Source organism: Pseudomonas sp. IT-P176 (genome assembly GCF_949767245.1).
Lineage (GTDB): Bacteria > Pseudomonadota > Gammaproteobacteria > Pseudomonadales > Pseudomonadaceae > Aquipseudomonas.
Genome location: NZ_CATKPN010000041.1, coordinates 1 through 54592, shown reverse-complemented (window position 1 = coordinate 54592; position 54592 = coordinate 1). Strand labels below are relative to the sequence as shown.

Here is a 54592-nt window from a genome sequence, read left to right as displayed (position 1 = left end):
CATGCCATCCAGGCCATAACCGATCTTGCAGCTCCAGAAGGTACGGCGCTCTTGCTGGTTGATGTTGCGATACCAGTCAAAGGGACCGGGGCGGCTGCCGACCGGGGTCTGGACGGCGTCGGTCGTGTCGGGCGCACTCATGGCGAATCTCCGCGTAATTTTTATTGGTATTGTTCTGAGCCGCTACGACGCATATCGTGGGCTCTGGCGCATTTTTCGACGACGGCGCCCTGCCCGTCCAACTAATAAAACCCCTGCCAAGACATAAGAAAAAGTTGATCTCATGAACCTCAAGTTCCTCGAAACCTTTGTCTGGGTCGCCCGGCTGAAAAGTTTTCGTCTCACCGCCGATAAGCTGTTCACCACCCAGGCCTCGATTTCCAGCCGCATCGCAGTGCTCGAAGGCGAGCTGGGGGTGAAGCTGTTCCTGCGCGATTCGCGGGGCGTGAAGCTGACGCCCGAAGGCTTGAAGGTGCTCGACTATGCCGAGCAAATGATCGACACCATGCAGGCGCTCAAGCAGTCCCTGGAAACCCGTTCGAGCAAGGCCGGTCGGGTGCGCATCGGGGTGATGGACACGGTGATCCACACTTGGCTCAGCCCGCTGGTGGCGCAAATCACCGATCACTATCCGTTACTGGAAATCGAGCTGGTCGCCGATACCTCGCTCAACCTCTGCGATCAACTGCAAAAAGGCTTTCTCGACCTGATCCTGCAAACCGACCTGCTGCGCCAGGAAAGCGTGCGCAGCCTGGAGCTGGCCAGCCACCCGATCGGCTGGATCGTCGCCAGCAACTCGATCTACAACCGCGAGTACGCGAGCATCGCCGAACTGGCCCGCGAGCGGATCATCACCTACTCGAAAAACTCCCACCCGCACCAGGAAGTGCTCAGTTTGATGCAGGCCAACGGCGTGCTCGCGCCGCGCCTGAACTGTGTGAACTCGGTGTCGGCGATCACCCGTCTGCTGCGTGACGGCTTCGGCATTGGCGCCTTGCCGCCGGTACTGGTGAGCGAAGAACTGGCGCGCGGCGAATTGACCCTGCTGGCCATCGACCAGCGCCCACCCAACCTGCAGGTGGTGGTGTCGTGGCGAGTGGGGGCGGAATGGGTCGAGGAGATTGTCGCGCTGTGCCAGCAGGTGGTGGAAGACTATGGGCGCAAGGTGGGTGAGGACTACATCGTGCTGGCGCCTACCTGATACGCGTCATCGTTGACGCCCGTCTTCTCGCGATGAGGCCAGTACCTGCGACATCGATGGGGCCTGACACACTGCTATCGCGGGCAAGCCCGCTCCCACACGGTCCTTGGTGTATGCAGGATCTGCGAGCAGCCAAATTCACATTGTGGGAGCGGGCTTGCCCGCGATGGGGCCTGCACAGTCGGCATCGACGGTGACTGACGCACCGTCATCGCAGTTACAACCCGCGCAAATCCCGCTCTTCAATCGGCCGGCTCTGGCGCAGGCGCTTGCCGCCCAGCACCACCCAGTCGATCAGGCGGAACAGGCATTCCAGGCCGAACGACAGCAGCATCGCCCCGCCCAGGCCCCAGGCCATGGCTTCCGGGGTCAGCAGGATCTGGTAGCTATAGCCGTTCCAGGTTTCCTGGCAAATGTCCGGATCGGCCGCCAACGCCACTTGCAGGACGCGGATGTACCACGGGCCTTGCATGGCCTGGAACTGCTTGTCCAACGCCACCTGGCGGGTGAGCAAGGTGTTCAGGCTGTCGGCGTCGCTGCGAAAGATCGGGTCTTCGCTGGCGCGGTAGTGGGCCACCAGCGCTTGCAGGTCACCCTTGAAAAACTGCTCGGCGGTGTTCTGGAAACCTTGCAGGCCGGTCTGCGACTCGATCAGGTGGGCTTCGACCCGCTTGGCGTAGTCATTGATGAAACCAGGCACCTGGACGCCCACCAACAGGCCGATGGCAAACAACACCAGACGCACATAACTGAGCAACATAGCGGCGGATCCCTATTCGGTCTGGCCGTGGCTGACGCATTCGCCGCGCCGCCACAGGCTCCATTGGCCCGGTTCGTAGCGAGTCCAGGTTTCGTTTTCGGTCAACGGCTCGGTGGCGATCACGGTCACCACATCGTTGGGAGTGGTCTCGGCCTGGAAGTCGACAATCACGTCTACGTCCTTCAGGCGCGCCGGGCCAAAGGGTGCGCGACGGGTGATCTGCGCCAGCTTGGTCGAGCAATAGCAGAACAGCCAGTCGCCGTCGCTCAGCAGGCAGTTGAACACGCCCTTGCTGCGGTATTCGGCGCAGGCGGCCACCAGGCTCGGCAGCAATTGCTCGACCTCCACCGGCTCGGGGAAGGCGGCACGCACTCGGTTGAGCAAATCGCAGAACGCCGCTTCGCTGTCGGTATCGCCCACCGGCCGGTAAAAGCTGGCCGTCGGCTGGAACCCGGCGAGCTGGCCGTTATGCGCGAAACACCAGTTGCGTCCCCACAACTCACGCACGAAGGGATGGGTGTTGGACAGGCAGACCTTGCCGACGTTGGCCTGGCGGATATGGCCGATCACCACTTCGCTCTTGATCGGATAACGCTGCACCAGTTGCGCGACTTCTGAATCGCAACTCGCCGCCGGGTCCTGGAACAGGCGCAGGCCACGGCCTTCGTAAAAGGCGATGCCCCAGCCATCGCGGTGCGGACCGGTGCGCCCGCCGCGCTGCATCAGCCCGGTAAAGCTGAACACGATATCGGTCGGGACATTGGCGCTCATGCCCAATAACTCACACATGCCGGGACTCTCGCTTCAATGCAGGGCTATCAGAGACGGGGTTCGACTCGCGAACGCTGGGGGTTGCTCGGCACAGGGGGGCGACCATAACGATCATCGCCGGCCCCGCCGAAGGGTTGGTCGTCCTCGGGATCAGCCGCCTGGGCCGCGGCCTGGGCGGCAGCGGACTGCTGCTTGCGCGCCTTGGCGGCACGCTCGATTGGCAGACGGATCAGCACGAACACCAGGTACAGCGCGAGGGCGATGATGCCGTACATGAACAGGTCGGAGATGGCGCGCCAGGCGTTGTTGCCGACCTTGAACAGCAGGTCGAGGGCGGTAATGGCGATGGCCGGGGCGAATTTTTCCTTCACTGGGTCGATGATGGTCGGGCTGAACAACAGCACCGCCATGATCAGGCGCAGCGGCTCACGCAAGTAGCGCCACATCCAGCGGGTCATGCGCATCCACACCAACAGGCAGCCCAAAGCGGCAAAGGCGTATAGGCCCCAAGCGATCAGATAGTCGTTCTCGGTCATGGTGTCCATGGCATGGCAGGCAAAGAGGCGCTTATGATAACGGCTTTTCACTGATCAGGCTGCACCGCTGTCCGTGAAGCCCTTTTTGCACACTTGCCGAGAGCCACCCATGCCCCATTGTGCCCACGCCAGTAGCGCCCCGATTGCCCACAAGGCCGACGGGGATGACCCGTACGCCTGGCTGCAGGAACGGGACACGGCGCCCGTGCTCGACTACCTCAAGGCCGAAAACGCCTATCAGCAAGCCATGCTGGCCGACCAGGCCGAGCTGCGTGAAAGCCTGTTCAACGAAATCAAGGGACGGATTCTCGAAACCGACCTGTCGCTGCCCTCCCCTTGGGGTCCGTACCTGTACTACACCCGCACCACCGCCGGTGACGAGTACGCCCGGCATTACCGCTGCCCACGCCCGGCCGATGACGGTTTGCAGGTTGATGAAAGCGCCGAAGAATTGCTGCTGGACCCCAACGTGCTGGCCAACGGCGGCTTTTTCTCCCTGGGCGCCTTCAGCATCAGTCCCGACCACCGGCGCCTGGCCTACAGCCTCGACACCACCGGCGAGGAGATTTACACCCTGTTCGTCAAGGAACTGGCCAGCGGCAAGGTCAGCGAGCTTGCGTTCGAGGATTGCGACGGCAGCATGACCTGGGCCAACGACAGCCTGACGCTGTTCTTCGCCGAGCTCGACGACACCCATCGCCCGCACAAGCTGTACCGCTACCGCCTGGATGGCACGGTGGCCGAAGAAGTGTTCCATGAGCCCGACGGGCGGTTTTTCCTGCACTGCTATCGCGCCAGCTCCGAACGCCAGTTGCTGGTGTCGCTGGGCAGCAAGACCACCAGCGAAGTCTGGGCACTCGACGCCTCCCAGCCGCAGCAGGCCTTCAGTTGCCTGGCGCCGCGGGTCGAAGACCATGAGTACGACGTCGATCACGGCCTGCTCGACGGGCAATGGAGCTGGCTGATCCGCACCAACCGCGATGGCATCAACTTCGCCCTGTACCAGGCCCCGGACACGGGACGGGTACCGAGCGAGGACCAGTGGCAGAACCTGATCCCCCACAGTGACGAGGTCATGCTCGAAGGCCTGAGCCTGAACGCCAGCGCCATGACCCTGAGCCTGCGGATCGGCGGCTTGCCGATAATCGAAGTTCACCCACAGGGCCTGCCGACGTATCGCGTGCAACTGCCGGACGCGGCCTACAGCCTGTATGTACAGAACAGCCTGGAGTTTGTCAGCGACCGGATCCGCCTGCGTTATGAAGCGCTGAATCGCCCGGCCCAGGTACGCCAGCTGGAACTGGCCAGTGGCGCGCAGCACGTCCTCAAGGAAACTCCGGTGCTCGGCCCGTTCGATGCAGATGCCTATGTCAGCCAGCGCCTGTGGGCGACGGCCCCGGATGGCACCCAGGTGCCGATCAGCCTGGTGGTCAAGCGCGAAATGCTCGGCCAACCGACCCCGCTCTACCTCTATGGCTACGGCGCCTATGGCGAAAGCCTCGACCCGTGGTTCTCCCATGCGCGCCTGAGCCTGCTGGACCGTGGCGTGGCCTTCGCCATCGCCCATGTCCGCGGTGGCGGTGAGCTGGGCGAAGCCTGGTACCGCGCCGGCAAACAGCAACACAAGCAGAACAGCTTCGACGATTTCATCGCCTGCGCCGAACACCTGATCGCCAACGGTTTCACCAGCGCTGCGCAACTGGTGATCAGCGGTGGCAGCGCCGGTGGCCTGTTGATCGGCGCGGTGCTCAACCAGCGCCCGGAGCTGTTCGCCGCGGCCATTGCCGAAGTGCCCTTTGTCGACGTACTCAACACCATGCTCGACCCGGACCTGCCGCTGACCGTCACCGAATACGATGAGTGGGGCAACCCGCAAGAGCCCGAGGTCCATGCACGCATCAAGGCCTACGCCCCTTACGAAAACGTCCGCGCGCAAGCGTACCCGGCGACCCTGGTGATCGCAGGCTACAACGACAGCCGCGTGCAGTACTGGGAAGCCGCCAAGTGGGTGGCGAAACTGCGGGTGACCAAGACCGACGACAACCTATTGCTGCTCAAGACCGAACTGGGTGCCGGGCACGGCGGCATGAGCGGGCGTTACCAGGGCCTGCGCGACGTGGCCCTGGAATACGCCTTTGTGTTCAAGGTATTGGGGATCGCCTGAGGCGCCCTATCGGCGTTTCAACCGCCCGGGGTCTTGCTCTTTGCCGGGGTTGGTTCCAGCCCCGGCAAGGTCTGGTCCTTGGGCGGATTGGGCTTTTCGATAGGCGGCAACAGCAGCTCACGGCTGCTGCCACTGCCGGCCTTGGGCACTGGCGTGGGGGTGATCTGCGGATAAGGCGTGGGGGTTGCGGTGCCGGGTGAGCCGGGGGCTGCCGAAGGTGTGACCGGGATTGCCTGCAACTCTTGCGCGTGACCCGCACTAATCGAGAGCGCGGCCAACACAATGACCGTTAGAATGGTGCGCTTCATCAATGGCTCCGTTGCCCTTGCTTGATGCTTCAAGGCTACTCCCAACCGCGCAAGAATGCCCTGATCAATGCCAGTTTTCCCAATGAGATTCCCATGAAACGTTTCGTTCTGCTCGACACCACCCCAATCCCCGAAAACGGCGGAGCCCTGTGCCTGTTCGAGTACGGCGAGGATTTCGTCATCAAGATCCAGGGCGGCGATGGCGGGCAACTGATGAACACCCGCATGCACGGCTCCGAAGACGCCCTGGCGGAGATTCCCTGCCGCAAGGTGGCTGGCCGGCCGAACTCGCGGGTGCTGATCGGCGGCCTGGGCATGGGCTTCACCCTCGCCTCGGCGCTCAAGCACCTGGGCAAGAGCGCTGAAGTGGTGGTCGCCGAGCTGGTGCCGGGGGTGGTGGAGTGGAACCGTGGCCCTCTGGGCGAGAAAGCCGGCAAGCCGCTACTGGACCCGCGCACGGTGATCCGCATGGAAGACGTGGCCAAGGTCCTGCAAGCCGAACCCCAGGGCTTCGACGCGATCATGCTCGACGTCGACAACGGCCCCGAAGGCCTGACCCAGAAAGCCAACAGCTGGCTGTACTCCGCCGGTGGCCTGGCCGCCTGCGCCAAGGCCCTGCGCCCCAAGGGCGTGCTGGCCGTGTGGTCGGCCAGTGCCGACCGGCAGTTTTCCGACAAACTGAAAAAAGCCGGCTTCAAGGCCGAAGAGGTGCAGGTGTTCGCCCATGGCAACAAGGGCACTCGCCACACCATCTGGATTGCCGAGAAGCTCAAGGGCTGAGCTAAACTCTGTTGATAACCGTCATTCGTCTTCTACAAAGGTGAACCCATGAGTTCGTCCACCCCAACCAACACCTCGAAACTGGACCGAATCCTCGCTGACAACCAGCGCGACAAGGAAATGGGTTACCGCGACAAGGCCCTGAAGATGTATCCGCACGTCTGCGGGCGCTGCACCCGTGAGTTCTCCGGCAAGCGCCTGAGCGAGTTGACCGTGCACCACCGCGACCACAACCACGACAACAACCCGCAGGACGGTTCCAACTGGGAGCTGTTGTGCCTGTATTGCCATGACAACGAACACTCGCGCTATACCGACCAGCAGTACTTCAGCGAAGGCTCCCTGAGCACCCCGAAAATCGCCAAGGCAACCCACAACCCGTTTGCCGCGTTGGCCGGGCTGATGAAAAAAGACGATTGAAAAGGTTGCTTCATCGCGAGCAGCGCTCCGTCTGCTCGCGATGGTGAGGCCGCAAACACCAGCAATCCGCAAATCAGACACCCTCCCCCATTCCCCGTATAATCGCGCTCTTTTTCCCGAAGGCACCCCGCTCGTGGCAGACAAACGGTACAGCTGCATTGGTTTGTATAACCCCAAATCACCGGAGAACGTTGGCTCGGTGATGCGCGCCGCTGGCTGTTATGGCGTGGCCTCGGTGTTCTACACCGGCAAGCGCTATGAACGCGCCGCCGACTTCGTCACCGACACCAAGCGGGTGCACTACGACATTCCGCTGATCGGCATCGACGACCTGAAGAAAATCCTCCCGCTGGGCTGCGTCCCGGTCGCGGTCGAACTGGTGGACGGCGCCCGCTCGCTGCCCGAGTACACCCACCCGGACCGCGCGCTGTACATCTTCGGCCCCGAAGATGGTTCGCTGGACAAAGAGATCCGCGACTGGTGCGAAGACGTGGTCTACATTCCCACCACCGGCTGCATGAACCTGGCCGCCACCGTCAACGTGGTGCTGTACGACCGCATGGCCAAGGGCCTGAATACCCGTTCCGGGCCTAAATTCCGCTGATCGGCCCCACGCCCGATGGAACGACTCGCGCACTGGCGCAGTCAGTTTTATATCCATTGCCCCTTGAGGAGAAAGATGATGAACGAACTCAAACGCGTAGAACGTATCGACTCCACTCCCTTTCAGACCCAGCCAACCCAGAACGTGCAAGGCTGGGAACGCATCGGCTCGCTGGCGGGTGGCGTGGTGATGGTGGGCAAGGGCCTGCGCCGTGGCGGCGTGTTCGGCCTGATCCAGGTGACGCTCGGTGGCGTCGCCCTGGCGCGGGGTATCACCGGTCATAGCTCGGCAAAAAGCTTCCTGGAAAAAAGCCGCCAGGACCTGGACAACGTCCGCGCGAAAATCGAACGGGCCGGCGAGGACCTGAAAATCCTCAAGGCCAATGCCGAGGCCGCGACCCACACCGCGCCAGTGGCCAGAAACGATTCGTTGAACTCACCCAAGTCTGGGGTGTAATTCGCGCGACGCGCGACGCACGCGCTAGTGCAGCAACTCGCTGCCCAGGACCTTCGATGGCTCGCCGATGATGCTTTCGGCCAATGCCACGAACTCCTGGGTGCTGATCCGTTCCAGGTGCATGGCACCGCGGAGCATGTCGTCGAGTGAGCGCTTGTTGCGGGTCTTCAGGCGAATCTCGCGATCCAGCTCCTGCATCAGCAATACCGCCCTGGCCACCTGGGCCGGATTGGCCTGCTCGCCGCGCAAGCTACTGACTCCATGGCCGGTCTTGGCCAGGCTGTTTTCCAGCACCTGATAGCGCTCATCGCTCATGCCGCCGGCCCGGCGCAGCAGTTCAATGGCGTAGTACTCGGCAAACCCTTCGCTGATCCAGTCACTGCGCTCTTCGTCGCTGATCCGCGCGAACATCTGCGCCAGTTCACGCAACAACGGGCTGTTGCCGCTTTCGCTGATCAGCGGCAGACGGCTGTGCAGGTAAATCGATTCATGCCCGGCCGTGCTGCCGCGCCACATCGGGTCGGCGGCGCCGACGATCAGCAGCTTGCCCGGATGCCGTGGATACAGCGCCTGCACCTGCGGCCAGACGAATGTCAGCAGGGTCAGCACGTCCATGCGGCGCATACCCTGCCCGCGCGGCGAGGCAACCGTGACTTCGGTCTCGCCCAGACGAGTGCGGCGCGTGCCCAGGTTGCCGGCGAGCATCCAGCCGGTGGGTCGGTCAAACAGTCGGGAGACGTTATCGATACGAAAGCGGTTCTTGCCAATGCGCGGCCAGGCCGTCTCGATGCTTTTCCAGCCCGCCGGCAATTCGAACACCAGGCGCGCCACCAGCTCGATGCCATCTTGTTGATCCAGGCGCGCTGCCGGCACCAGGTCATCCCCGCGCATCAAGGCCCAGTTCGGCGTCATGCGGGTCTCGAAGGTGGTGTTCTTGCGTGGCTGGCTGATACGCACCCGATAGGTCAGGCTGGCCTTGTCGGGGGCAGGTCGCCAGACGCCGCGCACAGCCTTGCCCGGGGTCAGTTGCCACTGGCCGTCGGCCTTGAAATCGCTGTAGCGGCTGCCGTCCGCCAGGTCAAAATCGAGGCTGCGCACCGCCGAGCCCTGAGCCAGGGTCACGCGCACTTCGGCCTGGTCGCTTTGCGGCAACAGGCGCACGTGGTAATCCAGATCGACCTTCTTGGCCGCCCACACCGATGAACTCAGCACCAGCAGCGACAATGCCAATGACAAGCGCACAGCCATACACACTCCTTCGTGATTCACTTGGACAACGCGCGGCGCTTAACCTGCGCGAAAAATCAGATGATCTTCCCAATCATCCTCGGCCACACTGCCCTCGGCGAGCATGCGCCCCGACTGAGAGATTCGCTCATGGTGCACCGCGTCGCGATCGCCGCACACCAGGTGATGCCAGAGCGGCAAGTCCTTGCCTTCACTGACCAGGCGATAACCGCAGGTCGGCGGCAACCACTTGAACTCATCGGCCTTGCCCGGCGTCAGCTGGATGCAGTCCGGCACCGACTCGCGGCGGTTCGGGTAGTCGCTGCACTGACAGGTCTTGAGGTCCAGCAGTTTGCAGGCGATGCGCGTGTAATAGACGCTGTTGTCGTCTTCATCCTCGAGTTTTTGCAGGCAGCACAGACCACAGCCATCGCACAACGACTCCCACTCCTGCTGGTCGAGTTGGGCGAGGGTCTTGCGTATCCAGAACGGTTCAACTTTGGCGGCCATGGTTCAAGCTTCTGCATCAGCGGTGGAAAAGGCCGCCAGTCTAGTGCCCAAGCCCCCGCGGGCCAAGCGCTGGCGACTGCCGGTACGCCGGCACTTGTCAGTTTTCCCGCGGCGCAGTAGCTTTGCAGGTCACAACGACCCCGGCCCAGGGAGTCATCAACGCCCACCGCGTTGCACCCGGGCGAGCTGCCAGGGGTCGCAAAAACCCCACTGCCCAGCCAACTGTGCGCCCCCGGTTTTTATTGCTGTGTACCCTCATCGACCTTGCCAGGAATCTCTTTCATGAGCGCCAATCCCCGCGTTGCCGAGTATGCCATCCACCCGCAGTTCACCGATCGCTGGTCGCCACGGGCCTTTACTGGTGAAGCCATCCCGGAAGAAACCCTGCTGAGCTTTTTCGAAGCCGCCCGCTGGGCACCTTCGGCCTACAACTCGCAACCTTGGCGGTTTCTCTACGCGCGCCGGGACACGCCGAACTGGGAGCGCTTCCTCGGCCTGCTGAATGAGTTCAACCGTGGCTGGGCCCAGCACGCGTCGGCGCTGGTGATCGTAATCTCGAAAACCACCTTCACCGCGCCTGGTGCCGAGGCCGAAACCCCGGCCTTGTGGCACACCTTCGACACCGGTTCGGCCTGGGGCCACCTGGCCCTGCAAGCCTCCATCAGCGGCTGGCACACCCACGGCATGGCCGGCTTCGATCAGGAGCTGACCCGCAAGGAGCTGAACATTCCAGAAGGCTACGCGCTGCACGCCGCCGTGGCGATCGGCAAGCTGGGCGACAAGGCCACCCTGGCCGAATACCTGCAAGCCCGAGAAGTGCCAAGCCCACGCCGGCCGCTGAGCGAACTGGCGGCCGAGGGTGATTTCACCCTGTAAGCACAGTAATTCCGGGGGGTTGCTAATCCCCCACATACCCACAGTGATTCTGGGTGGTTGCAAATGCTCCATACACCCACAGTGGGGGTTGGGGTTACTGGGGTTGTCTCAATAGCCGCGGTTGAAATCCACTTCGCCGCGCAGCGCTTCCCCGGCCTGATAAGCCCGCAGGTTTTCGACAAACAGCTGCGTCATCAGCGCCGGTGAAGTCGGTGCCGAGCTGTGGCCGGTCAACAGCAAGCCCCAGGCGGTCCAGAATGGGTGGCGCTGGGGCAGCGGTTCCTGGCGGCAGACATCGATGACCGCGCCAGCCAGGTGCCCTTCCTTCAAGGCTTCCACCAGGTCGGCATCGACCACCGCCACACCGCGCCCGGCGTTGATCAGCAGGCCCGTAGGCTTGAACTGCTTGAACAGCGCGGCATCGTACAGGTCATGGGTGCTCGGAGTGTTGGGCAGCAGGTTGACCACATAATCGACCTCACCCACCAGGCGTCCGAGGTCCTGCAACCCGGCTACTTCGATGAACGGTGCCTGTTCACGAGGCGCGCTGGCGATGCCGTACAACTGCACACCAAATGGCTTGAGGAACTCGGCAACGCTCTGGCCAATATCCCCGGTGCCGACGATCAGCACCTTGCGCCCGACCAGGCTCTGGCCCTGGCGGCTGTCCCACTTGCGCTCGACCTGGCTGACTAGGCGCGGCAGCACTTCGCGCTCATGTCCGAGCATGTAGGTGAGCACGTACTCGGCCATCACCTGGCCAAAAATCCCCACGGCGCGGGTCAGGCGGTAATGCCGTGGAAGCCCTTCTACCAGCAGCGGCGTGATGCCGGCCCAGGTCGACTGCAGCCACTGGGGCTGGTGGCCTTGGCGCAACAGCGTTGCCAGCAAGTCGGGCTGCCCCAGCCACACCGGGCAGTCGGCAGCCAGGTTGGCCAGTTCCGCGGAGTCGCCGCTGGTCATGACCTGCAGCTCGGGTGCCAGCTGTCCCAGGAGTTGGGCATACACAGCGTGGTCGTGTTCGGCAATCAGAACGCGCATGGTTCAAACCTTAAAAAACAGTGCACAAGGCCGCCGAGGGAGTGCACTCCCCCGTTTGCGGCCACCGCCAGAAAATCCAGTGCCGGTCGCCGTCAGATCGGATCGTTACGTCGCAGCAACTCTTCGGGCAAGTGCTCGATGTACTCGTCTTCGGCTGGCGGCATTTGCAGGTGGTAGCCCTGCTTGTCGAGGTTTTCCAGGACCTGGGTAATGTCCTCACGCGAGAGCTTGCGCTCCGGAGTCAGCACCAGGTCGAAGGCGTGATGGGGTTTGCCGAAGGCCAGCAGCAGGCTTTCCGGTACGCGCTCCAGAGCATCGCTCTTGAGCACGTAGAGGTACATTTCGTTTTTCTTCAGGCTTCGGTAAATCGAGCAGATACGTTTCAAGGCTGTTCTCCGGCAGTGGCCAGGCTGTCGAGCAAGGCCTGGCCCATCAGTTCGCGGCGCCAGCCACGCAGCGATTCAGGCAATTGGTAGGGACCATCCGGGAAGCCGCTCTTGAGCAAGGCCTCCAGGGTCTTCTTGCGCAACATCAGTTCGGGCGCGATGTTCAAGCGCTCCGCTTCGGCCTGGCCCAGCGCGCGCAGGCGCTTGACCAGGGCGGCGGCTTCGATCGGCAACGGCTCGGGCACAGCGGCTGGCCATTGCTCGGGGGGCACGCTGCCGGCCCGCTTGATCAGGTCCAGCAGGAACTCGCCGTCCTGGCGCACGGTGCGCGGGTGCATGTCTTCGATTTTTGCCAGCGCCGCGAGGTTATCCGGCTGGGTCCGGGCCAACGGCCACAACGAATGCTCACGCACGATGCGGTTGCGCGGCAGGTCACGGGCCCGGGCTTCAAGCTCGCGCCAGGCACACAGCTCGCGCAGCACGACCAGTTGGGCGCGGGACAGTTTCCAGGCCAGCTTGGCCTCGCGGTAGACCTCGTACGGGTCGGTTTCGCGGCGTAGGTTGGCCACCAGTTCGGCGCCATCCTCCAGGACCCAGGCAAACTTGTCGTCCGACAACTTCGGCCGCAGGCGCACGAACACTTCTGCCAGGTGCAGGGCGTCTTCGGCGGCGTAGCTGATCTGGGTCTCCGACAGCGGACGTTGCAGCCAGTCCGAGCGGGTTTCACCCTTGGGCAGGTCGATGTCCAGCACTTGCGAGACCAGGCGCGAGTAGCCCATGGAGAAGCCCAGGTTCAGGTAGGCGGCAGCCAGCTGGGTATCGAACAGCGGCGCCGGCAGGCTGCCGGTCAGGCGCAGCAGGACTTCGAGGTCTTCACTGCAGGCATGCAGCACCTTGAGCACAGCCGGGTTTTCCAGCAATGCCGCCAGGGGCTGCCAATCGTCGATGGTCAAAGGGTCAATCAGGTAAGCGCGCACGCCGTCGCCGATCTGCAGCAAGCCTGCAATCGGATAGAAGGTGTCGACCCGCATGAATTCTGTGTCGAGGGCGACGAACGGCAACTGCTGCCATTGGGCGCAAAACTGACCGAGGCTATCGTTGTCGCGAATCCAGTGAATATCGATGGCCACACGGCTCTCCCTTGAAGAATGGCGCGCAGTATATATCGCCCCCGGCGATTTCCGCGCATCCACTGAGCAAGAGCGTAGGCGAAATGATCTACGGCACGCGGTCAAGCGCTCGCCGGATCAGTCCTGGCTGAGTTTGCGCAGGACGTACACCCGGGTCGCAGCAATGCCCGGCAACACATCCTGGTGCATGAGGATCTTGAAGCCGGCCGCCTTGAACTCGGCCTCCAACTGGTTTTTTCCGACCCCGGGCGCCGCCTGCGTCGCCAGGCCGGCGACCCAATTGCAGCGACCCGCCAGCCGCACCACCACAATCAAAGTGTCCCGGCTCACCCGCTGGAACTCCTGGAGCAGGGCCATGCGGTGTTCGGCGCACGCCAGGTGCTGGAACAGCGTCGAACAGACGATGCAATCCACCGCATTGGCCGACAGGCCGATGGAGAAGGCCGAACTCTGCAAGGTCCGGATGCGTGTCAGCAGGCTCGTCGAGTGGTGCGTACGGGCATGCTTGAGCGTGTCCGGGGAGGGGTCGGCCGCCAGGATCACCCGGTTGCCGTGCTCCCCCAATACCGGCCAGTACCGTCCGACGCCACAGGCCACATCCAGCACCAGACCAGGCTCCCCCGCTTCGTTGAGTGCATTGCGCAGTAACTGCTCGCGGCGCCACTGCGCCAAACGCTGGCGCCAGCTCGGTGGTTGGGGCTCGACGCAGGCACAGGCGTGCTGCTGGCCATGGCGCTCAGCAGATTCGCGCTCGATGGAAGATGGCGGGTGGGCGGACATGAGGGCGACTCTTATAAGGTGTCTGCTGGGGCCAGCCTGGGGGCTGGCGTAGAGATAAGGTGGCTGGCGTTCAATCCTTGGCCAGGACGCCGTCGACCACGGCACCTCGGCAGCCGGCGAACAGGTCCAGGTCGGGGTTGTAGACCTTGCTGTTGACCTCCAGCAGCCCCAGCATCGAATGAAACAGGTTGTCTTGGCTCAGGGGCTTTTCCCGGCTCAGTTGCAAGCAGTGGGTGTCGACCGAGAACGCCTTCTGATAACTGTCGGAGAACCAGGCGAGCATCGCGACATGCTTCTGCTGGTCGGGGGCGAGCATGTAGGGCGTGCCATGCAGGTACAGGTTGTACTCGCCCAGGGATTCGCCGTGGTCCGACAGGTACAACATGGCCGTGTCGACTTTTTCCTGGTTGTTGCGCAACAGGTCGATCAGCGTCGACAGCACATGGTCGGTGTAGACCAGAGTGTTGTCGTAGCCATTGACGATGCTTTCCCGACTGCAATTGTTCAGCGCGTTGCTCTCGCACACGGGGGTGAAACGCTCGTACTCCTTGGGATAGCGCTTGAAGTACTCGGGACCGTGGCTGCCCATCTGGTGCAGGACCAGCACGGTGTCCTTGTCCAGGGTGTCGATGAAGTGCTGCAGGCCCTGCAGCAGGATTTCATCGCGGCATTCACTGTTGGCGCAGAGCACCGGGTCCTTGAAGTTGCTGACATCTTCCAGGGTCACCCGGTCGCAGGTGCCCTTGCAGCCCGACTGGTTGTCCCGCCAGATTACGTCCAGCCCCGCATGTTTGAGCACATCCAGCAGGCCTTCCTCATTCTTCGCCTTGCTGGCGTCATAGTCCTTGCGCCCCATGTTGGAGAACATGCAGGGCACCGAGACCGCGGTTTCCGTGCCGCAGGAGTGCACGTCGGTAAAGGCGATCAGCCCCGCTTCCTGGTCCAGTTGCGGCGTGGTGTCACGCCCGTAGCCAAGAATCCCGAAGTTCTCGGCGCGGGCACTTTCGCCCACCACCAGTACGGTCAGCGATTTACGCCCGTGGGTCTGCCAGGTCGGATTGCGCTGGGCGTCTTCGCCGAGTTTGACGAACGGTTGCTGCGCAGACTTCACTTGCTCGCGCAAATAACCAATGGAAGCGCCGATGTAATTGCTCGGCACTACCATCAAGCGCAACTCGTGGTGATTGCGAAACAACGAAGACAACCCTTGATAGTTAACAAGTGCCACGCCACCGATGACCACGGCCGAGGCGCCGGCGACCAACACTTTACTGAGCAACTCACGGTGCCAGCGACGATAACTAATCGGGGTTTTCCACAGAATAAATGACGGCAGCACACCCAATAACAAGTTGTACGCCAGCAACTTTATCGACAATAAGTCACGAACTTCGCTGGCATTGGTCTCGGCAAAGTTACGCAACATCCCGGCATCGACCAGCACTCCGTACTGACTCATGAAATACGCCACGCCGGCACTGGCCATGAAGATCAGAGTCAGCACTGGCTTGAACACTGGACGGAGGGCCAGCAGGGTCAGGATCAGGTTGAACGCACAGAGCAGCATGACGCCGAACGCCACCCGCATACCGATACCTTGGGCATCGCTGGCGGTAATGTCGAACAGGTGTTGCCAGAGGACAGCGTTGTAGCCAGCCAATAGAAACGCACTGGCAATCAACGTCACCCATTCCGGGCGCACGGCTTTTATTTTAAACATGGGAGGTCTGCTTGTTCCTGAAGTAGGTGCCGCCAACAAAGAACGAACTATTCTTTCCTGACCACGGCACAAACTTTAAGCAGCCTTGCATCAATATTTCGTGAAAAAGACGCCAACAAATAGTGGGTTAACAGCTATTTGTTGGCGTCCTGTTTGTTAACTATTCCTATCTCACGCCTGATGCAAGTACCAGCGCCAGTCCTGCTCGCCGACTTCGCCCATGAACTGGCGGTACTCGGCACGCTTGACTGCCAGGTAGACCCCAAGGAAAGGCGCACCAAAGGCATCCCGGGCCCAGGCCGAACTTTCCAGTGCACGCAGGGTGGTCAGCCAGTCCGTGGGCAGCAATTCCTTGGCCTGGGCGTAACCGTTGCCCTCGACCGGCGCTCCCGGGTCGCGCTGCTCGCGAATGCCGCGATGAATGCCGGCCAGGATCGCCGCAGCGGCGAGATAGGGGTTGGCATCGGCGCCGCAGATGCGGTGCTCGATATGCCGCGAAAACGCCGGCCCGCCGGGCACCCGCAGGCTCACGGTGCGGTTGTCGACGCCCCAGGTGGCGGCCAGCGGCGCGTAGCTGTTGGTCTGGAAACGGCGATAGGAGTTGGCGTTGGGGCAGAACAACAGCAAGGAGTCGAGCAAGGTGCTGAGCATGCCACCGACCGCCTGGCGCAGCAGCGGCGTGCCATCGGGGGCGTCGCTGGCAAACAGGTTGTTGCCGTCCTTGTCGGCGATGCTGACGTGCATGTGCATGCCGGTACCGGCCAGGTCATCGAACGGCTTGGCCATGAAACAGGCACTCATCCCATGCTTGTGGGCCACGCCCTTGACCAGGCGCTTGTAGCGCACCGCCTCGTCCATGGCCTGCAGGGCATCTTCGCGGTGCTCGAGGGTGATTTCGACCTGGCCCGGAGCGTATTCGGAAATCGCCGTGCGCGCCGGAATCCCCTGCAGCTTGCAGGCGGCATAGAGGTCGGCGAGAAACGGCTCGATCTGCTCCAGTTCACGCAAACCGTAGACCTGGGTCGAGCGCGGCCGCCCACCGTCGACGTCCCGCGCCGGTTGCGGGCGACCCTGGCTGTCGCGCTGCTGATCGAGCAGGTAGAACTCCAGCTCCGCGGCCATCACCGGGTAATAACCATCGGCCTTGAGCCCATCGATCACCTTGGCCAGCAAATGCCGAGGATCGGCCACGGTCGCCGGCATGCCTTCTTGCGGGTGCATGCTGACCTGCACCGCCGCCGTCGGAATCTGCCGCCATGGCATGCGCTGCAAACTGCCGCTGACCGGGTAGGCGCGGCAATCGATGTCGCCGACCTCCCAGACCAGCCCGGAGTTTTCCACGTCGTCGCCATTGATGGTCAGGCCCAGGATGGTGCTGGGCAGCGGCCGCCCGCTCTGGTAGACCGCCAACAACTCATCGCGGTGCAACAACTTGCCCCGGGGCACGCCGTTGTTATCGACAATGAACAGCTCGAACATCTCGATATCCGGGTTGGCTTGCAGAAAATCATTGGCTTCTTGCAGGGAGGCAAAGGGGCTCGTGGCAACACTCATGGGAACGCTCGTATATCCGGGTCAGGCAGGCGCACAGGCACCGCCAGTCAGGCCCTGGCGCAACACCGGGGCCGTTGAAATGATTCAACGGGAAATACGCACATCCGGTGGGCGCGCATGGCGGCAATGCCATAGCGCCCAAAAGGCCAGTTCCGAAGGCAGGGCAGACAGGTTCAATGCGCTGGCGGGCAAGAATCGACGCCGAGGCTGACGGCATGACGCACTAGCGCCAGGCACAGCTGCGGGGTGAGTGTCGATCGAGCAACCGTCCATAGGGTAAACCGCAGAACACAGAGGGCGAACAGCGTCACACGCGGTAATAAGTCGTTAAATCCACACTTGAAGAACCTTGGTTGCAGATTTGCTAAACATTCCCCCTGCAAGCCTGCGAGGACTGCGTCCTCGAACGCAGCCTCGCGGGCTCGACAGCTGCTACGGGGGATTGGGGGATTGCTGAGATCTGTGGTGTGGGGGAGATCGCCATCGCGGGCAAGCCCGCTCCCACAGGGAAATGCGTTCCCCCCAGACAAAACAGGCCGGCCTCCACCCCCAACACATTTAATTTCTAAATCTCCCCGCAGACTTTCTGATTTGCCGCCACCCACCCCCTACCCGCCTAATCCAGCCCTATCCCCCCAAGGTCCGATTATGCAAACCGTACGTGCCACCTCCCGCCCCGCGATCTGGCTGATGCTAGCCGTCGTTCTCGTCGCCCTGAACCTACGCCCGTCCATGGCCGCCATCGGCCCACTACTGACCGGCATCCGCAGCGACATCCCCCTGAGCTTCAGCCTCGCCGCCCTGCTCACCATGCTGCCGGTCATGGCCATGGGGCTGGCGATGTTCTTCGGCATGCGCATCAGCCGCCACCTGGGCGAACACCGCACCGTGGTCCTGTCGCTGCTGATCATCGGCCTGGCCACCGCCTCCCGGTTATTCCTCGACTCGGCCGCCGAACTGATCTTCAGCGCCGTCCTGGCCGGCATCGGCATCGCCCTGATCCAGGCACTGCTGCCGGCCCTGATCAAATCCCGCTTCAGCGATAACGTCTCGCTGTTCATGGGCCTGTATGTCACCTCGATCATGGCCGGCGCTGCCATTGCCGCCTCATTCGCGCCCCTGGTGATGATCAACACCGGCAGTTGGCGCATCGGCCTGGCGATCTGGGCGGCACTGGCGGTTGTCGCCTTGCTGTTCTGGTACGCCCAACGTTCGGCCATCGCCCCCCAGGCCAACCCAACCGTCAACAACACGTCCTTTGCCGGTAATCCCCGCGCCTGGTTGCTGGCCATCTTCTTTGGCCTGGGCACGGCGTCCTACACCTGCGTGTTGGCATGGCTGGCGCCCTACTACGTGGAGAAAGGCTGGAGTGAACAGAGTGCCGGCCTGGTGCTGGGGTTTCTCACCGCCATGGAAGTGATCTCCGGCCTGTTGACCCCGGCCCTGGCCAACCGCTGCCGCGACAAACGCCTGGTGCTGATGGTGTTGCTGGGCCTGATCGTCGCCGGTTTCTGCGGGCTGATCCTCAGCCCAGAGTCCCTGAGCCTGCTCTGGCCTTGCCTTTTGGGGTTGGGCATCGGCGGGTTGTTTCCAATGAGCCTGATCGTCTCGCTGGACCACCTCGACCATCCCCAGCGCGCCGGCGGCCTGACGGCCTTCGTGCAAGGCATCGGCTACCTGATTGCCGGGGTTTCGCCGCTGATTGCCGGGATGATCCGCGATCAACTAGGCAGTTTCGAATGGGCCTGGTGGGCCCTGACCGCGGTGGTGCTGGTGATGATGCTGATGGTCCTGCGCTTCGACCCACGCCACTACGCCAGGCACATCGACTGAGCAGCCGAGTCTGCGGCGCATGGTCCTGAGCCGCGCCTTCCGTTAGCATCCCTGGTCCAGGCGTGTGCGCAACCTGCACACGCCGCTGAACGGACGTTATGGATGCTCAACAGTAACTTGCTGCGCAAGCTCGATATGCAGGACCTGATGGTGTTCATCGCGGTGTATGAACAGTGCAATGTCAGCGGCGTATCCGACGCCTTGTGCGTCAGCCAGTCCACCGTGAGTTATTGCCTGAAGAAATTGCGCACCAGTTTCGAGGACGAGTTGTTCATCAACACCCGGACCGGCATGCGCGCGACGGACAGGGCCAGCAGCATGTACCCCCATGTGCTGCAGATCATCGAGAGCATCAACCTGTGCCATGCCGGGGTCCAGGCGTTCGACCCGACTCGGCGGGCCGTGACCTTCAACCTCTGCGCCCCGGAGTACTTCGAACAGTTGGTCCTGCCGCGCCTGCTGCGACGCTTCGCCCAGGTCGACCTGCCGGTGACCATCAATGTGCACAAACTCGAAAGTGAGATTCCCGCCGAAGAACTGCGCGACGGCCGCATCGATCTGGTGATCGGCTTCGGCCCTAATTTTCATCAGCACCACAGTGACTTCAAGTCCCAGGTTTTGCTCAGCGATGACCTGGTGTGCGTGGTCGACCAGCACGCCCCGCACCCGACGCCGCGCTTCAGCCTGCAGGATTTCGTCCAGCGCCGGCATGTCTTTCCCACGCCCTGGACGTCCAGCACCAACATGGTCGATGGCTGGCTTGCGCAGCAGGCCCACAAACGGCAGGTTGTCGCCCGCGCCAACAGCTACAGTGCGGCGCTGAAGTTGATTGTCGGCACCGATTACCTGCTGGCCATGCCGCGGCGTATCCAGCAGTTGCTGGCCAGCGAACCCGGGTTCAGCCATTACGAGGCGCCCCAGGGTCTGCCGAGGTTCAGCTTGGACATGCTGTGGAGCGAGGCCAGCGACCTGGACAGCGCCAACACCTGGCTGCGCGAGCAGGTGATCGAGGCCTGTGTCGCGCAACCGCTGGAGTGAAGGGTGCGGCGGGTCTCAGCGACCGATGGCGGTCTTGGTGTAGGACTCGCGGTCAATGTCCAGGACTTCGACGGACAGTTGCACCTCGACCCCGGCCGGCCATTCGCACAAGTCCTGCAGGACCGCCAGCAGGCTATCGGACAATTGCTTCTTGATCGCCGGTGAACGGCCACTGAGTATCGCCAGGCGCAACGCCACGAAGCCCCGCTCGCCCATGCCGGTACCTACACGGAATGCGCCCACCTGCATGGCCCGACTCTTGATGTCGAACTCATCGGCAAACTGCCCGGAACCGGCCAGCGCGTGGTTGAAACGCAGCAGTGCCACGTCCGCGTTGAGCCCTGGCAGGTTGTCGGTGTATTCCATGTGCAGGTGAGGCATTGCAGTGCTCCTTGGGTTAACCATCAAAGTGCCTACGTATAGCACAGACCGCTCCTACCGCCCTCTGCGACATTGGCCTAGATCTGCGGCGCCCCGCGGTCGCTCATGAAGGCTTCCAGGCGCGAGCGCAGCCAACGCTCGGCCGGGTCGGTGTCGACATGGCTGAGCCAGACCATGGACAGGTCCAGGGTCGGGGTGTGGAACGGGAACGGTTCCTTGAACAATTGCCCCGAGGCAGCCATGGCTGCGGCGGTGTAGTCCGGCAGGCTGGCGATCAAGTCGGTGCCCGCCAACAAGGCCGGCAAGGCACTGTATTGCGGCACCGATAACACCACCTGGCGGGTGCGGCCGATCTCGGCCAGCCACTCATCGGCAAAGCCGCTGACGTTGGCGGTGTGCGAGACCAGCACATGGGGCCGGGCGCAGTATTCGTCGAGGGTCAGCGGCGTGTCCGAGGCATCGGCACGCAGGATGCTGGGCTGGATGTGGCGCAACAACTTGCGCTTGGCATTGGCCGGCAGGCCACGGGTCTGGCTGATGCCGACGGTGATATCGCCTGACGCCAGCAAGTCGGGAATCCGCCAGTAGTCAACATGCTGCACCACGAACACCACCTGCGGCGCTTCCTGGCGCAAGGCGCGCAACAACGGTGGCAGCAGGCCGAACTCGACGTCATCGGACAGGCCGATGCGAAAGGTCATGGTGCTGCTGGCGGGATCGAACTCGCGGGTCAGGCTCAGGGCCGAAGACAAGGCGTCGAGCGCCGGAGACAGATGCTGGATCAGCTCCTCGGCCCGCGCCGTAGGCTCCATGCGGTGACCGACCCGGATAAACAGCGGGTCGTTGAGCATGACTCGCAGGCGATTGAGTGCCGAGCTGATTGTGGGCTGGCCGAGAAACAGCTTTTCCGCCGCGCGTGTCACGTTGCGTTCAAGCATCAGCGTTTCAAACACCACCATCAGGTTGATGTCGGCCTTGCGCAGTTCATTGCGATTCATCTACCGCCCCCAGTCCCCAAGACTGGCGACAGTTTAGGAAGCCGTGGGGAGTGCCGTCCATCGACATCGACGATTGATTGCACACCCGTGGGCAAACATCCGCTAGCCAACACCCGGCGGCCCGCTCACGCAGGTCGCCGGATGCCGGGCGCTACCGTCAGTTGCGCGCCTGAAGCCCTTCGATAAAGCCGGCGATACGCCCACAGGCGTCGCTCAACGCGGCATCGGAGACGGTGAAGGAGATCCGCACGAAACCGGCGGTGCTGGCCCCAAAGGCGCTGGCATCGAGTACCGAGACACCCGTGGCGCGGAACAGCTGCCAGGCGAAGTCGGTGCTCGACAGGCCGGTATCCCGCACATCCACCAGCATGAACATGCCGGCCTCGGGCACCTTGCACTTGAGCAGCGGCACGTTGCGCAACCCGGCGACCACCAGGTCACGCCGACGGCGATACAACTCGCGCGCCTGGCCGACCACCTGCTCATCCAGCTCCAGCGCCTTCAACGCGGCGGCCTGGATGAAGCCCGGCAAGCCATACAGCATGCACAGCAGCAGGTTATCCAGATGGCCGATCAGTTCCTGTGGCCCGACCACCCAGCCGACCCGCCAACCGGTCATGGCATGGGACTTGGACAGGCTGTTGAGCACCACGGTGCGTTCGCCCATGCCTTCCAGGGTCGCCACGCTCTGGTGCGCACGATCGTAGGTGAGCTGGCCGTAGACCTCGTCACTGATCACCCACAGGTTGTGCCGCTGGGCCACCAGGGCCACCGCTTCCAGTTCCTCGCGGGTGTAGACGTTGCCGGTGGGGTTGTTGGGCGTGGCCAGGGCGATGCCGCGAGTCTTGTCGGTCACCACCGCCTCGATGGCGGCCAGGGTCAAGCGGAAATCGTTTTCCGCCGGTTGGGCAATCGGCACCAGGCGGGCACCGCTGGCCTGGATGCTGGCCTCGTAGGTCAGGTACATCGGCGCCGGCACCAGCACCTCATCGCCGGTTTCGAACAGGCACATGGCGGTGGCGTACAAACCATTCTGCGCACCAGCCACCAGGGCCACGTTGGCGGCGGACACCGGCTGGCCGAGCAAGGCCGTCTGCTTGGCGGCAATCGCCTCGCGCAAGGCCGGGCGGCCGATCACGTGGCAGTAGTGAGTGTCGCCTTCGTTCAGGGCCTGGATCGCGGCCGCGCAGATCTCGTCGGCGGTGGCGAAGTCCGGATCGCCGATACTCAGGACGATGGCATCTTCACCCCGAGCCTGCGCATCACACGCGGCGTAGTGAATGTCCCAGGCGCTGACCGTCTCACCGCTGATGCGCTGGACCATGGACGAATATTTCATGAAAAACTCCTTGTGAGCCCTCGGGCCGACGTATCAACACAGCGTGAAGTCAGGCCTGTCGTTGGGGCGTTTTGCCGATACGGGCAAAGCCTTGTTCGATCAAGATCGCCAGAATGATGTAAATCACCGCCACCACCAGCAGCGGCTCATAGACTCGCAACGTTTGCGCACGCACCAGGTTGGCCGCACCGAGCAAGTCGGTGACCGCAACGGTGGAAGCCAGCGCCGTGGCCTTGAGCAGCATCACGCTCTCCCCTGCCAGGGTCGGGCGCAGCATCTGCAAGGCACGCGGCATCCATACTCGCCGCAGCACCAGCCAGGGCCGCATGCCATAGGCCCGCCCCGCTTCCAGCTCGCCACGCGGTACTGCGCGCAAACCACCGCGCAGCACTTCGCCGACATACGCCGAAACGCTCAGGGTCAGGGCAAACGCAACGTACCAGAAACCTTCACGCAAGTACGGCCAGAACATGCTGCCGCGAATCAACGGGAAGGTAGCGAACAGGCTACCCACGCCGTAGTAAAGCACGTAGATCTGCACCAGCAAGGGCGTGCCACGCAGGACGCTGGTGTAGAACCGCAGGCCGTTGGCCAGGAAACGGTTCTTCGATAGGCGCCCCAGGGCCACGCCAACCGCCATCAGGAACCCGAAGAAACCCGAGATCAGCAACAGCTGCAGGGTCAGCCCTGCACCCTTGACCAACTCGTTGTAAAAACTGCTCAACCACTGAAAGTCCATGCCTGCCCTTCCCTATGAGTGCCGTGGCATCCAGCGTTCGAAGCGAACTTCGACCTGCCGGAACACCGAACTGGAAACCAGCGTGATCAGGTAATAGAACGCCGCGACCGCGAGGTAAAACAGCAAGTAGTGTTTGGTCGAGGCCGCAGCCTGGCGCCCGGCAGTCAGCAGTTCGCTATAGCCGACCACGCTGATCAGCGCGCTTTCCTTGACCAGCACCAGCCACAGGTTGGACAGGCCGGCGATGGCGAACGGCAGCATGCTCGGCAGGATTACCCGGCGCACCAGCATCAAGCGATTGATGCCATAGGAGCGCGCGGCTTCGATCTGGCCGTGGGGAATCGATTCGATCGCCCCGCGGATGATCTCCCCCGAGTACGCGCCCTGCACAATGCCCAGCACCACCACGGCGGCCATGAACCCGTTGATCTCGACACTCGGTTGACCGAGCGCCGCCATCGTCAGGTTGATCAGGTCGGCACCGGCGTAATACAGCAGCAGGATCAGCAACAGCTCCGGCACTGCGCGGTACAGCGTGGTGTAGCAATTGGCACAGACCACCATCCAGCGTGGTCCCTTGAGTTTGACCATGGCCACGATCAGGCCGATAGACAGACCCAGGACAAAGGCGCCCAGGGAAATACCCAGGGTTTTCACCATGCCCTGCGCCAGGGCCTGGAGCCAACCGTCGGCAAAAAACAGCCGGGAAATTTCAGAAACAGTCATGAGCACACCTTCGCTGGGTTTGCTTGAGGTACCGGCTTACTCGAGGGCCGAGATATCGGTCTTGAAATAGCGCTCACGGATTTTTTCGTAGCTGCCGTCGGTTCGCAGCGATTGCAGGGCCACGTTCAGACGCTCACGCAGGGCTTCGTTGCCCTTGCGCACGCCCGCACCCACGCCGTCACCGAACAAGGGGTCGAGCGGAGCCACGCCCTTGCTCGCGAGCATGGCGTTGTCTGGCAGTTCGAGCAGCGGCTCGACCACCAACTGGTCGGCCAGCATGATGTCGACACGTCCGCTGCGCAGGTCGGCGAGGAGGTCGTCCTGGTCGTTGTAGTAACGGATGGTCGAGTCCTCGGCGTAGTACTTCTTGACGAAGGCGGCGTGGGTGGTGGAACCCTGCACGCCGATGATCTTGCCCTTGAGGCCGGCCGGGGTCGGGTCCAGTTCCAGGTTGCGCTCGCCGATCCACAGGGCGCGGGTGAAGAAGTACGGCTGGGTGAAGTCGATCACCTGTTGACGCTCGGGGGTGATCGACAGGGAGTTGAGCACCACGTCGACCTGCTGCGATTTGAGCGCAGGGATCAGACCGTCCCAGGACATTTCATTGAGACTGCATTCGGCCTGCATGCGGGCGCAGACGGCGGTGATCATCTCCGGCTCGAAGCCGCTCCAATCGCCCTTGCCGCTCTTGAACGAGAACGGCGGATAGGGTTCCAGGGCGATGCCGAACACCAGTTTGTCCGCGGCCATCGCGCTGCTCGCGATGCCGGCCAGCAAGCAGGCTTGCAGGGTAACCAACAGAGTTTTTTTCATGCAGGGTGCCTCTTTCAGGTTGTTGTTATCGAGGTTGAAAAAACCGACGCGATTACCCGCGGTTGTCCTGGGCCATGACAAATTGCCGGCAGCGTTCGCTGCGCGGATCCAGCAGTACCTGTTGGGGCGGACCTTCTTCCTCGACCCGGCCCTGGTGCAGGTAAATCACCTTGCTCGACACATCCCGGGCAAAGGCCATTTCGTGGGTCACCAGAATCATCGTGCGGCCTTCCTCGGCGATGCCCTGGATCACCCGCAACACTTCGCCCACCAGCTCCGGGTCGAGGGCCGAGGTCGGCTCATCGAACAGCATCACTTGCGGGCGCATGGCCAGGGCCCGGGCGATGGCCACGCGCTGTTGCTGGCCGCCCGACAGAAACGCCGGGTAGGCATTGCGCTTGTCGATCAGGCCGACTTTTTCCAGCAGTTGCTCGGCGTGGGCGGTGGCTTCCTTGCGGTCCTCTCCGAGCACATAGACCGGGGCTTCGATGACGTTCTCCAGCACTGTGCGGTGCGGCCACAGGTTGAAGCTCTGGAACACCATGCTCAGGCGGGTGCGCAGGCGCTCGACCTGACGCGGATCGGCGACCTGCGCGACCCCATGGCGTCCGGTCTTCAGGCGTACTTCTTCGCCATTGATGCGCAGGCTGCCGCTGCAGGGAATCTCCAGCAGGTTGATGCAGCGCAGCAGCGTGCTCTTGCCCGAGCCGCTGGAGCCGATCAGCGAGACCACCTCGCCCTCCTTGGCGCGCATCGAAATGCCCTTGAGGACGTGGTGGTCGGCGTAGCTTTTGTGCAGGTCGTCGATGGCGACGACCGAGGTGTCCGCTGCCGGCTGCGGGATGTTCACGTTGGTGAGTGCTTGCACGTCTGGCTCCTCGAATACGGGGGGTTGCGGTACGCAGGGCTGCGGGGCATTACTCGTCCTCGCGCGCCGGGATCCACCACTCCTCACCGCGTACGGTGGTGATGTACTCCGGCCAGCGGAAACGGTGCGGCGCCTGGAAGTCGGCGGGCAACAGGGGCGCCTGCCAATGCTCGCCACCGATGCCACCGCCGGTGCGCTGGTTGAACTCGGCCTTGGCCGCCGCCAGCAGGTCGTCGTTGCAGAACAGGTCGAGCAAGGTGCTGGCGATGGTTTTGGCCGCCACGTCGATCATCGGGTCGATGGTCTGCGGGATGCCGCCCAGGGCGTTGGAGACCCAGTCTGGATAGACATGGCCGGCGGGCGCAGAGAGCATCGGCCGCGCGACGAGCAGGCGCACGGTCGGGCAATGCCAGGTGTATTCGGGGTAGTCGTCGGAGGTCAGGTACTTCTGCCAGGCCGGCATTTGCAGGCGCATCTGGCGTTCGCACTCCTGCGGCTCGATCAATTGTTCGATGGCTGGCAGGAAGGGTTCGGCCATCGGTTCCAGGCCCAGGTTGCGCTGGATGTCGCGGGCGATCTCGCAGGCTTCCAGGCCCCATTGCGGCGCACCGATGGCGGCCAGGTTGTCGTAGGTGGCCTGGGCCAGCACATGGTTGGCCAGGCCGCCACGGGACTTGCACACCCAGGTCTTTTTCCATTGGCAACCGGTGGCCATTGCCGCGGCGGCAGCGTTGTTGTCCATCACCGAGGAAATGGTTTCGGCCTGCTCGATCGAGTCGCAACGCAGCAGGTACTGGATCTGCGACAGGTGCGGCGGCAGGTTGTCGGCGGTGGCCTGGCCGGCAGTGAGGATGGCTTCGTTGTAGCTCCATAGGCCAGTGAACGGCAGGGTCGAACGGCGCAGGCTTTCATTGAGGTTGTAGAAGTGCATCAGCGCATCGTTGGCCCCCGGCGCGCGGGCTGCCAGGTGGTTCTGCGGGATGGGGCTGTAGCGGTCGGCGGCGATCCAGTTCTGCGGGTCTTCGCAGGTGAAACTGTAGATGTAGGCGTAGGCGATTCCGCAATGGGTATCCCAGGTGGTGGTGTTGTTCAGCGGCAGCATGTAGGTGGGGTGAAAACTGATGGCCGCATCCAGGTTGTCGTAGTAACCCTTGGCGGCATGCACCGGCTTGGAGGCGCGCAGCTTTTCTGCCGGCTCACCGAAGAAGCGGATGGTGCCCTGGATGCCAAACTCGAGCATCGCCGCCTTGGCCGCCAGCACCCCACCCAGGGCACTGATGCCGAGTGCCGAATGCGGGTCGGTGTGCCCGGGGGCAAACCGCGACAGGCCGTCACGCGGCATCTTTCGGGTGGTCGCGGCCTGGCAATTGCCAGGGACCGCGTCGTACTCGGCATAGGTCGCCAACACTGGGCCATTGCCGTTGCTGAAGGTGGCGCAGAAGGCGGTCGGCATGCCGCCACTGCCCTCTTCCACGGTGAAACCTTCCTTGCGCAGCAGCTCTACATACCAGGCGCAGGACTTGTACTCGCGAAACGCCGGTTCCGCGTAGTGCCAGATGATCTGGTGCCAATCGGACAACTGCTGGCGGTGCTGGTCGATCCATTTACGGGCAAATCTTTTCTGCAATTCCATGCGGCTCTCTCCCACAGATTCGGCGAATTGATGCTCAGGCAGACAGGAAGGCGGCGGCGTCCAGTTCCAGCAGGACCGGCTGGCGGGTGTCGGCCAGGCGGATCAGCGCTTCGCGCAACTGCTCGCGGCTACTAACGGACTGGTGCTGGACGTGGCAGGACTTGGCCAGCGCGGCGAAGTCCGGTGGCAGGATGTCGACGCCCAGTGGCGGGATCTCGCGGGCGGTCATGTAGTCGCGGATCTCGGCGTAGCAGTGGTTGTTCCACAGCACCACGATCACCCCTGCCTCGGCCTCACGCGCGGCGATCAACTCGGCGCTGGAGAACTGCACCCCGCCATCCCCCACCACTGCCAGTACCGGGCGCTCGGGCATCGCCAGCTTGGCGCCGATCGCCGCCGGCAAGCCGTAGCCCAAGGTGCCGAAACCGGTGCCGGCGTTGAACCAGCTGTTGGCTTGCGGCGCCCGGTAGCCCAACGCGCCCTGATACACCGGTTGGGTCGAGTCGCCGACCACAATCGGCGCCGGCAGGCTGTCGCGCAGGGTGTCGAGCATCTGCTGCATGACGTTTTGCTTGGGGCTCCAGCTCGCCCGCTCGGCGGCATTGACCCGCGCCACGCCAAGGCCGGCCCAGTCACTGGCGGGGCGCTCGGGCACGGCGCTCAAGAGTGCCTGCAGACCTTGCCCGGCGTCCCCCAGCAAACCGACATCGGCACGGGCTGCGCCGAGAATCTGCAGTGGGTCGATGTCGAGGCGAATCAGCGGTGCATTCAAGACCAGCGGCCCGAGGCCAAAGAAGTCGTAGTCGGTTTCGCCCAACTCAGTGCCGACCGCCAGGACCACATCCGCCTCGGCAAACAGCGCCCGGCCATGGGCCGACGACTGCACGCCATCGAGCAGCAACGGATGCTCCGGCGCCAGCAGGCCACGGGCATTGGTGGTCAGGGCCACGGGGGCCTGCAGCCGCTCGGCCAGCGCTTGCAGCAACGGGCCAGCACGCCGGGCACCGCCACCGGCAAGGATCAGCGGCTTACGCGCGGCAGCCAGCAGTTGCACCGCCGCGTCGATGTTCAGTGCGGCCGGGGCTGGGGCTTGCGGCAAGGTGCGCGGACGCAAGTCGAGGCCATCGGCCGGCATCTCCAGCACGTCGAGAGGGATTTCGATATGCACCGGCCGTGGCCGCGCGCAACTGAACAGCGCAAAGGCACGGGCCAGCACTTCGGGCAATTCCTGCGGGCGTTGCAGGGTATGGCTGAAGGCGCAAACCCCGGAGACGACGGCACGCTGGTCGGGCATTTCATGCAGATAGCCATGGCCCAGGCGCTGGTGTTCGCGACGGCTGGTGGTGGAGATCACCAGCATCGGCACTGAGTCGGCGTAGGCCTGGCCCATGGCGGTGAGGATGTTGGTCATGCCGGGGCCGGTAATGATGAAGCACACCCCGGGCTTGCCGCTGGCGCGGGCATAACCGTCGGCCATGAACCCGGCGCCCTGTTCGTGCCGTGGGCTGATGTGGCGCAGCGAACTGCCGTGCAATCCGCGATACAGCTCGACCGTGTGCACGCCGGGAATGCCGAACACCGACTCCACGCCGTAGCCTTCGAGTAACTGGACGAGCGCCTGGGCACAACTGGTCATGCGAGCACCTCTGTATTGTTATGGTTATGTCAGGCATGCGCGGCCTGATTCGAGGGCTCTAGTATTGGTGACAAAACAATTACATCAATCGAAATAAATTTGCGTCTTTGTCCAATTTAATTGAACAGATCGACCGTCGATGAGGGGGGCGAAAGGATCATATTGCTCACCAGTGATGGGCAAATTATTCGATTGTGGGGGTTGGGCATTTTCATAAAGATGCTGCGACGGCCCCCATAAGGAAGACCCCATGCTTGTCCGGCACCAGCCCCTCTTGACCCGCAATCCCTGCACCCAGCGCCAGCTGATCAGCCTGCATTACGGTCAGCCCGGGGGCGCCGGCAAGGTGTACCTGCAAGCCAGCCTGCACGCCGACGAGTTGCCCGGCATGCTCGCGCTGCATCATTTGCGTTTGCTGCTGGACGAGGCCGAGGCCCGTGGCGAGATCCTCGGGGAAATCGTGCTGGTGCCGATCGCCAACCCGATCGGCCTGGAACAGACGCTGATGCACGATGCCATGGGCCGTTTTGACTTCAACAGTGGCGAGAACTTCAACCGGCGTTACCCGGATTTGGCGCAGATGATCCAGGCGCAGCTTGGTGATGAGCTCAACGACGATCCGCAACACAACCTGCAACTGATTCGCCGCGCCATGGCCGCGGCCTTGCACGGGATGCTGCCGGGCAGCGAGCTCGACTCCCTGCGCCAGGCGCAATTGCTGCTGGCCCACGACGCCGACTTCGTCCTCGACCTGCATTGCGACGCCCAGGCGGTGGTCCACCTGTACGGCGAAACCCCCTATCAGGCCCAACTCGAACCGCTGGCCCGCTACATCGGCGCCCAGGCCACCCTGCTGGCCAGCGGCACCGGTGCCGGCTCGTTCGATGAAGCCTGCGGTCAACCCTGGTGGCGCCTGGCGCAACAGTTCGCCGGCCGCTTCCCGATTCCCCCCGGCTGCGTCGCCGCCACCGTCGAGCTGCGGGGTGAAGCGCAAGTCGAGCACCCACTGGCCAGCCAGGACGCTGCCGCGCTCTACGCCTTCCTGCAACACCGCGGCCTGCTCGCCGGCACCGCGCCGCCGCTACCCGCCCTGCTCCAGCCCATCACCCCCTTCGACGGCTCCCTGACCCTACGCGCCCCGTGCGCCGGGCTGGTGGTGTTCCTGCACAGCCCGGGAGCCTGGATCGAGTGCGAGCAACCGGTGGTCCACATCATTGACCCCATCAGCGGCACGACCCAGGTGGTGTGCAGCACCACAAGCGGAGTGATGTACATGCGCAGCGCCATCCGCTTTGCCGCGGCGGGGGTGGAGCTGTGCAAGGTGGCGGGAGCGGTGCCGTTGGCGGGTGGGGTGGTGGTTTCGGCGTGATGAGTTGTGTTGCGCACCATTGCGTAGAGCACTGCTTAATTCGCCGTTACAACCGAATAGATGAAAGTCGCTCAAAGGCGGAATAGGATTGCCTGGAAGTAAGCCATTGGCGTACACGCCCTGGCTACCGACAGGCGCAAAGCGCTGAAGACTGCCATCGAATATTGGAGATAACCATGAGCAAGTTTTTTGATGAGCTAATGGAAAGTGTGCAGCAGATGGACGAAATCGTCCGAGGGGAACGCCGCCCCTCCTGTGAATTTCATGTAGACGCCCTGCAGGTCAAACAAATCCGCAAAGCGACCGGCCTGACACAGGCCAAGTTCGCGGCGCTGATTGATGTGCAACTTGGCACCTTGCGCAATTGGGAGCAAGGTCGCCGTGAGCCGACAGGTCCGGCCAAGGCTTTGCTCAAAGCCATACACAATGATCCGGTGCATGTCTTGAATGCGTTGGCCGGTTGAATGGATGATCTCCCTCCTCCCCCAAAAAACCTGAGCTCAACCGAAATGGGCTTGGCGATGGCAGTTCGGGCAGAGCACCGCAACATTGGCAAGATTGTCCAATCCACCATCCGCAAGGCGGACCAGATGATGGACTTCTAGATAGGGCGTGCCGTTTGACTTGCGGTTGAAAGGTGCCAGTTTTTTACAAACTTCGCATGATCCGCCAGCCCGATATAGAGCCTCAGCCACTACGTCGGGATCTCTTACAAAGTACGTCGCAGTGAGCGTGAACTGAACAGGGACTACGTCCTTTTTCTTTGCCAGTCTGGCCAATCTTGCTGCAGAAGTATCATTCGAGGATACCCGCACCTCAGCCTCGGACACAGCAAGATACTGGGCGACTGTACCTCCAGGGTGATCGATGAGTAGCTCAGCGTTTGCCACCACCTCACGGAGCTTACGCAAGGTCAGCTTGCGAAGCTGCTCATAGTAATGAATGTGAAGTCTTGTGGCCTTCAACGCCTGCGTCAGTGCCTGTATACCAGCGTCTTGGTATGTACGGTGCAGATAAAGCTGAGTCGTCTCGACGTTGATCGCGCGGTGGTAACATTTCCCTTGCCGCATTATCCGGTAGACGTTGATCAGGTCATTGGCGTAAGTGGCGCCAACCTTTTCACCCACTAACCGGTCAACACCTTGCTTGATCGTCAATGACTGCTCAAACACTTGAACAGCCACATCGTATGCACTTTGAATTTGATGAGTAGTGAGCAGGTTCGCCATAGTTTTCCCTTTTAAAAAATGAACTGAATTGCCATTACTCAAGAGATCGGACTGCGGTAAACGCTCGCCGTAGCGAATAGCCATAGGCAGCCCACCCCCTTCTGTGAGAGCGAGCCGGACGGCGATCCGTCTGATCGCGATGGGCGCGAGCATAAGTACCTGCTCACTGGAGAAACGTGGCGCGTTTGAGACCTTCGCGAGCGAGCTCGCGCCTACAGTGAGCGTGGTGTTTTTGAGATCGTTGCTCGGTCCTACAATGCGTTGGCAGGCTGTGCCAGGGGGCTTCGCGGTCGGGTCAGGCGGGCCAGGGGTTTTTCCAGCACGTAGTAACAGACCACGCCCCCCAATATGCCCACGGTGACCGAGCCTGCGAAGTAATAGAGGGCCAGTTGCTCGTTGAGTATCTGGCCGAACAGCCAGACAAAGAGCACGTACCAGATCCGCTGGGAAATCGGATGGGAAAGGTACAGCGAGTAGGACACCTCCCCGAAGAACAGCGGCAACGAGCGCACCTGGGTTTTTATCGTTTTCTCGAGCGCGACAACGCCTGCCACCAGTAGCAGCGCAGGCAGTCCATAGATCCAGAACCGCGTAGCCTGGTTCGCGTCCACCAGCAGTAACATCGCCATAGAAGACACCACCAGAAGCCCGCCCATGCTCAAGTTGAGCTTGGGCAAACGCCCCCGAAAATACCCCAGTGCCACCCCGGCCACGAACTCCAGCATGATCGGCTGGGTGTAGGTGAAAAGCAGTGGATCGGCAAAGTTGAAAAGCGCCCCGCAGCATGCCAGACCGGCAAAGACCGCCAGCACCAGGAAAAATCGCTGGCGCGGGTCTTTCACCAGTAAGCAGAAGCCAAACACCAGGTAGAAGAACATCTCATACACCAGCGTCCAGCCAATGGTGTAGACCGGCGTGATATCGCCCACATCCGGGTTGCGCGCAGGAATGAACAGCAGCGACTTGAGCACAAAGCCCACGTCCAGGCCTCGCGAGTTGAAGAACAGCGCAGGCAGGAGCAGTGCAGCGGCCACCAGCATCAGGGTAAACACCCAGTACAACGGAACCACCCGCAGCACGCGCGAGCGCCAGAAGCCCAGGGGACTTTTGCCTTTGCCCTCGGTGGTGACCCACATGACAAAACCCGAGATCACAAAAAAGATATCGACCCCGAACTCCCCCACCGGATGACTGAAGTAGGGCGCGACCACCGACATGACCATGGAGTGGTAGACGATCACCAGCACCGCCGCCAGGCCACGCAGATATTGCACGCCGTAATATCGCTCCATCCACACCATCCCTGTGTTCTTCGTGACTAGTCGGCTGATGCTAGCCAATCCTGGCGATGAACGGTTTTATATTCCTCGTGCTGACTAGAAAATTAAAAACCGCAAAACGAAAAAGCCCCCGTGCTTTTCAGCGACGGGGGCTTTTTCTGTGTAATGGCGGAGAGATAGGGATTCGAACCCTAGGTACCGGTGAAGGTACAACGGATTTCGAATCCGTCCCATTCGGCCACTCTGGCATCTCTCCAACGGCGCGCATCATAACAGCAGGTTCACCGAATGCAAACCCTAAAGTGAATTTTTTTCCGTGCTATCAGATGCTTGCGTCGATTACAGCGGTACGCCAAGGCGGTTGGCGACTTCTTCGTAGGCTTCGATTACGTCGCCCAGACCCTGGCGGAAGCGGTCCTTGTCCATTTTCTTGCCGGTGGCCTTGTCCCACAGGCGGCAGCCGTCCGGGCTGAATTCGTCGCCCAGGACGATGCTGCCGTCATGGAACACGCCGAATTCGAGCTTGAAGTCGACCAGCAGCAGACCTGCGTCGTCGAACAGCTTGCTCAGTACTTCGTTGACCTTGAGCGACAGTTCTTTCATGCGCACCAGTTGCTCGGCGGTGCCCCAACCGAATGCCACGACGTGGGATTCGTTGATGAACGGGTCGCCCTTGGCGTCGTCCTTGAGGAACAGTTCGAAGGTGTAAGGGTTGAGCTTCATGCCCTCCTCCACACCCAGGCGCTTGACCAGGCTGCCGGCGGCGTAGTTACGCACGACACATTCAACCGGGATCATGTCCAGCTTCTTCACCAGGCACTCGTTGTCGCCCAGCAGCTTGTCGAATTGAGTCGGCACGCCGGCTGCTTCGAGTTTCTGCATGATGAAGGCGTTGAACTTGTTGTTCACCATGCCTTTGCGGTCGAGCTGTTCGATGCGCTTGCCGTCGAACGCCGAGGTGTCGTTGCGAAACAGCAGGATCAAGCGGTTAGCGTCGTCGGTCTGGTAAACCGACTTGGCTTTGCCGCGGTAGAGTTCTTCACGTTTTTCCATGATGGGCTCCGCTTGCTAAGTAGATGGGCTAGGCGATATGTCGCCAGTCGAGCCCTGAATCTTGATCGGCCAGTTGCAGCCAGTCCGGGTCGCACCCAAGGGTGTCGACAAAACATTGCCGGGCCAGCTGCGGCAGGTTGTTCTTGCTGCTCAGATGGGCCAGTACCAGGTGTTGCAGGTCTTTCCAGCCCAACTCGGACACCAGGAATGCCGCCTGGTGGTTGTTCAAATGTCCCAGCTCGCTACCCACCCGCTGCTTGAGAAAGGTCGGGTAGTGACCCCGAGCCAAGCGGTCGCGGCAGTGGTTGGACTCGATCATCAACGCATCGAGGTCCTTGTAGCCGTCCAGCACGGTGGCGCAGTACGAACCCAGGTCGGTCAGCAGGCCAAAGCGCCGGGTGCCGTCACTGAAGACGTACTGCGTCGGTTCCTGCGCGTCGTGGGCCACGGCGATCACGCCAATCTCCAGCCCACCGATCTGCAGCTGGTCGCCCCCGGCCACGAACCCTGCCGGATCAACCGGCTTGCGCATCCCGCGCAAGGTGCCACGACTGAGGTAAACCGGAATATTGTAGCGCCGAGACAGCAAACCCACGCCATGCACGTGGTCGGCATGTTCGTGGGTCACCAGAATCGCGCTCAGTTGCGCCGGGTTTATCCCCAGGCGCAGCAGGCGTTTTTCGGTTTCTCGCAGGGAGAAACCACAATCGACCAGCACGACGGTGTCGTCACTGGCTATCAGCGTGCCGTTCCCTTGGCTACCGCTGCCGAGAACGGCAAAACGCATCAGATCAGCCCAGGTTGTCCTGAATCACACCCAACACTTTGCGCGCCACTTCAGCCGGCGCAACGGTGTTGATGTCTTTTTCGACGGTCACCTGGACGTTCTCGCCAACCTTGCTCAGGCGCACCTGGTAACGCTCGGCGCGCGCCTCGACTTCTTCCTTGACCGGAGAGCTGCCGAACAGACTGGCGAAGAAGCCTGGCTTCTCGTCCTTGCGCTCGGCTTTTTCGGCCAGGTTGATGTAGTACAGGCCCAGGCTGCGGTTGATGTCTTCCACGCGCCATTCGCCCTGCTCCAGCGCGCGACCCACGCTCGACCAGGCACGGTCGAGGTCGTTGCCGACGTTGAGCACCGGGTTGCCGCTGCCGTCTTCGATCAGGCTGACACGGCTTGGGGCATCGAAATCACGGGAAGCGAGCATCGACACCGAACCGCCCTTCTCGGAGATGCGGCTCATGCTGACCAGCATGTCGTCGACCAGCGCAGCGTCCAGGCCAGTGTTGACCGAACGGTTGGTGAAGGCCACGTCGTCGCTGCTGCCAGCAGGACGCTCGGCGCTGACCACGTAGACTTCACTGGTGTTGCGCTGCACGCCTGGCTCGATGCGCACCCGTACCCGGGTTTCGGCATCTGCGGCCACGCCGGCGCTGGCCAGGCGTTTGGTCATGGTTGCCGACAGTTCGTCGGAACGCTGCCAGGTGGTGGTGAATTCGCCGGTTTGCGGACGCTGCTGGTCCAGGCGGAAACCGTTGTCCTGGAAGAACTGCACCGCCACTGGCCAGACTTCGGCCGGAGGACGCTGCGCCATTACCCAGCGCGAGTCGCCGCTTTTCTGCAGGCTGTAGTCGCTGGCCTCGGCAATCGCCGTCAACGGCTGCGGACGTGGCACCACGTACTCGCCCTTGACGGTGTCGTCGGCCACGTTGCGCGGGATTGGCAGCAGTGGGTCCAGACGCTTGGCGGTCTGGACGTCCGGCGGCAGTTGCATCGGGGCAGTCTGTTGCGCTTCGAGGTAATCGCTACCACGGTCACGGAAATAACCTTCCGGGCCCCAGACCCATCCACAGCCACTGGTGCTGGAGATAATCAAGGCAAGTGCGGAAAGTCCGGCCAGTCGCTTCATGCGTATTACTTCCTCAATTAAACCAATACGCCGGACTGGCGCAGGGCCTGTCGCAGCGGTTCGTGACAGGCTTCGCTGAGCCAGGTGAGCGGCAGACGGATACCGTCCGGCATCAAGCCCATCTCATGCAGCGCCCATTTCACGGGGATAGGGTTGGACTCGATAAACAGGGTTTTATTGAGTGGCATCAGTTTTTCGTGGATCGCCCGTGCGGTCACGGCGTCACCCTTGAGGGCGGCGTTGCACAGGTCGGCCATGTCGCGCGGGGCAACGTTGGCGGTCACCGAGATGTTGCCTTTGCCGCCCAGCAGGATCAGCTCCACGGCAGTCGCGTCGTCACCGGAGAACACCAGGAAGTCTTCGCTCACGCCATCGAGGATGGCCTGGGCGCGGGACAGGTCGCCGGTGGCTTCCTTGATCCCGATGATGTTGTTCACGGTCGACAGGCGGATCACGGTCTCGGCCTGCATGTCGCACGCCGTGCGGCCCGGCACGTTGTAGAGGATCTGCGGGATGTCGACGGCTTCGGCGATAGCCTTGAAGTGCTGGTACAGGCCTTCTTGCGTCGGCTTGTTGTAGTACGGAGTCACCAGCAGGCAGGCGTCGGCGCCGGCGGTCTTGGCATTGGAGGTCAGCTCGATCGCTTCACGCGTCGAGTTGGCGCCGGTACCGGCGATCACCGGGATACGCCCGGCTACCTGCTTGACCACATAACGAATCACTTCGATGTGTTCGTTTACGTCGAGGGTTGCCGACTCACCAGTAGTACCGACGGCCACGATGGCGTGGGTGCCGTTTTGCAGGTGAAAGTCTACCAGTTTGCTGAGGCTGTCCCAGTCCAGACGACCCTGTGCATCCATGGGTGTGACCAGTGCCACCATACTGCCCGCAATCATGCAACCGCTCCTGCCGGAAAAAGAGAGCGGTAATGGTACTGGCGCCAAGATGCTTGCACAAGCGAAGTACTGCGCTCATGCCATTCCCCTTGGCGCCGCTTTTCGCTACCCTTCAGACTTTGATCAGTACCGACAGGCTCATGTGCCGGGTTCAAGCCTCCATTTTCGGCTCCACAAGCCCCGCCCCTGCGTTGCCATCTACCCGAACTCACCTTGTTTGAGCTCGCAGCAACCCTCTGGCTCGGGCTTTGTTGATAACGCATCCGGACCCACACCCGACGAATCAGCCTATAAACGTACCGACCGCTCATCGCTTTAGGAATGCTGCATGTCCACCCCCACAGTTCGCGAACAATTCCTTGTCATCAGTGCCCTCGGCGCCAACCCCATGGAGCTGACTAACGTCCTGTGCCGCGCCAGCCATGAAAATCGCTGCGCCGTGGTCACCTCCCGCCTGACTCGCCATGGCGAGTGCAGTGCACTCATCCTGGAGATTTCCGGTTCCTGGGACGCCCTGGCGCGCCTGGAAGCCGGTCTGCCGAGCCTGGCCAAGAAACACGCCTTCACCGTCAACGTGGTACGCAGCGCGGCGCTGGAAAATCGCCCGCAAGCCCTGCCGTATGTGGCGTACGTCAGTTCTGCCTACCGCTCGGACATCGTCAATGAGCTGTGCCAGTTCTTCATCGACCATAACGTCGAGCTGGAAAACCTGACCTGCGACACTTATCAGGCCCCCCAGACTGGCGGCACCATGCTCAACGCCACCTTTACCGTGACCCTGCCGGCCGGTGTGCAGATCAGTTGGCTGCGCGATCAGTTCCTCGATTTCGCCGACGCGCTGAACCTCGACGCGCTGATCGAACCGTGGCGCCCACAGAACCCAATGTAAGGAAGCTTTCCATGGCCGTCGCTATCGACCAACCGGTCGCCGACTTCGAAGTCCCCGCCACCAGCGGGCAGACCGTCAGCCTGGCCGCCCTCAAGGGCAAGCAGGTGGTGATCTACTTCTATCCCAAGGACAGCACCCCGGGCTGCACCACCGAGGGCCAGGGTTTTCGTGACCAGTACCCACAGTTTCTCGCGGCCAACACCCAAGTGTTCGGCGTTTCCCGCGATAGCCTGAAGTCCCACGAGAACTTCAAGTGCAAGCAGCAATTCCCCTTCGAGCTGATCAGCGACAAGGACGAAGCCCTGTGCCAACTGTTCGACGTGATCAAGCTGAAGAAGCTGTATGGCAAGGAATACATGGGGGTTGATCGCAGCACCTTCCTGATCGACCAGCACGGCGTGCTGCGTCAGGAATGGCGCGGGGTGAAAGTGCCGGGGCATGTGGATGCGGTGCTGGCGGCGGCGCAGGCGCTGGCCAAGGGCTGATTTATTCGGCGTCTGCGATGACGCCATCGCGAGCAGGCCGCAAGCGGGCGCTCGCTCCCACAGGGGTTGCATTGATCCTGTGGGAGCGAGCGCCCGCTTGCGGCTTGCTCGCGATGGGGCCCGCACTACAACAGCGGCGCCACCACCGGTTCCTTGCGCGGCCAGGCATCCAGCACGGCCTTGAACAGGGTCGCCAGGGGAATCGCGAAGAACACGCCCCAGAACCCCCACAGCCCACCGAACAGCAGCACCGCGCAGATGATTGCCACCGGGTGCAGGTTGACCGCTTCGGAGAACAGCAACGGCACCAGCACGTTGCCATCCAGGGTCTGGATGATCCCGTAGACCGCCATCAGGTAGATGAACTGATCGCTCCAGCCCCACTGGAACAAGGCAATCAGCATCACCGGCACCGTCACCACCACCGCGCCGACATAGGGCACCACCACGGACACCCCGACCAACAGCGCCAGCAGCGCCGAGTAGTTGAGGCCCATGGCGACAAAACCGATGTAGGTCACCCCGCCGCAGATCGCCATTTCCATGACCTTGCCACGAATGTAGTTGGCGATCTGGCGGTTCATTTCCTGGCCTACCCGGGTAATCAGCGCCCGCTCACGCGGTAGGTAGCCGCGCACCCAGCGGCCGATCATGGCCCGGTCCTTGAGGAAGAAGAACACCAGGATCGGCACCAGCACCAGGTAGATCATGATGTTGACCAGCAGGGGCAGGCTCGACAGCGAGAAGGTCAACGCCCACTGGCCAAACTTGCCGATTTCGCTGCGCGCCACCTCGATGGCCTGCAGCACCTGCTCGTCCGACACCAGGTGCGGATATCGCTCGGGCAGCAACAGCAGCAGCGACTGCCATTTGGCGAGCATCCCGGGCAGTTCGTTGAACAGAGTGATGAACTGGTGCCAGAGCAAGGGCAGCACCACCACGATAAACACCAGCAACACGCCCATGAACAACGCGAACACCAGCCCCACCGCGACCCCGCCGGGCAGGCGCAGGCGCTCCAGGGTGCTGACCAGGCCCTGCATCAGGTACGCCAGGACCATCCCCGCCAGCACCGGTGCGAGCATCCCGCCCAGGGTCAGCACGGCAGTGAAGGCCAGGACCAGGAGGACGGCCAGCACCACCGCTTCTTCGTCGGAGAAGTAGCGCTGAATCCAGTCGCGTAGCACTTTGAACATCAATGATCCTTATGGGTAGGCGGCCAGTCAGGCTTTTTTCAGCCAGTAGCGATAGACACCGGCTGCGTCTTCTTCGCGCAGCAGGGTATGACCGGCCAAACGGGCAAAGGTGCGAAAGTCGCGCTGCGAGCCGGCATCGGTGGCGATCACCTTGAGCACGGCGCCACTGGGCAAGCCATTGAGCGCCATCTTGGCCTTGAGCAGCGGCAATGGGCAATTGAGCCCACTGGCGTCCAGTTCGGCATCATGGGCTACAGCGTCGGTCATTACTTCACTCCGCACAGGTGATTGAGCCGCCTAGAATATCTGGTCCCGAGGCAAGTGTCCGGCTACAGTAAGCTCTTTGTCGACTAAGGCTTTGTGCATGACTTTTCTGCGCCCCACGCTGCTGACGCTCGCTTGCCTGCTTGCCTCACCAGGCTTCGCCGACGACTTGCCGTCACTTGGCGACGCCAGTTCTGCCATCGTCTCGCCCCAGCAGGAACATGACCTGGGGCGCGCCTGGCTGGCCATGTTGCGCAGCCAGGTGTCACAACTCAATGACCCACAACTGAAAAACTACGTGGAAACCAGTGTCTATCGCCTGGTGGAAACCAGTCAGCTGAACGACCGGCGTCTTGAGTTCATCCTGATCAACAGCCCGCAGCTCAACGCCTTCGCCGCGCCAGGCGGGATTGTCGGGGTCAACGGTGGCCTGTTTCTCAACGCACAGACCGAAGGCGAATACGCCTCGGTCCTGGCCCACGAATTGGCGCACTTGTCGCAACGCCACTTCGCCCGCGGCGTAGAAGCCCAGCAACGCATGCAAGTGCCGATGATGGCCGCCCTGCTCGCCGGGATCATCGTGGCCGCGGCCGGCGCCGGTGACGCCGGGATCGCGGCAATCGCGGGGACCCAGGCAGCGGCAATCCAGGAGCAACGGCGCTTCTCCCGGCAGAACGAGCAGGAGGCCGACCGCATCGGCATCGTCAACCTGGAGAAAGCCGGCTACGACCCGCGCTCCATGCCGAGCATGTTCGAACGTCTGGGGCGCCAGTACCGCTTCGATGCCAAGCCGCCGGAATTCCTCCTGACGCACCCGGTGACCGAATCGCGGATCGCCGACACCCGTAACCGCGCCGAACAGGCACCCGTCGGCGGCAAGGAAGACACCCAGACCTACCAACTGATTCGCGCCCGCGTGCAGTTGTTCTACGAGGAAACCCCGGGGCTGGCCGCCAAGCGTTTTCGCGCGCAGCTGGACGACAACCCGAAAAACGACGTGGCGCGTTACGGCCTGGCCATTGCCCAGGTCAAGGCCGGCCAGCTCAGCGATGCCCGCGAGAGCCTCAAACCGCTACTGGCCAAGGCACCCAACGAAATCATCTACAACCTGGCCCAGATCGACCTGGACATGGCCAGCAATCGCCTGCCCGACGCGCAAAGCCGGGTCGACCGGATGCTCAGCCAGTTCCCGGGCAACTACCCGCTCAATCAGGTCCGGGTTGACCTGCTGCTCAAGCAGAATCGCCCGGCCGATGCCGAAAAAGCCCTGGAAGCCCTGCTCAAGACCCGCCCGGACGATCCGGATGTCTGGTACATGGTTGCCGAAACCCGTGGCCTGTCCGGCAACATCATTGGCCTGCACCAGGCGCGCGCCGAGTACTTCGCGCTGGTGGGCGACTATCGCCAGGCCATTCAGCAGCTGGACTTCGCCAAGCGACGCGCCGGCAGCAACTTCCCGCTGTCGTCACGGATCGATGCCCGGCAACGCGAGCTCATGGAACAGGAGCGGATGATCAAGGACATGATGGGCTGACCCTTCCCGCCCCCAACGAAAAAGCCCCTCGATGAGGGGCTTTTTTTGTACCGCAGGCTTAACCCACCGGCATCAGGCCATCTGAATGATGGTCTGCATGATGGTGCTCTGGGTGGAGATGGTCTTGGCGTTGGCTTGGTAGTTGCTCTGGCCCTTGATCAGGTCCACCAGCTCATTGGTCAGGTTGACGTTGGAGTCTTCCAGCGAGTTGGACACCACCGAACCGAGGGTGCCGGTCTGGCCGGCGTCGTACGCGGCGAAACCGGACAGGTAGGTCTCCTTCCAACTGGTGCCACCGGCGGCCTGCAAGCCCTGCTCGTTGTTGAAGCTGGCCAGGGTGACCTGGCCGATCGCCTTGGACTTGCTGTTGCTGAAGTTGGCGAACAGCGTACCGGTACCGTCGATGGTCAGGTTGGTGATCTGGCCGGTGGCGTAGCCGTCCTGGGTCGGCAGGTTGCGGATGGTTGCCGAGTTGTACTGGGTGGTCAGGGCCAGGTCGTTGGTGACGCCGGTGGCATTGCCCACGGCACCGTTGGCCGTCCACACGCCATCCTTGACCGTACCCGGCGTCCAGACACCCGCGCCCATGACAATCGAGTTGCCGCTGACGGTGTACGGGCTGCCGCTGGCCGGTGCGTCGATATCCAGCAGCTTGCCGTCGGAACCGAAGTTCATGGTCATGGCAGTCTGGTTGCTCGGCGTTGCCGGCGAACCGAGGCCGGCCGGTACGAAGGCCGAGCCGTTCGGGTTGCGCCCCTCTACCAGGGTGTAGGTCTGCCAGGTGTTGGCACCCGTCTTGACTACGTACTGGTCCAGGTTGTGCTGGTTGCCCTGGCTGTCGTAGATCGGGGTGGTGAACATGTCGGTGTAGGTGTCGATCTTGGTCGGGTCGAACGGGGTGACCGCCGGATCGATGATCGGCTTGCTGGAGTTCAGGTTGATACTCGAGGAAATGTTGCCGGTGGTTTTCGGCTGCAGGTTCGCCTGGTCGATTTTCAGGTCGCCGATTACATCCTTGAGGATCTTGCCGTTCTCATCGACCGCATAACCCTGCAGGCGCGCGGTGCCAGCACTGTTGGTGATGAAGCCGTCCTTGTCGACGTTGAAGGTACCGGCGCGGGTGTAGGTCAGCGAACCGCCGTCGTTGAGCACGAAGAAGCCCGAACCACGGATGGCCATGTCCAGCACGTTGCCGGTGTTGGTCACATCACCCTGGCGAAATTGCTGGGAGACGTTGGCCAGGCTCACGCCACTGCCGATGGACTTGTTGCCGTTACCCAGCTTGCTTGCCGCGTACACGTCTTCGAATTCCACGCGGGAGGATTTGAAGCCGGTGGTGGCGACGTTGGCGATGTTGTTGCCGGTAACGTCGAGTTGTTTGTTGGCCGCATAGAGACCGCTAAGGCCGATATTGAAAGACATATTCCACTCCTTGTTGCCGCGCTAGCCGGCTCTATAGACCAATGGTCTGTACTTTGGACAGGGCGATGGAGCCCATGTTGGCGAGGTTCAACATCATCTCGCCGCCGGTCTGGCTCAGGGTCACGCTGTTGACGGTCGCCGGCAGGTAGGTGATCAGGTCAGTTGCCTTGCCGTCGATCTGCGCACTGGCCTTGAAGGTGTAGGTACCCGGGTCGACTTTCTCGCCCGCGGTGTTGGTGCCGTCCCAGACGAAACTGGCATTGCCCTGGGCCTGGCTGCCCAGCTCGATGGTTTTCACCGCCTTGCCGTCCTTGTCGCTGATGGTCACCGTGGTGCCAGCCACCGAGGCCGGGATAACCACCGAGCCGGTCATGCTCTTGGTGCTGTCGACATAGGCCGAGCCGGTTTGGACCACTACCGAACGGCCCACCAGCGACGACGCCTGCAGGGCCTGGGACGATTTGAACGAGCTCGAGATGTTGTTCACCGAGGAGTTCAGGGTAGTGATGCCTTCCAGGCTGCTGAACTGCGCCAGCTGGGCGACGAACTCGCTGTTGTCCTGCGGGTCGAGGGGGTTCTGGTTCTTCAACTGAGTCACCAGCAGTTGCAGGAACGCGTCCTTGCCCAGCTCGTTCTTGCCGGTCTTGCTGCCGGCAGCGGCTGCCAGGCCGTCATTGCTGGTGTTGGTGGCGGTGGTCTTGGAGTTCGCAAGAATGTCGTTGAGACTCAGGCCACTGGTGGAATCGGTAACACTCATCGACGCTGCCCCTTATCACTGACCGAGGGTCAGGACCTTCTGCATCATGGTCTTGGCGGTGTTCATCATTTCCGCGTTGGTCTGGAACGAACGGCTGGCGGAAATCATGTCGGCCATCTCTTCAACCACGTTGACGTTGGGGTAGTAGACGTAGCCCTTGGCGTCAGCCGCCGGATGGTTCGGCAGGTAGCGCGCTTCCAGATTGCTCTGGTCCTCGACCACGCCCAGCACTTGCACGCCCTGGCCGGCCGCGTCCTGGTTCTGGAACAGCGAGTCACCGCCGCCCGACTGGCCACCCTGGAACATGGTGGCAAATACCGGGTGCCGGGCACGGTAGGTCTGGTCGATGCTCGACGAGACGGTCTCGGCGTTGGCGATGTTACTGGCCACGGTGTTGAGGCGCGTGGTCTGGGCACTCATGCCACTACCGGCAATATTAAAAACACTCGACAGGGACATGAATTACTCTCCGCGCAGGGCCGCTACCAGCCCTTTGAATTTGCTATTGAGCAAGGTGAAGCTGGCCTGGAAGTTCACCGAGTTCTCGGCGTAGTTGGCCTGTTCCAGTTGGGCGTCCACGGTGTTCTGGTCGATCGACGGTTGCATCGGCGTGCGATACAGCAGCGACTCGTCACCGCTGCTCAGGCCCTGGGCTTCGATATGACGGCTGTTGGTCTTGTTCAACGCGAAGCTGCCGTTTTTGCTCTTGTCGGCCTGGGCGGCCAGGACCGCCGAGAAATCCAGGTCCCGCGCCTTGTAGTTCGGTGTGTCGGCGTTGGTGATGTTGTTGGCCAGCACTTCGGCACGCTGGGCGCGGAAGCTGAGGGCTTGTTGGTGGATACCGAGCGCTTTATCGAAGCTGATGCTCATGGCGCAAACCTTTGGGTGACCTGATTTTTCGTAACAGGCACAAAGCAAGCCCCGTGCCAGCTCGCCAGGCCCCGCAAACAGGGGCCTTGGCCGAAAGCGGCAAGGTGGCAATGCCAGAAAAGCGGCAAGCGTCTTCCGGCACCTGCCGCTTTTCTGCCGCCTTGGGCTGCTCGACAGGCGCGCTACAAGGATTGTGCAGCACGATAAAAAACGGGAGCCCCTGAGGACTCCCGCTTTTTTTGCCACCTGACCATCACTTGGCCTGGTAGATGATCCCCGGACTGCACTGGACCATCTGATAGTGATCCGGCAAGCCGTTGAGGGCTTCGGACGCGCCGAGGAACAGGTACCCGCCCGGCTTGAGCGTGCTGTGAATGCGCAACAGGATGTCCTTCTTCACTTCGGCAGAGAAGTAGATCAGCACGTTGCGGCAGAACACGATGTCGAACTTGCCCAGGCTGGCATAGCTGTCCAGCAGGTTGAACGAGCGGAACTCCACCCGGCTCTTGATCGGCGCCTTGACCGCCCAACGCCCCGGCCCTTTCGGGTCGAAGAAACGCTGCAGGCGCTCTGGCGAAAGACCGCGGCCAATCGCCAGGCTGTCGTACTCGCCGGACTTGCAGTTGTTCAGCATGGTCCCGGAAAGATCGGTGGCGACAATCTGCACCCCCATCCGCAACTGGCCCATGTTGGTCCGCTCGAACTCGTCGATCGACATCGACAGCGAATAGGGTTCCTGCCCCGACGAACAGGCCGCCGACCAGATCCGCAGGCGCTGGCCGGGACTGGCCTTGATCGCTTCGGGCAAGACCTTGTTCTTCAACACTTCAAACGGATAGGTGTCACGAAACCAGAGGGTTTCGTTGGTGGTCATCGCGTCCACTACCATCTCGCGCAACCCACCGCGCGGCTGGACTTGAATGCGCTGGACCAGCTCACCCAACGACTTGATACCTTGCTGTTCCATCAGTTTGTTGAGACGGCTCGAGACCAGATACTGTTTGTTTTCACCGAGCAAAATGCCACAGGCTTTTTCCAGGAAGACCCGGAACTGTTCGAAATCCAAATTACCCGTAGACAATGATGCCGCCTCTAAAATCGTGTTGATCGCCAGGGGCAAAGGCCACCTAGCTGATATCTGCTGCTTTGATCCGGTCGACTACCCGGGATGCCAGGTCATCAGGGCGGAACTTGGCCAGGAAGTCATCGGCACCGACTTTCTTGACCATCGCCTGATTGAATACGCCTGACAACGAAGTATGCAGGATGATGTGCAGCTTTTGCATGCGCGGGTCGTTGCGGATCTCGGCGGTCAGGGTGTAGCCGTCCATTTCCGGCATCTCGATGTCGGAAATCATCATCAGGAATTCCTCTTCCGGCTTCTTGCCCTCCTCCACCAGCTTGCGCAGGTAGTCCAGCGCCTGCCGGCCGTCGTTCAACGCCACGACCTCGACCCCGACCGTCTGCAGGCAACGGGAAACCTGCTTGCGCGCCACCGACGAGTCATCGACCGTCAGCACCCGCAGCGACAGCGCCTTGTGTTGCGTCTCGTCATCCACCACCCCGGCGGAAATCGCTTCCGGTGCCGGCGCCACTTCGGCCAGGACCTTCTCGACGTCGATGATTTCCACCAACTGATTGTCGACCCGCGTCACCGCCGTCAGGTAGTGATCGTGGCCCGTGCCCTTGGGTGGCGGATGGATCTCCTCCCAGTTCATGTTGACGATCCGCTCGACCGAGCGCACCAGGAACCCTTGGGTCTTGGTGTTGTACTCGGTGATGATCACAAAGGGATTGCTCTGGTCCTGCAACCCGCCCGACCCCGTGGCCATTGCCAGGTCCATGATCGGAATGGTTGCGCCCCGAATACTTGCCACACCGCACACGACAGGATTGGATTTGGGCATCAGGGTCAGTTTCGGGCATTGCAGCACTTCCCGAACCTTGAACACATTGATGCCATAGAGCTGCGGACCGTCGAGACGGAACAACAACAGCTCCAGGCGATTCTGCCCCACCAGTTGTGTGCGCTGGTTTACCGAATCCATTACACCAGCCATGCCCAGCCCCCTACACCAACGCTAAGTGTGTTGCGACGCACATTCATCACTAAACGGCACGGCGCTTGCTTTTTAACCGCTATGAACGTGAACACGACATTTTTCCGACGCCTGACCTCAACCTGCCGCCGATTGCTCGGCGCGGTTGCGGCGGCGTGCCTTTTCAACGCTGGCAGCCCTGCCCTTGCAGATCCGCTTACCTTGCCTGATCTACTTATCGGCGTCACTCAGGGCTTTCTTGAATTCACTGTTGAAGACTATCTGGCGTCCAGCCAAACCGAAGGCCGCTACGAGATCGAGGTCAAGCAACTCGATCCCCGTCTGCGCCTGCCGACCTGCGACAAGGAATTGACAGCGTCCCTGGAGAGCCCAGCCAAGCCGGTGGGCCGAGTCACGGTGAAGGTCCGTTGCGACGGCACCTCGCCCTGGACCGTGTTCGTGCCCGCGCAAGTCCGGCTGTTCCGCGAGGTGGTGACCAGCACCCGCCCGCTCAAACGCGCCGCAATCATCGAGCCGGCGGATGTGATTCTGCGTGAGCGCGACATCAGCCTGATCAACCAGGGTTACCTGACCAATGTCGACCAGGCGATCGGGCAAAAAATTGTCCGACCAATGGTCAATGACCAGGTCATTACCCTGGTCCACCTGGAGCAGGCCGAAGTGGTACGCAAGGGCGATCAGGTGGTGATCACCGCCCGCAGTGGCACGCTCAGCGTACGAATGCCCGGGGAGGCGCTGGCCAATGGCGGCATGAACCAACAGATCCGGGTCAAGAACCTGAACTCCCAGCGGGTGATCAAGGCTCAGGTGATCGCCCCCGGCCAGGTTGAAGTGGCCATGTAGATAACTGGCGAAGGTGCCAGCCATTCCCTAAACTGTGCCTCACGCAGGGCAAATGCCGACGCGCCCGTGCTCATCGAGAAATGAGCCTAAAGTTTTTCGCGATTTTGCCGAAAACATGGCAAGCGTCCAAATTCCCAGAGGTTTTTCGCATCATGGTTATCGATTTCAGCCGTTTGAACAGCTCCCCCACGCTCACCAGCACGCGCACCAGTGCCAGCCAGGAATCTGCTGACGCCGCTCAAAACGCGCCGCTGTCGACCGAGACCCAACAGGTCGCGGCCAAACAGAGCGGGGAATCGGTCCACTTCAGCAACGAGGCCCAGCAGTTGCAGAAGATCAGCGACACGCTGCGCGATCAGCCCGCAGTCGACAAAGCCCGTGTGGCCGAGTTGAAAGCCGCGATTGCCGATGGCAGCTATAAAGTCGACAGCAACCGCGTCGCCAGCAAACTGCTCAACTTCGAAGCCCAGCGCTAGCCCACCAGGCTTGCGCCAGGCTTTTGGACGCTTAAAACCCAAGGCCAGCCATGCACGATAACAATTTACTGCAACTGATCACCGACGACCTTGAGCCAGCTCAACAGTTGCTCGATTTGCTGGGGCAAGAATCCCTGGCACTGCACGGTCGCGACATGCAACGGCTGGAGCAGATCCTGGCCAGCAAGCAAGGCCTGATCGTCCTGCTCGATCAGCATGGTCGTCGGCGCAGCGAAATACTCGCCAGCCTCAACCTGCCAACCGACACCAGCGGCCTGCAACAACTGGCCGCCCAGTCCAGCCTCGGCGAGCAACTGCTGGCCCAGAGCGAGGCGCTCAATCACCTGCTTAACGAGTGCCAGAGCGCCAACGCGCACAACGGCCGCTCGATCCAGGTGCAACAAGCCTCCACTGCCCATCAATTGAGAATCCTCAATGGCGGCGAGTCTCCGACCCTTTATGACGCACGCGGCTCAACCGCCATGCTCGTGAAGCCGCGCCCACTCAGCCAGGCTTGACCTCGCCTCTGAGCGTGCTCTATCAAGGCGCGAAACATGCTGGCAGAATGCTGGCTCTTGCGTGTGACCGTATTCTGTCTGGAGAGTGATAAACCGTGTTCAATGCCTCAAACGCGGAAGATGCTCCGCAGCCACCGAAAGTGCTCACGACACCTCTGGAAATCGCCAGTACCCTGCGCATGCTGCAAGAGAGCCATGATCCCCTGATCATCACGTTCCACGAGCGCAGCCAGCGCTTCCAGAGCTACCTGGTGGACGTCGATCGCGAAAGCGACATGATTGCCCTCGACGAAATGATCCCGCGCGATGGCGAGCGTTTCCTGCTGGCGGGTGAACCGTTCCGGATCGAAGGCTTTCATGAAGGCGTGCGCATCGCCTGGGAGAGCAACGGCGCCCTGGCCATCGACGAAGCCAATGGTGGCCGCTGCTACCGCGGCACGCTGCCCGACGAGGTGGTCTACCACCAGCGCCGCAATGCTTTTCGCGCGGCCTTGAAGCTGGCGCAACTGGTCAATATTGAACTGGCTGGCGAGAAGCTCAAGGTGCCCCTGAGCGGCAAGTTGCTGGACATCTCCGCCACCGGCTGCAAGCTGCGTTTTGACGGCGACATCACCAGCGGGCTGCAATTGGGCCAGGTCTACGACCGCTTCCTGGCCGCCCTGCCCTTCGGCAGCATGACCACCTCGGTGGAGCTGCGTTACCTGCATCACGAAGAGCGGATCGACACCACCTTCGCCGGCGTGCGCTTTCACAACATGAGCGGCCTGGTGCAGCGCCAGGTCGAGCGTTTTGTCTATCAGTTGCAGCGTGAAGCCCGGCGTTTCGATAAAGACGATTTCTGATTCGCCAGGCAAAAAAAACGGGCAGCCCCTTGCGGTGACTGCCCGTTTTTTTTGCCTTCAGATCAAGGCCTGGCCCCAGTGAAGGTGTGGGGATGTTCATCGTCCGGCGGCGGATCGGTATTCGTCTGCTCGGCCTCGGTCCCCGCTTCGGTCTCCGGCTCAGGCTCGGGGTCAGGACTGGCACCGTTCTGCATCTGGTCCTGCACCACCTGCTCGTCGACCCGGGGATCGAGTGCAGCCACCAGTGGCGAACTGGACATGCTGTCCGGCATCGCTACGTGGTGCAGCGGCGCGTCATCGACCTGATGCAGGTTGGTCACCGCTTTGGGCCGGATGCGCCAGACCAGGACCAGGGCGAAGAAGCTGAAAAACGCGTAGAGCATCTGGCTGCCGAAAAACTTCATCAGCACCCCCGCCACCAACGGCCCGATACTCGCCCCGACCCCGTATGTCACCAGCAACATCGCGGTCAGCGACACCCGCCGATCGCCCTCGACGTGGTCGTTGGAGAACGCCACCGCCAGCGGATACAGGCAGAACTGCACCAGCGAGCAGGCAAACCCGGCGATGAACAATACTTCCAGCGGCACCTTGGGCATGATCGCCAGAGGCAACGCAGCCAACGCCAGACAGATGGCGAAACTGCGAATCAGCACCGCCCGGTCGTAGCGATCAGACAGCCAGCCCAGCGGCCATTGCACCACCAGGCCGGCAAAGATGCAGCTACCCATGAACAGGCCGACCTGCTCGGTGGACAGCCCTTGCTGAGAGGCATAGAGCGGCGCCAGGCCATAGAACGAGCCGACGATCAGCCCCGCCCCGAGCACCGTGCTGAGGGACTGTGGCACCCGCTTCATGAAGAAGCGCGGCTCCATCGGCGCCGGATGCAAGGGCGCCGGGTGAATGCGTCGGGTCAGGGTCACGGGGACCAGGCACAGGGCAAAACACAAGGCGACCAGCATCAGCAACTCCAGGCCCAGGGACGGGTGCATGACCAGAATCAACTGGCCCAGCACCAAGCCCAGGTAGGAGGCGATCATGTAGCCGCTGAACACCATGCCCCGCTGCTTGGCGTCGGCCTGCTCATTGAGCCAGCTCTCGATGACCATGTACTGGCACATCATGCCCAGGCCAACCACCATCCGCAGAATCAGCCAGGCCGGTAGCCAGTCCACCAGGCCATGCCCGAGCACGGCGGCCCCGACTATCCCGGCACAGGCGGAATAGGCCCGGATGTGTCCGACCCGGGCAATCAACCGGTGACCGATCTTGCCGCCCAGGACCAGGCCGAAATAGTTGGCCGCCATCAATGCGCCGATCCACAGGCCGTCGACCTGGTCGGCGGCCAGGCGCAGGGCCAGGTAGGTGCTAAGCAAGCCCGAGCCGATCAACATCATCAGCGAGGCGAAATACAGCGCTCGAAAGGATTTCCAGATTTGGCGCATCGGCGTTCCGAGCGGCTCCTTGCAGTGAGGATCAGGCTACCGTCTACGATAGCCCGACAGCGGCGGGTCGGTTAGGCCTGGGCAGCTAAAACGCGCCGTTCCCAGGGAGTGATCTCATCAAAGAAGCTGGTCAACTCCATGGTCTTCGAGGCGATGTAGCCTTCGATGAACTCCATGCCGAACAGTTCCTTCGCCAATTGGCTACGTTTCAGACGTTCAAGAGCCGCATGCAAGGTACATGGCAGAGACAAACTTTCCGGCACGCTGAATTCGCCCTGGATTGCCGGGGTCGGTTCCAGTTGCTGCTCGATGCCGTGCAGCCCCGCGGCCAGGCTGGCGGCGATCGCCAGGTAAGGGTTGGCGTCGGCGCCCGGCAGGCGGTTTTCGACCCGACGCGCGGCTGGCGAACTGGCGGGAATACGTAATCCGGCGGCGCGGTTGTCATGGGACCAGCAGGCGTTGTTGGGTGATGCGTAGGGATGGCACAGGCGCTGGTAGGAGTTGACGTTCGGTGCGAACAGCGCCGTGAAGTCGGCCATGCCGGCCTGCTGCCCGCCGATGAAGTGACGGAACATCGCCGTTGGCTCGCCGGACTCGTCACTGAACACGTTGTGATCGGTGCCGAGCTCGACCACGCTCTGGTGAATGTGCATCGAGCTGCCGGCCGTGTGGGCCAGGGGCTTGGCCATGCACACCACGGTCAAGCCATGCTTGAGCGCCACTTCCTTGAGCAGGTGCTTGAACAGGAACGTCTGGTCGGCCAGCAACAGGGGATCGCCGTGCAGCAGGTTGATCTCGAACTGGCTGACGCCCATTTCGTGCATGAAGGTGTCCCGCGGCAACCCCAACGCCGCCATGCTGGCGTAGACCTCATTGAAGAACGGACGCAAACCATTGTTGGAACTGATGCTGAACGCCGAAAGGCCGTCTTCGCGACGCCCGTCCAGGCCAATGGGCGGCTGGAACGGTTGGGTCGGGTCGGTATTGGGAGCGAACACAAAAAATTCCATCTCGGTCGCCACCACGGGCGCCAGGCCCAGCGCGGCATAACGAGCAACCACGGCCTTGAGCTGGCCACGGGTGGACAGCCGGGAGCTCGCGCCGCTCAACTCGTCGGCGTCACAGATCGCCAGCGCGCGCGGTTGGGCACTCCAGGGCAAACGATGGATCTGTTGCGGATCGGCATTGAGCGCGAGGTCACCGTCGTCGCTGCCGTAAAAACGTGGGGCGGGATAACCGCCCATGATGCATTGCAGCAGCACCCCCCGTGCCATCTGCAACCGTCGCCCCTCGAGAAATCCTGCGGCAGTCATCACCTTGCCGCGCGGCACCCCATTGAGGTCCGGGGTGACACATTCAACTTCATCAATGCCGGTCAATCGCTGTGCGAGAGAACCCTGGCCATCGGTCGTCATGACGCTATCCTTGGTATTGTGCAGGCCGTTAATGGCGATCCGCACAAAATAGGCATCAGCCGTTCGGAATATCAAGCACAACCGCTGAAAAGCTCAATCAGACTCTGTTGGCACAGGTTCTGTCACGCCTCAAGGCAGATAGAGACTGAACAAGCCGCCGCCCAAAGGCCCGCCATTACTGATTTCGGTACGCCCTGGCACGCCGTTGCGCTGGTGCAACTGGGCAATGCGCGCGGCAAAGTACAGGCCCAGGCCGGTGCTGCCGCTGGCCGGGTTAATGCCCTGTACGTACTGCTCCTGGCGCTCGATCATCTGGGCCGGATAGCCTTCGCCATCGTCATTGATGGTCAGCACCAACTGCCCGGTTTCTTCACCGACGCTGATCAGCAGTGACTGCCGGGCAAAACGGATCGCGTTGTTGATGGCATTGGCCAGCACCGTACCGATCAATTCGCGGTCGAAAAAACCCAGCGGACTCAAGGGATCGACTTCGTAGGTGACGAGAATGCCGCGACTCTTGAACACCTCTTGATGCGCGGCCAATTGGGCCTCGATGAAATCGTCCAACTCATGGTAGTCCGGGCGTACGGGCAACTGATTGACGCCGAGCTTGTACAGACCGAGCAACTGCACCAGCATGCCGTTCAGATGAGCGAATTCGAAGTCGATCACGCCCTGCTCATCGGTTTGCTGTTGGGCACTGGGCAGCCGGGCGAGCCACTGGCCGTGCGCTTGCATCAGCACCGTCAGGGAATTCTTCATGTCGTGTACGGTGGAGGCAATCACCGTGGAAAAATCCAGCCCCTGATCAATCTCACTCATTGCTCAAACGCCTTGTTCTGCAGCTTCTGATAACGCGGATACCGCGAGTCGCTCTCGGGCATCAAGCCGACCATCTTCAAACACTTGCGACACTCCTCGAGCAATCCCGGATCGAGATCGGCCGTGACCCCATGCAACAACGCCTGCGCCATGTTGAGGGCAATGCTGATGTTCTTCGGCTGCAGCAACAAGGCACCGCGAAACAGCTCGCGGGCTTCGGTCAGGGCACCGGCCTTGTAGCTGCGCACGCCTTGGCGGTTGAGGTCTGCGGCGGCCGTACCCGAGTTGAGAATCGCCGGATCATCGGTCTGCCTGGCGATACCGCGCATCACCGCGGGGTCATCGCCGTAGATTTCCGCACAGTTCTTGAGCATCGAGTCGCTGGCCTGTGCCTGCCCCAACATCTTCAACTGCTTGGCCACCAGTAAGGCCGCATCGGCGCTCATGAACTGCTCCATGCCGTCGAGGCGAGTCAAGGCCTGCTCGGTGAGCTTGTCGGCCGTTTCCGCATCGTTGATCAGCAAACTGGTGGCTTTCATCAGCCGCGCGCGAATCTGTAACCCGGGATCACTGGGGTTTTCCTTGGCGACCGCGCTCAAGGTCTGGTTGATCTCCAGGCGGGCACGGGTGTCCAGGCCCCTTTCACTGCCCTTGCTGATCAACGCATGGGCCAGGCCGAGGTTGCTCTCTGGATCCTTGAAGCGCGACTGCGCGCCTTGCGAGACCGCCTGGCGATAGGCTTTGGCTGCGGTATCGAAGTCTTCGTTGCTCATGGCCAGCTTGCCTAGCAACGATTGCCGACGGACCGCCAGCGGGGAAAGACGCACAGCCTCCTCGAGCACCCGTTGTGCCGACTTGCTGTTGCCTTGCGCCACCAGGACATCGGCCAGCCCGTCGTACAGACCGGGCATCATCGGGAAGACCTTCAACGCCTTTTCGTACAACGCTTTGGCTTGGGCGACCTGGCCGCGCTTGAACAGCAGGCGCCCCAACCCCACGTAGGCCCAGGGCAACGGACGGTCGGCAAGGATGCTGTTGTACAAACGTTCGAGCACTTCGTTCTGGTTCATGTCGCGCAATGCGTCGGCGCGATAACGCAGGCACAGCGGCGAGTAACGTGGGTCCTGTCTGCACAGGGCAATGCAGGCGTTGAGAACCTCGACCGGTTTGCCGCGATCAAGCGCTTGCATGATCGGCTTGAGCAGGGTCTTGCGCTGCTGCAACCGCTCCAGGCGCTGGGCCAGGCCGGCGCGGTTGAACGGCTTGGTCAGGTAGGCATCCGGCTCGTGCTCGAGGGCACTGAGCACCATGGCCTGGCTGCTCTCGGCAGTGACCATGACGAAGATACTTTCGTGGCTGATCAGTTTTTCGATCATCAGGTCTTCGAGTACCTGCTGGCCGTTCTTCTTGCCGTCGCCCAGATGGTAATCCTGCAGGATGAAGTCGTAGCGCTTCTGCGAGCACATGCGCAGCGCGACCTCGCCGGTGTCGGCCGTGTCGACATCTTTCACACCCAACTCGCGCAACATCGATCGGACTGAACTGCGGAAATCCGAGAAATCATCGACGATCAAAAAGCTCTTTTGGTGGTACGCCAGCATCGAAGATTCCAGGCAATTAAAAAGATGAACCACAAGGACGTGCTCAACTTCGCTGCCCGGTTTGGCATCGGATGAGACTACCGTCCATCGGGTTATCGGCCGGACAGGGCAATCCCTTGAAGGTATCGGTGAAGATTCTTGGATTTACCTGAGCAAAGATCGCGTGGGAAGGACGCTGAGTTTTTCGCGTG

Annotated in this window: 58 protein-coding genes and 1 tRNA gene (1 of these 59 cut by a window edge); 18 read left to right on the top strand and 41 right to left on the bottom strand. The window is 62.0% G+C overall.

Translation table 11 applies throughout. From position 1 onward, the window contains the following. Positions 1 to 141: the start of an MFS transporter gene (locus ACM6IP_RS11370; RefSeq protein WP_095171674.1), read on the bottom strand. Its footprint begins 1152 nt before the window's first position; 141 of the gene's 1293 nt are visible here — the first part of the coding sequence; the start codon lies at positions 139 to 141; its stop codon lies off the left edge, out of view. Positions 142 to 283: 142 nt separating this feature from the next. Here ACM6IP_RS11370 and ACM6IP_RS11365 point away from each other — a divergent pair, with 142 nt between their 5' ends. Continuing rightward, positions 284 to 1201 carry a LysR family transcriptional regulator gene (locus tag ACM6IP_RS11365; RefSeq protein ID WP_320333865.1) on the top strand — a complete coding sequence of 306 codons (918 nt, stop codon included), beginning with the start codon at positions 284 to 286 and terminating at the stop codon, positions 1199 to 1201. A gap of 217 nt (positions 1202 to 1418) precedes the next feature. Here the strand turns inward: ACM6IP_RS11365 and ACM6IP_RS11360 are convergent, their stop codons facing one another. Genes ACM6IP_RS11360 through ACM6IP_RS11350 form a run of 3 tightly spaced genes read right to left on the bottom strand, consistent with a single transcriptional unit; the run spans position 1419 to position 3277 of the window. Further along, positions 1419 to 1961 carry a DUF2937 family protein gene (locus tag ACM6IP_RS11360; RefSeq protein ID WP_414861505.1) on the bottom strand — a complete coding sequence of 181 codons (543 nt, stop codon included), beginning with the start codon at positions 1959 to 1961 and terminating at the stop codon, positions 1419 to 1421. 12 nt (positions 1962 to 1973) lie between these two features. After that, positions 1974 to 2750 (bottom strand): class II glutamine amidotransferase, encoded by a 777-nt coding sequence (locus tag ACM6IP_RS11355; protein WP_095171669.1) that lies wholly within the window; start codon positions 2748 to 2750, stop codon positions 1974 to 1976. Positions 2751 to 2779: 29 nt separating this feature from the next. Continuing rightward, positions 2780 to 3277, bottom strand: coding sequence for an MFS transporter (locus ACM6IP_RS11350; RefSeq protein WP_095171667.1), 498 nt, complete (start codon positions 3275 to 3277; stop codon positions 2780 to 2782). A gap of 100 nt (positions 3278 to 3377) precedes the next feature. Between ACM6IP_RS11350 and ACM6IP_RS11345 the strand changes: the two genes are divergently transcribed. Further along, positions 3378 to 5432, top strand: coding sequence for a S9 family peptidase (locus ACM6IP_RS11345; RefSeq protein ID WP_414861504.1), 2055 nt, complete (start codon positions 3378 to 3380; stop codon positions 5430 to 5432). Positions 5433 to 5449: 17 nt separating this feature from the next. Here ACM6IP_RS11345 and ACM6IP_RS11340 read toward each other — a convergent pair whose 3' ends face one another. Continuing rightward, the gene (locus ACM6IP_RS11340; RefSeq protein WP_166592135.1) at positions 5450 to 5740 is read right to left on the bottom strand and encodes a hypothetical protein; all 291 of its coding nucleotides are present in this window, start codon (positions 5738 to 5740) and stop codon (positions 5450 to 5452) included. 93 nt (positions 5741 to 5833) lie between these two features. Between ACM6IP_RS11340 and ACM6IP_RS11335 the strand changes: the two genes are divergently transcribed. The 4 genes from ACM6IP_RS11335 to ACM6IP_RS11320 all read left to right on the top strand — a co-directional run bounded on the left by ACM6IP_RS11335 (position 5834) and on the right by ACM6IP_RS11320 (position 8000). Then, the gene (locus ACM6IP_RS11335) at positions 5834 to 6520 is read left to right on the top strand and encodes a spermidine synthase (protein WP_095171697.1); all 687 of its coding nucleotides are present in this window, start codon (positions 5834 to 5836) and stop codon (positions 6518 to 6520) included. 48 nt (positions 6521 to 6568) lie between these two features. Next, on the top strand, positions 6569 to 6940 hold the full coding sequence (locus tag ACM6IP_RS11330; RefSeq protein WP_095171662.1) for a YajD family HNH nuclease: 372 nt from the start codon (positions 6569 to 6571) through the stop codon (positions 6938 to 6940). Between the two features lie 133 nt (positions 6941 to 7073). Next, a complete protein-coding gene (locus ACM6IP_RS11325; protein ID WP_414861503.1) occupies positions 7074 to 7544 on the top strand; it encodes an RNA methyltransferase in 471 nt (156 codons plus the stop codon). A gap of 78 nt (positions 7545 to 7622) precedes the next feature. Next, positions 7623 to 8000 (top strand): DUF2892 domain-containing protein, encoded by a 378-nt coding sequence (locus ACM6IP_RS11320; RefSeq protein ID WP_414861502.1) that lies wholly within the window; start codon positions 7623 to 7625, stop codon positions 7998 to 8000. A gap of 24 nt (positions 8001 to 8024) precedes the next feature. Here the strand turns inward: ACM6IP_RS11320 and ACM6IP_RS11315 are convergent, their stop codons facing one another. Next, positions 8025 to 9248, bottom strand: coding sequence for a hypothetical protein (locus tag ACM6IP_RS11315; RefSeq protein ID WP_414861501.1), 1224 nt, complete (start codon positions 9246 to 9248; stop codon positions 8025 to 8027). Between the two features lie 39 nt (positions 9249 to 9287). Beyond that, positions 9288 to 9737 (bottom strand): YcgN family cysteine cluster protein, encoded by a 450-nt coding sequence (locus ACM6IP_RS11310; RefSeq protein WP_095171655.1) that lies wholly within the window; start codon positions 9735 to 9737, stop codon positions 9288 to 9290. Positions 9738 to 10019: 282 nt separating this feature from the next. On the opposite strand from ACM6IP_RS11310, the gene ACM6IP_RS11305 reads away from it, so the two are divergent. Continuing rightward, positions 10020 to 10613, top strand: a complete 594-nt coding sequence (locus ACM6IP_RS11305; RefSeq protein WP_095171654.1) for a nitroreductase family protein — start codon at positions 10020 to 10022, stop codon at positions 10611 to 10613. A 108-nt stretch (positions 10614 to 10721) separates the two neighbouring features. Here ACM6IP_RS11305 and ACM6IP_RS11300 read toward each other — a convergent pair whose 3' ends face one another. From ACM6IP_RS11300 to ACM6IP_RS11275, 6 genes are all read right to left on the bottom strand, one after another. Beyond that, the gene (locus ACM6IP_RS11300) at positions 10722 to 11654 is read right to left on the bottom strand and encodes a D-2-hydroxyacid dehydrogenase (RefSeq protein ID WP_414861500.1); all 933 of its coding nucleotides are present in this window, start codon (positions 11652 to 11654) and stop codon (positions 10722 to 10724) included. A 92-nt stretch (positions 11655 to 11746) separates the two neighbouring features. Beyond that, positions 11747 to 12040 (bottom strand): YcgL domain-containing protein, encoded by a 294-nt coding sequence (locus ACM6IP_RS11295; RefSeq protein ID WP_095171651.1) that lies wholly within the window; start codon positions 12038 to 12040, stop codon positions 11747 to 11749. Then, entirely contained in the window at positions 12037 to 13170 is a 1134-nt protein-coding gene (gene rnd / locus ACM6IP_RS11290) for a ribonuclease D (RefSeq protein WP_095171649.1), read from the bottom strand. The genes ACM6IP_RS11295 and rnd overlap by 4 nt, the downstream gene beginning before the upstream one ends. A 117-nt stretch (positions 13171 to 13287) precedes the next feature. Continuing rightward, positions 13288 to 13950, bottom strand: a complete 663-nt coding sequence (locus ACM6IP_RS11285; RefSeq protein ID WP_414861499.1) for a class I SAM-dependent methyltransferase — start codon at positions 13948 to 13950, stop codon at positions 13288 to 13290. A 70-nt stretch (positions 13951 to 14020) separates the two neighbouring features. Then, a complete protein-coding gene (locus ACM6IP_RS11280; RefSeq protein ID WP_414861498.1) occupies positions 14021 to 15670 on the bottom strand; it encodes a phosphoethanolamine transferase in 1650 nt (549 codons plus the stop codon). A gap of 171 nt (positions 15671 to 15841) precedes the next feature. Next, positions 15842 to 17224 carry a glutamine synthetase family protein gene (locus tag ACM6IP_RS11275; RefSeq protein WP_095171643.1) on the bottom strand — a complete coding sequence of 461 codons (1383 nt, stop codon included), beginning with the start codon at positions 17222 to 17224 and terminating at the stop codon, positions 15842 to 15844. A gap of 648 nt (positions 17225 to 17872) precedes the next feature. Between ACM6IP_RS11275 and ACM6IP_RS11270 the strand changes: the two genes are divergently transcribed. Continuing rightward, positions 17873 to 19057 carry a cyanate transporter gene (locus ACM6IP_RS11270; protein ID WP_414861497.1) on the top strand — a complete coding sequence of 395 codons (1185 nt, stop codon included), beginning with the start codon at positions 17873 to 17875 and terminating at the stop codon, positions 19055 to 19057. A 102-nt stretch (positions 19058 to 19159) separates the two neighbouring features. Next, entirely contained in the window at positions 19160 to 20095 is a 936-nt protein-coding gene (locus ACM6IP_RS11265; protein WP_414861496.1) for a LysR family transcriptional regulator, read from the top strand. 15 nt (positions 20096 to 20110) lie between these two features. Here ACM6IP_RS11265 and ACM6IP_RS11260 read toward each other — a convergent pair whose 3' ends face one another. The 9 genes from ACM6IP_RS11260 to ACM6IP_RS11220 form a co-directional block, all read right to left on the bottom strand. Further along, positions 20111 to 20476: a 5-carboxymethyl-2-hydroxymuconate Delta-isomerase gene (locus tag ACM6IP_RS11260; RefSeq protein ID WP_095171702.1), complete on the bottom strand. Its 366-nt coding sequence runs from the start codon at positions 20474 to 20476 to the stop codon at positions 20111 to 20113. Positions 20477 to 20553: 77 nt separating this feature from the next. Further along, entirely contained in the window at positions 20554 to 21474 is a 921-nt protein-coding gene (locus tag ACM6IP_RS11255) for a LysR substrate-binding domain-containing protein (RefSeq protein ID WP_095171704.1), read from the bottom strand. Between the two features lie 157 nt (positions 21475 to 21631). Then, the gene (locus tag ACM6IP_RS11250) at positions 21632 to 22813 is read right to left on the bottom strand and encodes a pyridoxal phosphate-dependent aminotransferase (RefSeq protein ID WP_095171706.1); all 1182 of its coding nucleotides are present in this window, start codon (positions 22811 to 22813) and stop codon (positions 21632 to 21634) included. A gap of 49 nt (positions 22814 to 22862) precedes the next feature. After that, complete coding sequence (locus ACM6IP_RS11245) at positions 22863 to 23552, bottom strand: ABC transporter permease (RefSeq protein ID WP_095171708.1); 690 nt, start codon at positions 23550 to 23552, stop codon at positions 22863 to 22865. Positions 23553 to 23564: 12 nt separating this feature from the next. Continuing rightward, complete coding sequence (locus ACM6IP_RS11240) at positions 23565 to 24278, bottom strand: ABC transporter permease (protein ID WP_095171710.1); 714 nt, start codon at positions 24276 to 24278, stop codon at positions 23565 to 23567. A 36-nt stretch (positions 24279 to 24314) separates the two neighbouring features. Then, positions 24315 to 25091, bottom strand: a complete 777-nt coding sequence (locus ACM6IP_RS11235) for a transporter substrate-binding domain-containing protein (RefSeq protein ID WP_414861495.1) — start codon at positions 25089 to 25091, stop codon at positions 24315 to 24317. Positions 25092 to 25143: 52 nt separating this feature from the next. Then, on the bottom strand, positions 25144 to 25959 hold the full coding sequence (locus ACM6IP_RS11230; protein WP_269467580.1) for an ABC transporter ATP-binding protein: 816 nt from the start codon (positions 25957 to 25959) through the stop codon (positions 25144 to 25146). A 49-nt stretch (positions 25960 to 26008) separates the two neighbouring features. Next, positions 26009 to 27592 carry an amidohydrolase gene (locus tag ACM6IP_RS11225; RefSeq protein WP_159994271.1) on the bottom strand — a complete coding sequence of 528 codons (1584 nt, stop codon included), beginning with the start codon at positions 27590 to 27592 and terminating at the stop codon, positions 26009 to 26011. A 34-nt stretch (positions 27593 to 27626) separates the two neighbouring features. Then, a complete protein-coding gene (locus ACM6IP_RS11220; RefSeq protein ID WP_414861494.1) occupies positions 27627 to 29228 on the bottom strand; it encodes a 5-guanidino-2-oxopentanoate decarboxylase in 1602 nt (533 codons plus the stop codon). Between the two features lie 250 nt (positions 29229 to 29478). On the opposite strand from ACM6IP_RS11220, the gene ACM6IP_RS11215 reads away from it, so the two are divergent. Beyond that, on the top strand, positions 29479 to 30597 hold the full coding sequence (locus tag ACM6IP_RS11215) for a succinylglutamate desuccinylase/aspartoacylase family protein (protein WP_414861493.1): 1119 nt from the start codon (positions 29479 to 29481) through the stop codon (positions 30595 to 30597). Positions 30598 to 30773: 176 nt separating this feature from the next. Then, complete coding sequence (locus tag ACM6IP_RS11210) at positions 30774 to 31061, top strand: helix-turn-helix domain-containing protein (protein ID WP_401130353.1); 288 nt, start codon at positions 30774 to 30776, stop codon at positions 31059 to 31061. Positions 31062 to 31097: 36 nt separating this feature from the next. On the opposite strand, the gene ACM6IP_RS11205 is transcribed toward ACM6IP_RS11210, so the two are convergent. The 7 genes from ACM6IP_RS11205 to dapA form a co-directional block, all read right to left on the bottom strand. Continuing rightward, a complete protein-coding gene (locus tag ACM6IP_RS11205) occupies positions 31098 to 31910 on the bottom strand; it encodes an HNH endonuclease (protein WP_414861492.1) in 813 nt (270 codons plus the stop codon). A gap of 167 nt (positions 31911 to 32077) precedes the next feature. Beyond that, a complete protein-coding gene (locus tag ACM6IP_RS11200) occupies positions 32078 to 33118 on the bottom strand; it encodes an acyltransferase family protein (RefSeq protein WP_414861491.1) in 1041 nt (346 codons plus the stop codon). 154 nt (positions 33119 to 33272) lie between these two features. Then, positions 33273 to 33362, bottom strand: a tRNA-Ser gene (locus ACM6IP_RS11195). Positions 33363 to 33445: 83 nt separating this feature from the next. Next, positions 33446 to 34159, bottom strand: a complete 714-nt coding sequence (gene purC, locus ACM6IP_RS11190) for a phosphoribosylaminoimidazolesuccinocarboxamide synthase (RefSeq protein WP_095171833.1) — start codon at positions 34157 to 34159, stop codon at positions 33446 to 33448. A 28-nt stretch (positions 34160 to 34187) separates the two neighbouring features. Further along, the gene (locus tag ACM6IP_RS11185) at positions 34188 to 34946 is read right to left on the bottom strand and encodes an MBL fold metallo-hydrolase (RefSeq protein ID WP_414861490.1); all 759 of its coding nucleotides are present in this window, start codon (positions 34944 to 34946) and stop codon (positions 34188 to 34190) included. A 4-nt stretch (positions 34947 to 34950) separates the two neighbouring features. Next, positions 34951 to 36066, bottom strand: a complete 1116-nt coding sequence (gene bamC, locus ACM6IP_RS11180) for an outer membrane protein assembly factor BamC (protein ID WP_095171830.1) — start codon at positions 36064 to 36066, stop codon at positions 34951 to 34953. A gap of 17 nt (positions 36067 to 36083) precedes the next feature. After that, entirely contained in the window at positions 36084 to 36962 is an 879-nt protein-coding gene (gene dapA, locus ACM6IP_RS11175; RefSeq protein WP_095171828.1) for a 4-hydroxy-tetrahydrodipicolinate synthase, read from the bottom strand. 328 nt (positions 36963 to 37290) lie between these two features. Between dapA and ACM6IP_RS11170 the strand changes: the two genes are divergently transcribed. Next, positions 37291 to 37851, top strand: a complete 561-nt coding sequence (locus ACM6IP_RS11170) for a glycine cleavage system protein R (RefSeq protein ID WP_095080353.1) — start codon at positions 37291 to 37293, stop codon at positions 37849 to 37851. 11 nt (positions 37852 to 37862) lie between these two features. After that, on the top strand, positions 37863 to 38336 hold the full coding sequence (locus ACM6IP_RS11165; RefSeq protein ID WP_159994233.1) for a peroxiredoxin: 474 nt from the start codon (positions 37863 to 37865) through the stop codon (positions 38334 to 38336). A 125-nt stretch (positions 38337 to 38461) separates the two neighbouring features. Here the strand turns inward: ACM6IP_RS11165 and ACM6IP_RS11160 are convergent, their stop codons facing one another. Then, positions 38462 to 39532 carry an AI-2E family transporter gene (locus tag ACM6IP_RS11160; protein WP_095171823.1) on the bottom strand — a complete coding sequence of 357 codons (1071 nt, stop codon included), beginning with the start codon at positions 39530 to 39532 and terminating at the stop codon, positions 38462 to 38464. A 27-nt stretch (positions 39533 to 39559) separates the two neighbouring features. Beyond that, complete coding sequence (locus ACM6IP_RS11155) at positions 39560 to 39799, bottom strand: sulfurtransferase TusA family protein (protein WP_095171822.1); 240 nt, start codon at positions 39797 to 39799, stop codon at positions 39560 to 39562. A gap of 97 nt (positions 39800 to 39896) precedes the next feature. On the opposite strand from ACM6IP_RS11155, the gene ACM6IP_RS11150 reads away from it, so the two are divergent. Continuing rightward, positions 39897 to 41330, top strand: a complete 1434-nt coding sequence (locus ACM6IP_RS11150; protein ID WP_095171820.1) for a M48 family metalloprotease — start codon at positions 39897 to 39899, stop codon at positions 41328 to 41330. 72 nt (positions 41331 to 41402) lie between these two features. On the opposite strand, the gene flgE is transcribed toward ACM6IP_RS11150, so the two are convergent. From flgE to ACM6IP_RS11120, 6 genes are all read right to left on the bottom strand, one after another. Continuing rightward, a complete protein-coding gene (flgE, locus tag ACM6IP_RS11145) occupies positions 41403 to 42752 on the bottom strand; it encodes a flagellar hook protein FlgE (protein WP_095171818.1) in 1350 nt (449 codons plus the stop codon). A 31-nt stretch (positions 42753 to 42783) separates the two neighbouring features. Next, the gene (flgD, locus tag ACM6IP_RS11140) at positions 42784 to 43509 is read right to left on the bottom strand and encodes a flagellar hook assembly protein FlgD (RefSeq protein ID WP_414861489.1); all 726 of its coding nucleotides are present in this window, start codon (positions 43507 to 43509) and stop codon (positions 42784 to 42786) included. 15 nt (positions 43510 to 43524) lie between these two features. Next, entirely contained in the window at positions 43525 to 43968 is a 444-nt protein-coding gene (gene flgC, locus ACM6IP_RS11135) for a flagellar basal body rod protein FlgC (protein ID WP_095171815.1), read from the bottom strand. A 3-nt stretch (positions 43969 to 43971) separates the two neighbouring features. Continuing rightward, on the bottom strand, positions 43972 to 44379 hold the full coding sequence (flgB, locus tag ACM6IP_RS11130; RefSeq protein ID WP_095171814.1) for a flagellar basal body rod protein FlgB: 408 nt from the start codon (positions 44377 to 44379) through the stop codon (positions 43972 to 43974). A 253-nt stretch (positions 44380 to 44632) separates the two neighbouring features. Then, entirely contained in the window at positions 44633 to 45460 is an 828-nt protein-coding gene (cheR, locus tag ACM6IP_RS11125; protein WP_095171812.1) for a protein-glutamate O-methyltransferase CheR, read from the bottom strand. A gap of 46 nt (positions 45461 to 45506) precedes the next feature. Next, positions 45507 to 46439 carry a chemotaxis protein CheV gene (locus ACM6IP_RS11120; RefSeq protein WP_095171810.1) on the bottom strand — a complete coding sequence of 311 codons (933 nt, stop codon included), beginning with the start codon at positions 46437 to 46439 and terminating at the stop codon, positions 45507 to 45509. 81 nt (positions 46440 to 46520) lie between these two features. Here ACM6IP_RS11120 and flgA point away from each other — a divergent pair, with 81 nt between their 5' ends. The 4 genes from flgA (at position 46521) to ACM6IP_RS11100 (ending at position 49118) form a co-directional block, all read left to right on the top strand. Then, a complete protein-coding gene (flgA, locus tag ACM6IP_RS11115; protein WP_095171808.1) occupies positions 46521 to 47282 on the top strand; it encodes a flagellar basal body P-ring formation chaperone FlgA in 762 nt (253 codons plus the stop codon). Between the two features lie 152 nt (positions 47283 to 47434). After that, positions 47435 to 47758 carry a flagellar biosynthesis anti-sigma factor FlgM gene (flgM, locus tag ACM6IP_RS11110; protein ID WP_159994227.1) on the top strand — a complete coding sequence of 108 codons (324 nt, stop codon included), beginning with the start codon at positions 47435 to 47437 and terminating at the stop codon, positions 47756 to 47758. 50 nt (positions 47759 to 47808) lie between these two features. Further along, complete coding sequence (locus ACM6IP_RS11105) at positions 47809 to 48276, top strand: flagella synthesis protein FlgN (RefSeq protein ID WP_095171806.1); 468 nt, start codon at positions 47809 to 47811, stop codon at positions 48274 to 48276. A 95-nt stretch (positions 48277 to 48371) separates the two neighbouring features. Further along, a complete protein-coding gene (locus ACM6IP_RS11100; RefSeq protein WP_401130335.1) occupies positions 48372 to 49118 on the top strand; it encodes a flagellar brake protein in 747 nt (248 codons plus the stop codon). Between the two features lie 62 nt (positions 49119 to 49180). On the opposite strand, the gene ACM6IP_RS11095 is transcribed toward ACM6IP_RS11100, so the two are convergent. The 4 genes from ACM6IP_RS11095 to ACM6IP_RS11080 form a co-directional block, all read right to left on the bottom strand. Beyond that, complete coding sequence (locus ACM6IP_RS11095; RefSeq protein ID WP_095171803.1) at positions 49181 to 50563, bottom strand: MFS transporter; 1383 nt, start codon at positions 50561 to 50563, stop codon at positions 49181 to 49183. A gap of 71 nt (positions 50564 to 50634) precedes the next feature. Then, complete coding sequence (locus tag ACM6IP_RS11090; RefSeq protein WP_414861511.1) at positions 50635 to 51876, bottom strand: glutamine synthetase family protein; 1242 nt, start codon at positions 51874 to 51876, stop codon at positions 50635 to 50637. A gap of 231 nt (positions 51877 to 52107) precedes the next feature. Continuing rightward, a complete protein-coding gene (locus tag ACM6IP_RS11085) occupies positions 52108 to 52800 on the bottom strand; it encodes a sensor histidine kinase (protein ID WP_095171800.1) in 693 nt (230 codons plus the stop codon). Then, a complete protein-coding gene (locus ACM6IP_RS11080; protein WP_095171798.1) occupies positions 52797 to 54401 on the bottom strand; it encodes a tetratricopeptide repeat-containing response regulator in 1605 nt (534 codons plus the stop codon). Before ACM6IP_RS11080 ends, ACM6IP_RS11085 begins: the two co-directional genes overlap by 4 nt. Positions 54402 to 54592 lie beyond the last annotated feature (191 nt).

What these genes read in the sequence shown, in the direction of transcription:
- ACM6IP_RS11365 (WP_320333865.1), top strand. Translation starts at nt 284, where the DNA reads ATGAACCTCAAGTTCCTCGAAACCTTTGTCTGGGTCGCCCGGCTGAAA.
- ACM6IP_RS11360 (WP_414861505.1), bottom strand. Translation starts at nt 1,961, where the DNA reads ATGTTGCTCAGTTATGTGCGTCTGGTGTTGTTTGCCATCGGCCTGTTG.
- ACM6IP_RS11355 (WP_095171669.1), bottom strand. Translation starts at nt 2,750, where the DNA reads ATGTGTGAGTTATTGGGCATGAGCGCCAATGTCCCGACCGATATCGTG.
- ACM6IP_RS11350 (WP_095171667.1), bottom strand. Translation starts at nt 3,277, where the DNA reads ATGGACACCATGACCGAGAACGACTATCTGATCGCTTGGGGCCTATAC.
- ACM6IP_RS11345 (WP_414861504.1), top strand. Translation starts at nt 3,378, where the DNA reads ATGCCCCATTGTGCCCACGCCAGTAGCGCCCCGATTGCCCACAAGGCC.
- ACM6IP_RS11340 (WP_166592135.1), bottom strand. Translation starts at nt 5,740, where the DNA reads ATGAAGCGCACCATTCTAACGGTCATTGTGTTGGCCGCGCTCTCGATT.
- ACM6IP_RS11335 (WP_095171697.1), top strand. Translation starts at nt 5,834, where the DNA reads ATGAAACGTTTCGTTCTGCTCGACACCACCCCAATCCCCGAAAACGGC.
- ACM6IP_RS11330 (WP_095171662.1), top strand. Translation starts at nt 6,569, where the DNA reads ATGAGTTCGTCCACCCCAACCAACACCTCGAAACTGGACCGAATCCTC.
- ACM6IP_RS11320 (WP_414861502.1), top strand. Translation starts at nt 7,623, where the DNA reads ATGAACGAACTCAAACGCGTAGAACGTATCGACTCCACTCCCTTTCAG.
- ACM6IP_RS11315 (WP_414861501.1), bottom strand. Translation starts at nt 9,248, where the DNA reads ATGGCTGTGCGCTTGTCATTGGCATTGTCGCTGCTGGTGCTGAGTTCA.
- ACM6IP_RS11310 (WP_095171655.1), bottom strand. Translation starts at nt 9,737, where the DNA reads ATGGCCGCCAAAGTTGAACCGTTCTGGATACGCAAGACCCTCGCCCAA.
- ACM6IP_RS11305 (WP_095171654.1), top strand. Translation starts at nt 10,020, where the DNA reads ATGAGCGCCAATCCCCGCGTTGCCGAGTATGCCATCCACCCGCAGTTC.
- ACM6IP_RS11300 (WP_414861500.1), bottom strand. Translation starts at nt 11,654, where the DNA reads ATGCGCGTTCTGATTGCCGAACACGACCACGCTGTGTATGCCCAACTC.
- ACM6IP_RS11285 (WP_414861499.1), bottom strand. Translation starts at nt 13,950, where the DNA reads ATGTCCGCCCACCCGCCATCTTCCATCGAGCGCGAATCTGCTGAGCGC.
- ACM6IP_RS11280 (WP_414861498.1), bottom strand. Translation starts at nt 15,670, where the DNA reads ATGTTTAAAATAAAAGCCGTGCGCCCGGAATGGGTGACGTTGATTGCC.
- ACM6IP_RS11275 (WP_095171643.1), bottom strand. Translation starts at nt 17,224, where the DNA reads ATGAGTGTTGCCACGAGCCCCTTTGCCTCCCTGCAAGAAGCCAATGAT.
- ACM6IP_RS11270 (WP_414861497.1), top strand. Translation starts at nt 17,873, where the DNA reads ATGCAAACCGTACGTGCCACCTCCCGCCCCGCGATCTGGCTGATGCTA.
- ACM6IP_RS11265 (WP_414861496.1), top strand. Translation starts at nt 19,160, where the DNA reads ATGCTCAACAGTAACTTGCTGCGCAAGCTCGATATGCAGGACCTGATG.
- ACM6IP_RS11260 (WP_095171702.1), bottom strand. Translation starts at nt 20,476, where the DNA reads ATGCCTCACCTGCACATGGAATACACCGACAACCTGCCAGGGCTCAAC.
- ACM6IP_RS11255 (WP_095171704.1), bottom strand. Translation starts at nt 21,474, where the DNA reads ATGAATCGCAATGAACTGCGCAAGGCCGACATCAACCTGATGGTGGTG.
- ACM6IP_RS11250 (WP_095171706.1), bottom strand. Translation starts at nt 22,813, where the DNA reads ATGAAATATTCGTCCATGGTCCAGCGCATCAGCGGTGAGACGGTCAGC.
- ACM6IP_RS11245 (WP_095171708.1), bottom strand. Translation starts at nt 23,552, where the DNA reads ATGGACTTTCAGTGGTTGAGCAGTTTTTACAACGAGTTGGTCAAGGGT.
- ACM6IP_RS11240 (WP_095171710.1), bottom strand. Translation starts at nt 24,278, where the DNA reads ATGACTGTTTCTGAAATTTCCCGGCTGTTTTTTGCCGACGGTTGGCTC.
- ACM6IP_RS11235 (WP_414861495.1), bottom strand. Translation starts at nt 25,091, where the DNA reads ATGAAAAAAACTCTGTTGGTTACCCTGCAAGCCTGCTTGCTGGCCGGC.
- ACM6IP_RS11225 (WP_159994271.1), bottom strand. Translation starts at nt 27,592, where the DNA reads ATGGAATTGCAGAAAAGATTTGCCCGTAAATGGATCGACCAGCACCGC.
- ACM6IP_RS11220 (WP_414861494.1), bottom strand. Translation starts at nt 29,228, where the DNA reads ATGACCAGTTGTGCCCAGGCGCTCGTCCAGTTACTCGAAGGCTACGGC.
- ACM6IP_RS11215 (WP_414861493.1), top strand. Translation starts at nt 29,479, where the DNA reads ATGCTTGTCCGGCACCAGCCCCTCTTGACCCGCAATCCCTGCACCCAG.
- ACM6IP_RS11210 (WP_401130353.1), top strand. Translation starts at nt 30,774, where the DNA reads ATGAGCAAGTTTTTTGATGAGCTAATGGAAAGTGTGCAGCAGATGGAC.
- ACM6IP_RS11205 (WP_414861492.1), bottom strand. Translation starts at nt 31,910, where the DNA reads ATGGCTATTCGCTACGGCGAGCGTTTACCGCAGTCCGATCTCTTGAGT.
- ACM6IP_RS11200 (WP_414861491.1), bottom strand. Translation starts at nt 33,118, where the DNA reads ATGGAGCGATATTACGGCGTGCAATATCTGCGTGGCCTGGCGGCGGTG.
- purC (WP_095171833.1), bottom strand. Translation starts at nt 34,159, where the DNA reads ATGGAAAAACGTGAAGAACTCTACCGCGGCAAAGCCAAGTCGGTTTAC.
- ACM6IP_RS11185 (WP_414861490.1), bottom strand. Translation starts at nt 34,946, where the DNA reads ATGCGTTTTGCCGTTCTCGGCAGCGGTAGCCAAGGGAACGGCACGCTG.
- bamC (WP_095171830.1), bottom strand. Translation starts at nt 36,066, where the DNA reads ATGAAGCGACTGGCCGGACTTTCCGCACTTGCCTTGATTATCTCCAGC.
- dapA (WP_095171828.1), bottom strand. Translation starts at nt 36,962, where the DNA reads ATGATTGCGGGCAGTATGGTGGCACTGGTCACACCCATGGATGCACAG.
- ACM6IP_RS11170 (WP_095080353.1), top strand. Translation starts at nt 37,291, where the DNA reads ATGTCCACCCCCACAGTTCGCGAACAATTCCTTGTCATCAGTGCCCTC.
- ACM6IP_RS11165 (WP_159994233.1), top strand. Translation starts at nt 37,863, where the DNA reads ATGGCCGTCGCTATCGACCAACCGGTCGCCGACTTCGAAGTCCCCGCC.
- ACM6IP_RS11160 (WP_095171823.1), bottom strand. Translation starts at nt 39,532, where the DNA reads ATGTTCAAAGTGCTACGCGACTGGATTCAGCGCTACTTCTCCGACGAA.
- ACM6IP_RS11155 (WP_095171822.1), bottom strand. Translation starts at nt 39,799, where the DNA reads ATGACCGACGCTGTAGCCCATGATGCCGAACTGGACGCCAGTGGGCTC.
- ACM6IP_RS11150 (WP_095171820.1), top strand. Translation starts at nt 39,897, where the DNA reads ATGACTTTTCTGCGCCCCACGCTGCTGACGCTCGCTTGCCTGCTTGCC.
- flgE (WP_095171818.1), bottom strand. Translation starts at nt 42,752, where the DNA reads ATGTCTTTCAATATCGGCCTTAGCGGTCTCTATGCGGCCAACAAACAA.
- flgD (WP_414861489.1), bottom strand. Translation starts at nt 43,509, where the DNA reads ATGAGTGTTACCGATTCCACCAGTGGCCTGAGTCTCAACGACATTCTT.
- flgC (WP_095171815.1), bottom strand. Translation starts at nt 43,968, where the DNA reads ATGTCCCTGTCGAGTGTTTTTAATATTGCCGGTAGTGGCATGAGTGCC.
- flgB (WP_095171814.1), bottom strand. Translation starts at nt 44,379, where the DNA reads ATGAGCATCAGCTTCGATAAAGCGCTCGGTATCCACCAACAAGCCCTC.
- ACM6IP_RS11120 (WP_095171810.1), bottom strand. Translation starts at nt 46,439, where the DNA reads ATGGCTGGTGTAATGGATTCGGTAAACCAGCGCACACAACTGGTGGGG.
- flgA (WP_095171808.1), top strand. Translation starts at nt 46,521, where the DNA reads ATGAACGTGAACACGACATTTTTCCGACGCCTGACCTCAACCTGCCGC.
- flgM (WP_159994227.1), top strand. Translation starts at nt 47,435, where the DNA reads ATGGTTATCGATTTCAGCCGTTTGAACAGCTCCCCCACGCTCACCAGC.
- ACM6IP_RS11105 (WP_095171806.1), top strand. Translation starts at nt 47,809, where the DNA reads ATGCACGATAACAATTTACTGCAACTGATCACCGACGACCTTGAGCCA.
- ACM6IP_RS11095 (WP_095171803.1), bottom strand. Translation starts at nt 50,563, where the DNA reads ATGCGCCAAATCTGGAAATCCTTTCGAGCGCTGTATTTCGCCTCGCTG.
- ACM6IP_RS11090 (WP_414861511.1), bottom strand. Translation starts at nt 51,876, where the DNA reads ATGACTGCCGCAGGATTTCTCGAGGGGCGACGGTTGCAGATGGCACGG.
- ACM6IP_RS11085 (WP_095171800.1), bottom strand. Translation starts at nt 52,800, where the DNA reads ATGAGTGAGATTGATCAGGGGCTGGATTTTTCCACGGTGATTGCCTCC.
- ACM6IP_RS11080 (WP_095171798.1), bottom strand. Translation starts at nt 54,401, where the DNA reads ATGCTGGCGTACCACCAAAAGAGCTTTTTGATCGTCGATGATTTCTCG.